The sequence below is a fragment of the Frigoribacterium sp. ME-P-080 genome (genome assembly GCF_030209595.1).
Classification (GTDB): Bacteria; Actinomycetota; Actinomycetes; order Actinomycetales; family Microbacteriaceae; genus Frigoribacterium.
Window position 1 is genome coordinate 457,698 of the sequence record NZ_JARVRR010000003.1, and the last position, 57,671, is coordinate 515,368.

At 71.9% G+C, this 57,671-nt stretch carries 48 protein-coding genes (2 of these 48 cut by a window edge); 17 read left to right on the forward strand and 31 right to left on the reverse strand.

Annotation, left to right across the window (positions count from 1 at the left end):
* The 4 genes from QRN23_RS07330 to QRN23_RS07345 form a co-directional block, all read left to right on the forward strand.
* Positions 1–577 carry the 3' portion of an HpcH/HpaI aldolase/citrate lyase family protein gene (locus tag QRN23_RS07330; RefSeq protein WP_285063054.1) on the forward strand. Its footprint begins 347 nt before the window's first position, so only the last 577 of its 924 coding nucleotides appear in the window; its start codon lies off the left edge, out of view; its stop codon occupies positions 575–577.
* Positions 578–823: 246 nt separating this feature from the next.
* Positions 824–1,417, forward strand: coding sequence for a PadR family transcriptional regulator (locus tag QRN23_RS07335; RefSeq protein WP_285063248.1), 594 nt, complete (start codon positions 824–826; stop codon positions 1,415–1,417).
* Between the two features lie 125 nt (positions 1,418–1,542).
* Positions 1,543–2,424 (forward strand): DNA/RNA non-specific endonuclease, encoded by an 882-nt coding sequence (locus QRN23_RS07340; RefSeq protein WP_285063055.1) that lies wholly within the window; start codon positions 1,543–1,545, stop codon positions 2,422–2,424.
* 67 nt (positions 2,425–2,491) lie between these two features.
* Complete coding sequence (locus QRN23_RS07345; protein WP_277960190.1) at positions 2,492–3,478, forward strand: hypothetical protein; 987 nt, start codon at positions 2,492–2,494, stop codon at positions 3,476–3,478.
* 36 nt (positions 3,479–3,514) lie between these two features.
* On the opposite strand, the gene QRN23_RS07350 is transcribed toward QRN23_RS07345, so the two are convergent.
* Positions 3,515–3,874, reverse strand: a complete 360-nt coding sequence (locus tag QRN23_RS07350) for a hypothetical protein (RefSeq protein WP_056046678.1) — start codon at positions 3,872–3,874, stop codon at positions 3,515–3,517.
* 221 nt (positions 3,875–4,095) lie between these two features.
* Between QRN23_RS07350 and QRN23_RS07355 the strand changes: the two genes are divergently transcribed.
* The gene (locus QRN23_RS07355; protein WP_159825996.1) at positions 4,096–4,833 is read left to right on the forward strand and encodes a S1 family peptidase; all 738 of its coding nucleotides are present in this window, start codon (positions 4,096–4,098) and stop codon (positions 4,831–4,833) included.
* Positions 4,834–5,003: 170 nt separating this feature from the next.
* Here the strand turns inward: QRN23_RS07355 and QRN23_RS07360 are convergent, their stop codons facing one another.
* From QRN23_RS07360 to QRN23_RS07370, 3 genes are all read right to left on the reverse strand, one after another.
* On the reverse strand, positions 5,004–5,528 hold the full coding sequence (locus QRN23_RS07360) for a GNAT family N-acetyltransferase (RefSeq protein ID WP_285063057.1): 525 nt from the start codon (positions 5,526–5,528) through the stop codon (positions 5,004–5,006).
* 28 nt (positions 5,529–5,556) lie between these two features.
* Entirely contained in the window at positions 5,557–6,921 is a 1,365-nt protein-coding gene (locus QRN23_RS07365; protein ID WP_148053639.1) for a peptidoglycan DD-metalloendopeptidase family protein, read from the reverse strand.
* Positions 6,922–7,280: 359 nt separating this feature from the next.
* Positions 7,281–7,721 carry a MarR family winged helix-turn-helix transcriptional regulator gene (locus tag QRN23_RS07370; protein WP_123570572.1) on the reverse strand — a complete coding sequence of 147 codons (441 nt, stop codon included), beginning with the start codon at positions 7,719–7,721 and terminating at the stop codon, positions 7,281–7,283.
* A 107-nt stretch (positions 7,722–7,828) separates the two neighbouring features.
* Here QRN23_RS07370 and QRN23_RS07375 point away from each other — a divergent pair, with 107 nt between their 5' ends.
* On the forward strand, positions 7,829–9,004 hold the full coding sequence (locus QRN23_RS07375) for an ABC transporter permease (protein ID WP_285063059.1): 1,176 nt from the start codon (positions 7,829–7,831) through the stop codon (positions 9,002–9,004).
* A gap of 98 nt (positions 9,005–9,102) precedes the next feature.
* Positions 9,103–10,380, forward strand: coding sequence for an FAD-binding protein (locus QRN23_RS07380; RefSeq protein WP_285063060.1), 1,278 nt, complete (start codon positions 9,103–9,105; stop codon positions 10,378–10,380).
* A gap of 107 nt (positions 10,381–10,487) precedes the next feature.
* On the opposite strand, the gene QRN23_RS07385 is transcribed toward QRN23_RS07380, so the two are convergent.
* The 3 genes from QRN23_RS07385 to QRN23_RS07395 are packed head-to-tail and all read right to left on the reverse strand — an operon-like array spanning position 10,488 to position 12,648.
* Positions 10,488–11,156, reverse strand: a complete 669-nt coding sequence (locus QRN23_RS07385) for a histidine phosphatase family protein (protein WP_285063061.1) — start codon at positions 11,154–11,156, stop codon at positions 10,488–10,490.
* Between the two features lie 41 nt (positions 11,157–11,197).
* The gene (locus QRN23_RS07390; protein WP_200922585.1) at positions 11,198–11,893 is read right to left on the reverse strand and encodes a nucleoside/nucleotide kinase family protein; all 696 of its coding nucleotides are present in this window, start codon (positions 11,891–11,893) and stop codon (positions 11,198–11,200) included.
* Positions 11,894–11,913: 20 nt separating this feature from the next.
* Complete coding sequence (locus QRN23_RS07395) at positions 11,914–12,648, reverse strand: DedA family protein (RefSeq protein WP_285063062.1); 735 nt, start codon at positions 12,646–12,648, stop codon at positions 11,914–11,916.
* 164 nt (positions 12,649–12,812) lie between these two features.
* Between QRN23_RS07395 and QRN23_RS07400 the strand changes: the two genes are divergently transcribed.
* The 4 genes from QRN23_RS07400 (at position 12,813) to QRN23_RS07415 (ending at position 18,611) form a co-directional block, all read left to right on the forward strand.
* Positions 12,813–13,775 carry an ABC transporter ATP-binding protein gene (locus tag QRN23_RS07400; RefSeq protein WP_285063063.1) on the forward strand — a complete coding sequence of 321 codons (963 nt, stop codon included), beginning with the start codon at positions 12,813–12,815 and terminating at the stop codon, positions 13,773–13,775.
* Positions 13,772–14,650 carry an ABC transporter permease subunit gene (locus QRN23_RS07405; RefSeq protein WP_285063065.1) on the forward strand — a complete coding sequence of 293 codons (879 nt, stop codon included), beginning with the start codon at positions 13,772–13,774 and terminating at the stop codon, positions 14,648–14,650. Before QRN23_RS07400 ends, QRN23_RS07405 begins: the two co-directional genes overlap by 4 nt.
* A gap of 120 nt (positions 14,651–14,770) precedes the next feature.
* Positions 14,771–16,294 (forward strand): DHA2 family efflux MFS transporter permease subunit, encoded by a 1,524-nt coding sequence (locus QRN23_RS07410; RefSeq protein ID WP_235452646.1) that lies wholly within the window; start codon positions 14,771–14,773, stop codon positions 16,292–16,294.
* An 832-nt stretch (positions 16,295–17,126) separates the two neighbouring features.
* On the forward strand, positions 17,127–18,611 hold the full coding sequence (locus QRN23_RS07415; RefSeq protein WP_082460329.1) for an MFS transporter: 1,485 nt from the start codon (positions 17,127–17,129) through the stop codon (positions 18,609–18,611).
* A 166-nt stretch (positions 18,612–18,777) separates the two neighbouring features.
* Here QRN23_RS07415 and QRN23_RS07420 read toward each other — a convergent pair whose 3' ends face one another.
* Together QRN23_RS07420 and QRN23_RS07425 are read right to left on the reverse strand one after the other, a co-directional pair.
* Positions 18,778–19,749, reverse strand: a complete 972-nt coding sequence (locus QRN23_RS07420) for a putative endonuclease domain-containing protein (RefSeq protein ID WP_285063066.1) — start codon at positions 19,747–19,749, stop codon at positions 18,778–18,780.
* 422 nt (positions 19,750–20,171) lie between these two features.
* Positions 20,172–21,011, reverse strand: a complete 840-nt coding sequence (locus tag QRN23_RS07425; protein ID WP_285063068.1) for an NAD(P)H-hydrate epimerase — start codon at positions 21,009–21,011, stop codon at positions 20,172–20,174.
* Positions 21,012–21,593: 582 nt separating this feature from the next.
* Here QRN23_RS07425 and QRN23_RS07430 point away from each other — a divergent pair.
* Positions 21,594–22,391 (forward strand): alpha/beta fold hydrolase, encoded by a 798-nt coding sequence (locus QRN23_RS07430; protein WP_056046697.1) that lies wholly within the window; start codon positions 21,594–21,596, stop codon positions 22,389–22,391.
* Between the two features lie 175 nt (positions 22,392–22,566).
* The gene (locus QRN23_RS07435; RefSeq protein ID WP_285063069.1) at positions 22,567–24,081 is read left to right on the forward strand and encodes a flavin monoamine oxidase family protein; all 1,515 of its coding nucleotides are present in this window, start codon (positions 22,567–22,569) and stop codon (positions 24,079–24,081) included.
* Here QRN23_RS07435 and QRN23_RS07440 read toward each other — a convergent pair.
* Positions 24,012–24,776: a Pr6Pr family membrane protein gene (locus QRN23_RS07440; protein WP_285063070.1), complete on the reverse strand. Its 765-nt coding sequence runs from the start codon at positions 24,774–24,776 to the stop codon at positions 24,012–24,014. The genes QRN23_RS07435 and QRN23_RS07440 overlap by 70 nt on opposite strands.
* A 174-nt stretch (positions 24,777–24,950) precedes the next feature.
* Positions 24,951–25,790 carry an aldo/keto reductase gene (locus QRN23_RS07445; protein ID WP_159825978.1) on the reverse strand — a complete coding sequence of 280 codons (840 nt, stop codon included), beginning with the start codon at positions 25,788–25,790 and terminating at the stop codon, positions 24,951–24,953.
* A gap of 332 nt (positions 25,791–26,122) precedes the next feature.
* Here QRN23_RS07445 and QRN23_RS07450 point away from each other — a divergent pair, with 332 nt between their 5' ends.
* Positions 26,123–26,401: a hypothetical protein gene (locus QRN23_RS07450; protein WP_056046704.1), complete on the forward strand. Its 279-nt coding sequence runs from the start codon at positions 26,123–26,125 to the stop codon at positions 26,399–26,401.
* A gap of 205 nt (positions 26,402–26,606) precedes the next feature.
* On the opposite strand, the gene QRN23_RS07455 is transcribed toward QRN23_RS07450, so the two are convergent.
* From QRN23_RS07455 to QRN23_RS07475, 5 genes are all read right to left on the reverse strand, one after another.
* Complete coding sequence (locus QRN23_RS07455) at positions 26,607–27,275, reverse strand: endonuclease/exonuclease/phosphatase family protein (protein ID WP_285063250.1); 669 nt, start codon at positions 27,273–27,275, stop codon at positions 26,607–26,609.
* Between the two features lie 136 nt (positions 27,276–27,411).
* Positions 27,412–29,118 (reverse strand): Ig-like domain-containing protein, encoded by a 1,707-nt coding sequence (locus tag QRN23_RS07460; protein WP_285063072.1) that lies wholly within the window; start codon positions 29,116–29,118, stop codon positions 27,412–27,414.
* Between the two features lie 749 nt (positions 29,119–29,867).
* A complete protein-coding gene (locus QRN23_RS07465) occupies positions 29,868–33,065 on the reverse strand; it encodes a S8 family serine peptidase (protein ID WP_285063073.1) in 3,198 nt (1,065 codons plus the stop codon).
* 229 nt (positions 33,066–33,294) lie between these two features.
* Positions 33,295–34,602: an alpha/beta hydrolase gene (locus QRN23_RS07470; RefSeq protein ID WP_285063074.1), complete on the reverse strand. Its 1,308-nt coding sequence runs from the start codon at positions 34,600–34,602 to the stop codon at positions 33,295–33,297.
* A 109-nt stretch (positions 34,603–34,711) separates the two neighbouring features.
* Positions 34,712–35,821 (reverse strand): helix-turn-helix transcriptional regulator, encoded by a 1,110-nt coding sequence (locus QRN23_RS07475; RefSeq protein ID WP_285063076.1) that lies wholly within the window; start codon positions 35,819–35,821, stop codon positions 34,712–34,714.
* Between the two features lie 70 nt (positions 35,822–35,891).
* On the opposite strand from QRN23_RS07475, the gene QRN23_RS07480 reads away from it, so the two are divergent.
* Positions 35,892–37,331, forward strand: coding sequence for a mannosyltransferase family protein (locus QRN23_RS07480; RefSeq protein ID WP_285063078.1), 1,440 nt, complete (start codon positions 35,892–35,894; stop codon positions 37,329–37,331).
* Between the two features lie 168 nt (positions 37,332–37,499).
* Here the strand turns inward: QRN23_RS07480 and QRN23_RS07485 are convergent, their stop codons facing one another.
* From QRN23_RS07485 to QRN23_RS07505, 5 genes are all read right to left on the reverse strand, one after another.
* Positions 37,500–38,513: an LLM class flavin-dependent oxidoreductase gene (locus QRN23_RS07485; RefSeq protein ID WP_056047824.1), complete on the reverse strand. Its 1,014-nt coding sequence runs from the start codon at positions 38,511–38,513 to the stop codon at positions 37,500–37,502.
* A gap of 50 nt (positions 38,514–38,563) precedes the next feature.
* Positions 38,564–39,685 (reverse strand): HesA/MoeB/ThiF family protein, encoded by a 1,122-nt coding sequence (locus QRN23_RS07490; protein ID WP_082460331.1) that lies wholly within the window; start codon positions 39,683–39,685, stop codon positions 38,564–38,566.
* On the reverse strand, positions 39,682–42,147 hold the full coding sequence (locus tag QRN23_RS07495; RefSeq protein WP_277959250.1) for an ABC transporter permease: 2,466 nt from the start codon (positions 42,145–42,147) through the stop codon (positions 39,682–39,684). Before QRN23_RS07495 ends, QRN23_RS07490 begins: the two co-directional genes overlap by 4 nt.
* On the reverse strand, positions 42,107–42,790 hold the full coding sequence (locus QRN23_RS07500) for an ABC transporter ATP-binding protein (RefSeq protein WP_199859676.1): 684 nt from the start codon (positions 42,788–42,790) through the stop codon (positions 42,107–42,109). The genes QRN23_RS07495 and QRN23_RS07500 overlap by 41 nt, the downstream gene beginning before the upstream one ends.
* Before the next feature lie 86 nt (positions 42,791–42,876).
* Complete coding sequence (locus QRN23_RS07505; RefSeq protein ID WP_285063079.1) at positions 42,877–43,635, reverse strand: lysophospholipid acyltransferase family protein; 759 nt, start codon at positions 43,633–43,635, stop codon at positions 42,877–42,879.
* Positions 43,636–44,111: 476 nt separating this feature from the next.
* Between QRN23_RS07505 and QRN23_RS07510 the strand changes: the two genes are divergently transcribed.
* On the forward strand, positions 44,112–44,720 hold the full coding sequence (locus QRN23_RS07510; RefSeq protein ID WP_277959249.1) for a response regulator transcription factor: 609 nt from the start codon (positions 44,112–44,114) through the stop codon (positions 44,718–44,720).
* Positions 44,721–44,869: 149 nt separating this feature from the next.
* On the opposite strand, the gene araA is transcribed toward QRN23_RS07510, so the two are convergent.
* The 7 genes from araA to chvE all read right to left on the reverse strand — a co-directional run bounded on the left by araA (position 44,870) and on the right by chvE (position 54,227).
* A complete protein-coding gene (gene araA, locus QRN23_RS07515; RefSeq protein WP_123570588.1) occupies positions 44,870–46,399 on the reverse strand; it encodes an L-arabinose isomerase in 1,530 nt (509 codons plus the stop codon).
* Complete coding sequence (locus QRN23_RS07520; RefSeq protein WP_043595113.1) at positions 46,396–47,109, reverse strand: L-ribulose-5-phosphate 4-epimerase; 714 nt, start codon at positions 47,107–47,109, stop codon at positions 46,396–46,398. The genes araA and QRN23_RS07520 overlap by 4 nt, the downstream gene beginning before the upstream one ends.
* Positions 47,106–48,923: a ribulokinase gene (gene araB, locus QRN23_RS07525; protein WP_285063081.1), complete on the reverse strand. Its 1,818-nt coding sequence runs from the start codon at positions 48,921–48,923 to the stop codon at positions 47,106–47,108. Before araB ends, QRN23_RS07520 begins: the two co-directional genes overlap by 4 nt.
* Before the next feature lie 92 nt (positions 48,924–49,015).
* On the reverse strand, positions 49,016–50,005 hold the full coding sequence (locus QRN23_RS07530) for a LacI family DNA-binding transcriptional regulator (RefSeq protein WP_056046729.1): 990 nt from the start codon (positions 50,003–50,005) through the stop codon (positions 49,016–49,018).
* Between the two features lie 158 nt (positions 50,006–50,163).
* Complete coding sequence (mmsB, locus tag QRN23_RS07535) at positions 50,164–51,432, reverse strand: multiple monosaccharide ABC transporter permease (RefSeq protein ID WP_082452220.1); 1,269 nt, start codon at positions 51,430–51,432, stop codon at positions 50,164–50,166.
* Positions 51,419–52,948 (reverse strand): multiple monosaccharide ABC transporter ATP-binding protein, encoded by a 1,530-nt coding sequence (gene mmsA / locus QRN23_RS07540; protein ID WP_370274456.1) that lies wholly within the window; start codon positions 52,946–52,948, stop codon positions 51,419–51,421. The genes mmsB and mmsA overlap by 14 nt, the downstream gene beginning before the upstream one ends.
* 124 nt (positions 52,949–53,072) lie before the next feature.
* Positions 53,073–54,227, reverse strand: a complete 1,155-nt coding sequence (gene chvE / locus QRN23_RS07545; protein WP_285063084.1) for a multiple monosaccharide ABC transporter substrate-binding protein — start codon at positions 54,225–54,227, stop codon at positions 53,073–53,075.
* Positions 54,228–54,696: 469 nt separating this feature from the next.
* Here chvE and QRN23_RS07550 point away from each other — a divergent pair, with 469 nt between their 5' ends.
* On the forward strand, positions 54,697–54,999 hold the full coding sequence (locus tag QRN23_RS07550; RefSeq protein ID WP_056046737.1) for a hypothetical protein: 303 nt from the start codon (positions 54,697–54,699) through the stop codon (positions 54,997–54,999).
* Positions 55,000–55,083: 84 nt separating this feature from the next.
* On the opposite strand, the gene QRN23_RS07555 is transcribed toward QRN23_RS07550, so the two are convergent.
* From QRN23_RS07555 to QRN23_RS07565, 3 genes are all read right to left on the reverse strand, one after another.
* Positions 55,084–56,136: an aldose 1-epimerase family protein gene (locus tag QRN23_RS07555; RefSeq protein ID WP_285063085.1), complete on the reverse strand. Its 1,053-nt coding sequence runs from the start codon at positions 56,134–56,136 to the stop codon at positions 55,084–55,086.
* The gene (locus QRN23_RS07560; protein ID WP_285063086.1) at positions 56,129–57,385 is read right to left on the reverse strand and encodes an FAD-binding protein; all 1,257 of its coding nucleotides are present in this window, start codon (positions 57,383–57,385) and stop codon (positions 56,129–56,131) included. The genes QRN23_RS07555 and QRN23_RS07560 overlap by 8 nt, the downstream gene beginning before the upstream one ends.
* Before the next feature lie 65 nt (positions 57,386–57,450).
* A protein-coding gene (locus QRN23_RS07565; protein WP_285063087.1) for an LLM class flavin-dependent oxidoreductase crosses the window boundary here: on the reverse strand, positions 57,451–57,671 show its 3' end. The gene runs 850 nt beyond the window's last position; only the last 221 of its 1,071 coding nucleotides appear in the window; its start codon lies beyond the right edge, outside the window; the stop codon is at positions 57,451–57,453.

The following is a 57,671-nucleotide window of genomic DNA, read 5'->3' on the forward strand; positions in this document are numbered from 1 at the left end:
GGGCCTGCCCGGACTGCACGGCGTCATGCTCGCCAAGACCGAGGCGCCCGAACACGTCACCGAGACCTTCGACCGACTCGGAGGCGCGGTGCCGGTGCTCGCGCTCGTCGAGTCGGCCCTCGGCATCGAGGAGAGCCCCGCCATCGCCAAGGCCCGCGGGGCGTTCCGCCTCGCGTTCGGAAGCGGCGACTACCGCCGCGACACCGGCACGAGCGCCGACGACCTGGCCATGGCCTACCCCCGCTCCCGCCTCGTCGTGGCGAGCCGCATCGGCGGGCTGCCCGGCCCGATCGACGGCCCGACGGTGGGCAGCAGCCACCCCGTCCTGCGGGAGCAGTCCGGGGTCGCGGTCGCCCTCGGCCTCACCGGCAAGCTCTGCCTCGACGTCGAGCAGCTGCCCGTGATCAACGAGGTCATCAGCCCCACGCCGTCCGACGTCGCCTGGGCCCAGGACTTCCTCGCCGACTTCGAGGGACGCGGCCGGGTCATCCGAGACGGCAGCGACCTGCCCCGCCTGGGCCGGGCCCAGAAGATCGAGAAGCTCGCCTCGGCGTTCGGGGTGCAAGCCGCGAACTGACGGCTCGACGGAAGGAGGCGCGTCCCACTCGGGACGCGCCTCCTTTCTTTCTGCCCGGATGTCCGCAGGACCGTTGACAGACGATAGTCAACGACATATCTTTGACACATCGCGACAGGACGTCGCGACCTCGATCTCTTCCCCCCGACCCGAGAGGAGTACCCCATGGGTACCGACTTCACCCCCGAGAACCACGGCGACCCCCGTCGCCGGCACCACGACTCCCCCGACGCCCGGCACGACCCGATGGGCCGCGGCGAGGGTCACGGCCGCTTCGGCCGTCCGTTCGGCCGCGGGTTCCGCCCCGGTCCGGGCTTCGGCGGCTTCGGCCCCGGCTTCGGCCCCGGCGGCCCGGGCTTCGGTCCCGGCGGCTTCGGACCGGGCCGCGGTGGACGCGGCCGGGCACGACGCGGCGACGTGCGCCTCGCGATCCTCTCGCTGCTGTCCGACGCCCCGTCGAACGGCTACGGCCTGATCAAGGCGATCGCCGAGCGCACCGACGGCACGTGGAAGCCCAGCCCCGGCTCGGTCTACCCCACGCTGCAGCAACTCGTCGACGAAGAGCTCATCTCGTCCGACGAGGCCGCGACCAAGAGCGTCTTCACGCTGACCGACGCGGGCCGGGCCTACGTGGCCGAACACGCCGACGAGATCGAGAAGGCCTGGGCCGCCACGGCGGACGACGCGAGCGACACCGACCGCGAGTTCCAGACCAGCCTCATGAAGCTCATGGGCGTCGTCAAGCAGTTCCACCACGACGGCAGCGACGCCCAGCGGGCCGCCGCCACCGCCAAGCTCGACGAGGCACGTCGCGCGCTCTACACGATCCTGGCCGACTGAGCCCCGGCCGACCGAGGCTCGGCCGACCGAGCCCCGGCGGGCCGTCCTCCGGAGGCGGCCGGACCGATGTCGGGGGCCGTCGGCATGATGGGGCCACGAGCACGACGACCCCGCCGGAGGCGCACATGAGCACCGCAGACGACCGCACCACCGCGAGCACCGCCGACCTCGGGCGCGCCGGGTACGACCCGTCGTTCCTCACGGTCGACGTGCCCCTGCCGGCCGTCCACGCCACCGTCCGCGAGCTGCCCTACGTCCACTTCACGGTGCTGCTCGACCCCGTCCGGCGGTTGGCCGCCCTGACGGCCGTCAACATCGACGGGTCGTCGCTGGTCGACCTCGGCCGGGGCGACGACTGGCACCTCGACGAGCGCGTGCCCGACGACGAACAGACGGGTCCCGAGGTGTACGCCTCGAACGACCTCGACCGGGGGCACCTCGTGCGTCGGCGCGACCCGGTCTGGGGCGAGCGGGCCGTCGCGGCCGCGGCGAACGTCGACACCTTCAGCTTCACCAACGCCGCACCCCAGGCCGCCGAGTTCAACCAGTCGAAAGAACTGTGGCTCGGCCTCGAGGACCAGGTGCTGCAGTACGCCTCCACGCATCGGCAGCGGCTGACGGTCTTCACGGCGCCCGTGCTGCTCGACGACGACGCGCCCTACCGCGGCATCCGCCTGCCCCGTCGGTTCTTCAAGGTCGCGGCCTGGACGACCTCCGACGGTGGTTCGCTGCGCAGCGCGGCGTACCTGCTCGACCAGTCCCCCGAACTCGACGGCGTCGACCTCGAGGCGGCCTTCGCCCGCGCGCACGAGCAGGGCGACCCGCCGCCCCTCGGGCCGTACCGCACCTACCAGGTGCCCGTCCGCGACATCGCCGAGATGACCGGTTTCGACCTCGCCCAACTCGCCGAGGCCGACACGCTCCGGCCCGTGCCCACGATCGAGCCGCCGGACGGCATCCGCGCGGGGTGGCTGCCGCTGACGTCGGTCGACCAGCTGTCGTTCTGACCGCCAGGCGACGCGACCCCGGCTCGTCCAGGCGGCTCGCATCGGGCCGTGCCAGCATTCTCGGGCCATGGCACCGAACGACCGAGATCCCGTCGACCCCACAGACGCCCCGTCCCCCCTGCCGCCCGAGATGCCGCGCAGCCTGACGGTGCTGCGTGACGAGGACGCCCCGCCGGTCCGGGCCACACCCTGGCGAGAGGTCCGGGTGGACTTCCTGGTGCCGACCACCTCGACCGGTGCGGCCCGCGGCGTCCGGCACCTGCTCGACGAACCCGAACTGCACTTCTCACCCGGGCTGCGCCAGGGGACGCTCGCCCTGATGCCCCGACGGTCGGCACTCCTCCGCGTCGTGCTCGCGTGGGAGTGGTCGGTCGAGGCGGCGTCCTTCGCCGTGCACTCCTTCGAGCCCGAGCCCTTCTCGTCCGACGAACGAGACGCCCTCGAGGCCTGGTTGCGGGCGACGGCGCGACGGTTGCAGCTGTTCGACGGCGCCCTCGCGCGTGCCGTCGCCCGGGTCGACCACGACGTGGTCCGAGGCGTCGACACGAGCTCTCCCGAGGCGTCGCTGGCCGGCGCCTCCGCTGCGGTCCGGGCGGCAGCCCCTGCGGCCGCGGATTCACCTGACCCGGGCCCGGTCAGGGGCCGTCCGGTGCCCGACGACTCCGACCCGGTCGACCTCTCGGCGGCCGGGCCCGCCGCCACGACGATGCGGACGGCCACCCTCGGGACGAGACTCGCCTCCCCCGCCGTCGGCGCCGCCCACCCCGTCGTCGACGTCACCCTGCCGGACGCGAGCGACCCCGGCTGGGAGGTCTTCGTCGACGCCCTGAGCCGTCAGACCCTCGGTTACCGTCGCACCCTCGACGACGGCGGCAGCGCCTACGCGTTCACCTACCTCGTCGCCGACGACGTCGACGACGTCACGCCCGACGACCTGGTCGACTGGCACGACCAACACATCCAGCGGCAACTGCTCGTCGAGGACGCCCGCCAGGCGTACGTGCACCTGCTCGCCGGGCTCGAGCCGCCCGTCTCGGTGCAGTACACGGTCTGACCGACGCGGCGCGCGCCTCCCGGGCAGGCAGTCGGGTCAGGGGGCGACGTCGACGATGGCGACGAAGCGGGTGCCGACGCCGTCGACCTCGGCGCGCACGACGCCCGGCTCGGGCTCGGGCAACTCGTCCGCACCGTGGTCGTCGCAGCTGAGGTAGGTGTACTCGGGCCACCACTTCTTGGGGCGAGCCGCCTCGTGGTAGCCGCAGACGACGCACTCCAGTTCGACCCAGACCGGCTTGCCCGTGCGGTTCGCCCGGGACTGCACCAGCCAGGCCGGCGGCGTCCGCTCGATCGCGACGAGTTCGTCGACCGTCATCTTCGGCGGCAGGCCGTGGCGCTTGGCCATCTCGAGCGGGATGTCCAGTCGCAGGGCGGCGTCTCGTCGCGTGATCACCCGCACACGCTACCCGTCCGCCCCCACCCCTCGCGAGCACCGGCGCTGTTGCCACGCGCAACACACGCCGTCAAGTCGGCCAGAGTGCCGACTTGCCCCCGAACGAGGGCCAGGCGGAAGCTCGACCCAGGCGGCACGTGTCCGATCCACCCGGTCGGTCGATCACCGGACCGCCCGGCAGGCACCACCCGACACGCACCACACGAACCAAGGGGAACCACATGAAGACCTCCGTCGCCGCCGCCCTCACCGCCGCAGCCCTCGTCGTCGGATCGCTCGGGGTCTCGACCTCGGCCGTCGCCGCCGGGCCCGTCGACACCATCCGGTCGACGGACGTCGTCGGCGGCGAGAAGGCTCCCACGACGCCGTGGGCCGTGCAGCTGGTCTTCCGGACCGGCGGCACCGCGAGCTACGCCTGCACCGGCGAGCAGATCAACGCCAGCTGGGTGCTGACCGCCCGCCACTGCATCGACGGCGTCACCTCGATGCAGGTGTACCACTCGAACAGCACGACGAACCCGGGCACCGCGATCGCCGTCGACCGCGTCGCCGCCGCCCCCGCGGGCGACATCGCGCTCGTGCACCTCGGCCAGTCGAAGGCGCTCGGCAGCTACCCGACGCTGAACCTCGGGTTCCAGGCGACGTCGTCGGGCAGCGGCACGATCATGGGCTACGGCCTGCGCGCGAACTCGGTGCAGTCCGACGGCCTGTACCAGGCGACGGTGGGCCTGACCGGCCGCAGCACCGACGCCTACGGCGGGGCCGCACAGCACCTGACCGGCACCACCGGCGCGGCGAACCACGGCGACTCGGGTGGCCCCCTGATCGTGGGCGGCCAGATCGTGGCCGTCTGCTCCACCGGCGACCAGGCCGACCCGGGCGCGAACACCCGTGCCGGCTCGAACTACGCCGTGCTGTCGCAGAGCGCGACCTGGATCCGCTCGACCGCCGGCCTCTAGTCCGCGACCTCGGGCGGGTCCGCCGGCGACGGGCGGCCTCGGACGCAAGGACCGTACGGACACGCCCGCCCACGGAACGCAGGAGGCGCGCCCCGGTCACGCGACCGGGGCGCGCCTCCGTCGTCGTGTCGACCCGCGCCTCCTCGGGGGGGGGCGTCGGCCGCCGGACGTCAGACGATCGGCTTCTCGAAGCAGATCGACTGCGGGATGGTCGTGACGTAGGGCTCGTAGGTCGGGATGCGGGTGAAGCCGATCTTCTCGTAGAGGGCGACGGCGTCGGGCTGACGGTCCCCGGTCTGCAGGATGAGTCGGCGGGCACCGCCGTCTCGGGCGACCGCCTCGAGCTCGGCCATCAGCAGCCGGCCGATGCCGCGGCCGCGCTGACCGTCCGCGACGATCACCCGCTTGACCTCCCATTCGCCGTCCCGGCTCTGCACGAGGGCGTGGCCGACGGGCGTGCCGTCTTCGGCACCGTCGTCGACGACCACCAGCACGGTGGCCAGCACGTTCGACGGGTGCACCGTGAGGGCGGCGTTCCGGGCCTCGACGACGTCGACGGGTTCGACGACGTCTCGGTGGTAGCGGACGGTCATCTCGGCGTCCATGGCGTCGCGCAGGGCGACGGCACGGGGATCGTCGAAGGCGACGCGTTCGAGATGCAGCGGGGGCAGGGCGGAGGGAGCGGTGTTCGTCACCAGACGATTCTGCCCCCTCGTGGGGTGCCTAGAGTCGCACGCCCCGCGCGGCCATGAACGGCACGGGGTTGGTCGAGGCGCCGCCGACGCGGGTCTCGAAGTGGAGGTGGCAGCCGGTCGAGTTGCCGGTCGAACCGACGAGCGCGATCAACTGGCCCGCGACGACGCTCTGCCCGCGGGACACCTTGATGCCCCCGTTGACGATGTGGCCGTACGCGGTCGAGACGCCGCCGCCGTGACTGACCTGGATGTAGTTGCCGTAGCCGCCGGTCAGGCCCGCGAAGGTGACCGTCCCGGAGGTCGCCGCGTAGATCGGGCTGTTGCAGCCGGGGGCCAGGTCGATGCCGTCGTGCATGCGGTACACGCCGGTCACGGGGTTTACGCGCATGCCGTAGCCGCTCGACATGTACCCGGCGCTGGGGCGCACCCAGCCCGAGCCGCTCGAGGCGCCGCCACCGCCGGACGAACCGCCGCCGGCGGACGGGGCGGGCGCGGGTGCGGAGGGCGTCGAGGGTCGGGCAGCGGCGGCCGCGGCAGCCGCGGCGCGCTGCTGACGGAGCGCCTCGGCCTGGCGGGCGGCCTCGGCGGCGGCGGCGGCCTTGCGGGCCTCTTCGGCCTGACGCGCGACCTCGACGCCGGTGGCGTAGTCGGCCTCGGTCTGCAGGCTCTGGTCTTGCAGCACGGCGAGCTGGCCCTGGAGGCGCGACTCGTTCTCCTGCTGGGCGGCGACGGCGGCCGCGGCGGCGTCGGACGCGGCCTGGGCCTCGTCCATCGAGACCTGGGCGGCTCCCTGCAACTTCACGAGCGCGTCCGAGGCGACCTTGGCCTGGTCGGACAGCGACTGGGCCACGTTGCGGTCGTTCACGGCCTGCTGACGGATGCCGTCGGTCTGCTCGGTGAGCTTGCTCATCGCGCCGAGTCGGTACAGCAGGTCGTCGGCCTGCTCGGTGTCGCCCACGAGCTGCGACGAGACGTCACCGCCACCCGTGCGGGCGAGCTGGGCCGAGACCTGACCGGCGCGCTGTTCGCTGGCGTCGGCCACCGCAGCCTTCTCGTCGGCCTGCGACTGCAGTTCGGCGAGCTTGGCGGCACCGGCGTCGGCGTCGGCCTGGGCCTGCTCGAACTCGGCACCGAGACGCTCGGCCTCGGCCTGGGCGGTGGTGGCGTCGCTCGCGAGCTGGTCGAGCAGCCCCTGGATGCGGCTGACCTCGGATGCCTTCGCCGACTCGCTCGACCGTGCCGCCTGGACGTCGTCCCACGTCGGGTACGAGGCGGCCTGTGCGGGCGAGCCCCCGAGCACCGCGCCCGACGCGACGAGCGTGAGGCTGAGCAGCACCGTCGCCACGGCGGCGGCGACGCCCTGACGGCGGGGCAGGGACACGGGCGAAGTCACGGAGGAGCACCTATCTGTGGTCGGTCCTGAGCCCGCTGGACGCGCCGGATCGACGGTCGTCGGGGGTGGGGAACCCGCTCAGCCTACGGGCGGAACCGGGAAGGGTAAACCCGCACCTCAGGGTTTCTCGTCATCGGCATGTCCCCAGTCAGGGGTTCACAGGGGGATGCACGACATGACTCCAGTCACATCCGTCCCACGATCTGTACCCCGATCGACGAGGAGGCGCGGGTCGGCGACACCCGTCGCCCACGGCGACGGGCATCGCCGTTCCGGGCCGGGCCGGGGCCGGGCCGGGCCGGGCCGGGCCGGCCATCGGACACCCGGCACCGGGCACGGGCGCCGAGCCGCCAGGCGGGTCAGTCGACGAAGGCCGAGTTCAGACGGTGGAGCGCCGCGGCGAGCGCGTCGACCTCGGCGGCCGTCCATCCCTCGAGCCGGTCGGCCAGTGCGGACCGGTTGGCGTCGACCGATCGGGCGAGCAGGTCACGACCACGGGCGGTCAGCGTGAGCGCCTGGCCGCGGCGACCCTCGACCGCGGCCCCCGCGCCGGGCTCGACCAGGCCCAGCTCGACGAGTCCGCCGAGCTGGCGCGAGACGGTCGAGCGGTTCAGCCCGAAGTCGGCGGCGATGTCGGTGGCGCGGCAGCCGGGGTGGGTGGCGATGAAGGTGACGAGCGAGTGCTCGACGAACGACAGCGGGGCACTCTTGTGCCGGGCACGGGCGACGGCCCGTCGGGACACGGTCTCGAGCTCCGAGTAGACCGTGTCGATTCCTCGCTGCCCCCGCTGGTCCGTCACGTGTTCAGCCTAACGGCGGGTGGTCGGGAACACCGAGGGGGTCGTTTGTGTTGCATAATGCAACTGTAGACCGACGGGCAACGGCGCCCCCGACCCCGAGGAGCCCCGTGACGACCACCGACCTGACCCTGCACCGCCCGGACGACGGCGCGCGCCCCGACCACGACCCGTTCCGCGCCGACGCGCTCCGGGGGCGGGACGACCGACCCGACCCGCGCCTCCACCGGGCTCACCAGCACGCCGGGCCCACGACCGCGCGCCGCCCGCGTCCCGACGCCGCGGCCTGGCGGTCCCTCGGCCTGCACGTGCTCATCCCGCTCTTCCTGGCCACCGGCATGGCCCTCGCCTACCTCGGCGCCTTCGGCCACCCGACCCCGCACCACGTGCCCGTCGCCGTCGTGGGCAGCTCGGCCCAGAGCGAGGTCTTCGCCCAACAGCTCAACGACGCCGACCCGGACGCCCTCGACGTGCGCACCGTCGCCGACGCCGACGCGGCACGCAGGCTCATCACCGACCGCGAGATCTCGGGTGCGTTCGAGGTGGGCGCCACCGACGCGACGCTGTACGTCTCGTCCGCGGCGTCGGACACGACCGCGAGCGTCCTGCAGAAGGTGTTCGGTCCGGTCGCCTACCGACTCGGGCTGCCCCTGAAGGTCGACGACGTCGTCCCGAGCGGCGAGGGCGACCCGACCGGACAGGGCCTGTTCTTCCTGCTCGTCGCCCTGAGCGTCGGCGCGTACGCGAGTGCCGCAGCCATCTCGGCGGCGAGCGCCCGGCTGGGACTCGGCTCGCGCCTCCTCGCCGGGGTCGTCACGGCAGCCGTGATCGCGGCGATCGGCACCGTCGTGGTCGGCCCCGTCTACGGCATCGTCACGACCGGCCTCTGGGGCGTCGCCCTCGTCAGCTGGTTGTACGTGACCGCCGTCGTCGTGATCGGCATCGGCCTGCACCCCCTGCTCCGCCACTGGACGACGCCGGCCCTGACCATGCTCTTCGTCATGCTGAACTTCACCAGCTCGGGCGGAGTCTTCTCGTCGCAGCTCGTGCCGCCCTTCTTCGGCGCGTTGGGTGCCTTCTGGAACGGCTCGGCCTGGCTGCACGCCACGCAGTCGATCGTGTACTTCCCCGGCCAGGGCTGGGGCCGGGCCGGCCTGACGCTCGCACTCTGGCTGGCCGCGGGGCTCGCCCTCGCCGGACTCACCCACCTCTGGAGCGTGCGCCGCACCCGGCTCGCGAACGAGCGCGTGGCCGTCCGCGAGGACGAGGAGGGCATCGCCGCCTGAGCCGCAGGGCGTCGGGGACGCCGGGGACGCCGGGCGCGGCGGTGACGCGTGCGACACCGGGCGCCGGGCCCGCCGGGGACGCGTGCGAGACTCGACCGGTGACGACGACGCACGAGACCCTCCGGCCACCCCGACGCGACGAGCGCAACTGGGCCGACAGCTTCAGCTACGGGGCGACCCGGGTCGTCCAGCCGACCACGATCGACGAGCTGAGCGAGCTGGTCGCCGGGGCCCCGCGCATCCGGGCCCTGGGCACGCGCCACTCCTTCAGCGACGTGGCCGACGGACCGGGGCTGTTGGTCTCGACCACGGCGTTGCCCGCCGACCCGGTGATCTCGGACGACGGCCACGGCGTCACCGTCGGGGCCGGCACGAACTACGCCGTCGTCGCGCAGCACCTCGACCGACACGGACTCGCCCTGCTGAACATGGGCTCGCTGCCGCACATCTCGGTGGGTGGCGCGATCGCGACCGGCACCCACGGCTCGGGACTCGGCCTCGGGAGCCTGTCCAGCGCGGTGTCGGCCCTCGAGATCGTCGGGCCCGACGGGTCGCTCCGGACCGTGCGTCGTGGGCAGCCGGGCTTCGACGGCAGCGTCGTGGCCCTGGGCGCCCTCGGCGTGGTGGTCAGGGTGACCCTCGACGTCCAGCCCGGGTTCCGCATGCGACAGGACACCTACGTCGACCTGCCCTGGTCGAGCGTCGACGACCACCTGATGGACGTCATGGGAGCCGGGTACAGCGTCAGCTTCTTCCACGAGTTCGACCACCGCATCCGCGAGGTGCTGGTCAAGTCGCGCGTGCCCGACGGCCTCGCCGACGTGTCGATGCCCCGTGACCTGTGGGGCGCCCGCCCCGCCCCCGTCGACGAGCACGCCGAGGTCACCGGCACGAAGTCGACGCCCATGGACGGCAGCGTGGGGTCGTGGGCCGACCGGTTGCCGCATTTCCGCATCGACGCCACCCCGTCCGTGGGTTCCGAACTGCAGAGCGAACACTTCGTCGCCCTCGAAGACGGTGCGGCCGCCCTCCGCGCCGTACGACGCCTCGGCGACGAGCTACGCCCGCACCTGCACACCTGCGAGACCCGCACCGTCGCGGGCGACCCGCTCTGGTTGAGCCCGACACCACAGGACAGCCTGGGCATCGCCTTCACCTGGAAGAAGCACCCCGCCGAGGTCGCGGCCTTGATCCCCCGGGTCGAGGAGGCGCTGGCCCCGTTCACCCCGCGCCCCCACTGGGGCAAGCTGTCGGCCCTGCCGCACGCGGCGATCGTCGCGGCCTACCCGAGACTGGCGGATTTCGCCGACCTCGTGCGCGAGATCGACCCCGAGGGCAAGTTCGGCGGCCCGGCCGTGGAGCGCCTGCTCGCCTAGCCGGGACGGCGTGGAGCGCCTGCGCGCCTAGGCGCGACAGGTGGTCGACGGGTCGGGCCTGGAATCCGGCCTCGGGTCGGGCACCGGATCGGGCCTGGGGTCGGGCTTCAGTAGGACTCGCCGGTGGGGTCCGCCGCCTCGAAGTCGAGCAGCTCGGCCCCGCCGACGGGCAGGCCCTGCCAGGTCTGCAGGCGCCAGCCGGCATCGATGCTGCCCTCGAGGGTGACGACCCCCGTGTTCTCGAGCAGGTGCTGACGGATGAACTCGTCGTCGGCGTTGACCGCCCGCGAGCCGACCCAGGCCCGGATGGCCGCACCGTGACTGACGGCCGCGACCGTCTCGTGCCCGTCGCCCTCGGCCCCGGCGATCAGGTCGGCCAACGCGGCGTCGTACCGCGCGTAGAACTCGTGCCCGTCCTCGGAACCGGGCACCCGGACGTCGAGGTCGCCCGACGCCCAGGAGAAGACGCAGCCGACGTAGGCCGTGACCGCCTCGGTGTCGTGTCGGCCTTCGAGGTCGCCCGCCTTCACCTCGCGCAACCCGTCGAGCACCGTCGGCGCGAGGCCCCGGGCGGCGGCCAGGGGAGCCGCGGTGAGCTGCGTCCGCACGAGCGTGCTGACGGCGAGGGCACCGATCGTCTCGTCGGCGAGAGCGGCGGGCAGAGCCTCGGCCTGCCGTCGACCGAGGTCGGTGAGCCCGACGCCGGGCGCGACGGTGCCGAGGACGCCCTCGACGTTGTCGGGGGTCTGACCGTGGCGGATCAACAACAGGCGCATGATCGTCAACCCTACGGTGGACCCCCGACACCGGCGGTCGGTCAGGCGTCGGGCCAGAGGCGACCGGCGTCCACGACGACGTCGGCCCGGGCGCGGGTGGCCCGCACGAGCCGGGCGTTCGCCTCGTCGGGACCCGCGGCCCAGGCCTCGGCGGCTCCGGGCGTCATGCCGAAGCGGACGTGACGGGCGACGAGCCAGCGCCGTCGCCGCTCGGCCGGGGTGTCGACGAACCACACCTCGTCGAACGTCGCGCGCACCGCGGGCCAGGGCGTGAGCTCGGCCAGCAGGTAGTTCCCCTCGCTGACCACGACCTCGACGGACGGATCGACCTCGACCGCGCCGCCGATCGACTCCTCGACGCCCCGGACGTACTCGGGTGCCCACACCGTCCCCGACCGGGACCGCAGCCGCTCGAGCAGGGCGAGGTAGCCGTCGGCGTCGAAGGTGTCGATCGCGCCCTTGCGGTCGAGGCGGCCGAGCCGGGCCAGGGTGGCGCCCGCGAGGTGGAACCCGTCCATCGGCACGACCACGGCCCTCACCCCGACCCGCGTGAGCCCCTCGACGACGGCCGCGGCGACCGTGCTCTTGCCGCCCCCGGGCTCGCCGGCGACGCCGATCAGGGTGCGGACGGACGTCGGGACGGGACCGCCGGGGGACGCGAGGCCCGCGGAGGAGCCGCGCCGCGCCTCCTGCGTCCGGGCGTGGACCGCCAGGGCTCGGGCGACGAGGTCCTCCACCGAACCGAGCGGCGTACCGGTCACTCGGGGCGGCCGGCCGAGCCCGGACCGGTGCCCGCGTCGTCGCCGACGTCCGCGGTCCGCAGCTCGGTGAGGGCCGCCTCACGCCGCGACCGGCGCCAGGCGAGCAGGGCGTGCAGGGCGATGGGCACGACCGACAGCGCGACGAGCACGACCGCCAGCACGTCGATGTGGTCGCGGATGAACGGGATGCCGCCGAGCAGTGAGCCGAGCACCGTCATGCCTACGGCCCAGAGGAAGGCGCCGGTCACGTTGAAGAGCAGGAACCTGCGGTACCGGTAGCCCGCGGTCCCCGCGGCCAGCGGGACGTAGGTGCGGACGATCGGGACGAACCGACCGAGGATCAGGCTCGTGCCGCCGTACTTCGCGAAGAAGGCCTCCGCACGCTCGAGGTAGGCCGTCTTCAGGATGCGGGCGTCGTCCTTGAACAGGCGGCGGCCGAAGCGGTTGCCGAGGAAGTAGCCCACCTGGTCGCCGAGGACCGCGGCGACGAAGGCGCAGAGGGCGATCACCCAGACCTGCAGCCCCAGCGCCTCGTGCAGCACGCCGGCGGTGAAGAGCAGCGAGTCGCCGGGCAGGAACGGGAACAGCACGCCCGACTCGATGAAGACCATCAGCGAGATGCCGGCGAGGGCCCAGGGCCCCAGGGCGGGCAGCAGCTCGTCCGGGTTGAACAGGACGAACCCCCCGCCGGTGGACGCGGGCAGGGCGGCGAGCAGGGTGTCGGCGATCACGAGGGACGACTGTAACGGGTCCACCCCGGGACGCGGCGTCCACCGAGCGGACCACTCGCGCATCCACCGGTCTCGGCCGGGCGGGGGATGCCCCCGGGCGCACCGCGCCCCTAGCCTGAGGCGATGCGGACACCCCTCAGCATGCCGACGACAGGACGCACGCGATGATCGAAGCCCGGAACCTCACCAAGATCCACGGAGACAAGCGCGCGCTCGACGACGCCACCTTCACGGTCCGACCCGGTCTCGTCACCGGGTTCCTCGGCCCGAACGGCGCCGGCAAGTCCACCACCATGCGCATGATCGTCGGGCTCGACCGCCCCACCAGCGGCAGCGTCACGGTCAACGGCAAGCGGTTCGCCGACCACGCGGCCCCCCTGCACGAGGTCGGCGTCCTGCTCGACGCCAAGGCCGTGCACACCGGTCGCAGCGCCCACGACCACCTGCTCGCCATGGGCGCCACGCACGGCATCGGCAAGAAGCGCGTCGACGAGGTGATCGCCCTGACCGGCCTCGAGTCGGTCGCGAAGAAGCGCGTCGGCGGGTTCTCGCTCGGCATGGGCCAGCGCCTCGGCATCGCCGCCGCGCTGCTCGGCGACCCGGCCACCGTCATCCTCGACGAGCCCGTCAACGGCCTCGACCCCGAGGGCGTCGTCTGGGTGCGCACCCTGGCCCGCTTCCTCGCGAGCGAGGGTCGCACCGTGTTCCTCTCGTCGCACCTGATGAGCGAGATGGCCCAGACCGCCGACCACCTCATCGTGCTCGGGCGCGGCAAGGTGCTCGCCGACTCCCCCATCTCGGACGTCATCTCGCAGGCGTCGGGCGACGCCGTGCGCGTCCGCAGCCCGCACGCGGACCACCTCGTCTCGCTGCTGCAGGGGCCGGACGTCGCCGTCACGGCCGTCGAACCCGGCGTGGTCGAGTTGCGCGGCATCACCGCCGAGCGGGTCGGCGACCTCGCCGCCTCGTCCGGCGTCGTGCTGCACGAGCTCACCCCGCTGGTCCGCTCGCTCGAGGACGCGTACATGACCCTCACGCAGGACTCCGTCGAATACCACGCAGGAGGCGCGGCGCGAGGCAGCCACGTCGCCCCCGACACGCAGACCCCCCAGGGAGCGACCCGATGACCGCCACGACCCCCACCCGTCACCGCGACCGACCCGTGCGCCCGACCTCGAAGCTCACCTTCGGCGGCGTGCTGCGCAGCGAGATCATCAAACTGCGCACGCTGCGCTCGACCTGGTGGTGCCTGGCGATCATGGTCGTCATCATCGTCGGCTTCGGTGCCCTCTTCGCCCTGAGCGCGGGCCTGTTCCAGGCCGGCGAGGCCAGCACCGAGCAGCAACAGCAGATCGTCGCGCAGTCCGTCTCGGTCGGCGTGGTGTTCGGCCAACTCGTCGCGTCGATCCTGGGCGCTCTCGTCATCACCGGTGAATTCGGCACGGGCATGATCCGGTCGACCTTCGCCACGGTGCCCAAGCGCCTGCCCGCGGTCGTCGCCAAGCTCGTCGTCGTCGCGCTGACGCTCTTCGTGGTGTCGCTGGTCGCCCTCGTCCTGACCCTGCTGATCAACAGCGCGATCCTGCCGTCGAACGACATCACGGTCGACTTCGGCGACGGTGCCCTCTGGCGCAGCGTGGTCGGAGCCGCGGCCTCGATCGCCTTCATCGGCATGATCGCCTTCTCGCTCGGGGCGATCATCCGCAACGGCGCCGGCGCCATCGCGGCCTCGGTCGGCCTGGTCTTCGTGCTGCCGATCATCGTGCAGATCTTCACGGCGTTCGTGGACGCCGCCTGGGTCTACACACTGGCCGAGATCATCCCGCCGAACGCCGCCGCCCGGCTCTACGACTACGTCGTCTCCGGCCAGTCGGCCATGGCCCTGCCGAGCCCCGACGGGGCCCTCGTCCTCGAGCCGTGGAGCGCCCTGCTGGTGCTCGTCGGCTGGGTCGTCGTGCTCTTCGGTCTGGCGCTCGCGCTCGTGAAGCGACGCGACGTCTGACCGACGGGCACCGCGCCTCCTCGGGGTGACGGCGACGCGATCGGACGGATCGGGAAGAACCGGACCGTCTCGTACGTTCGGTCGCACAGGCACACCGCCGTCACCTCCGAGGAGCCCCATTTGAGCATCGACCCCTCTCCCCCGACGACCGTCGGCGACAGCCGAGCCCCCGAGAGCCGAGCCGCCGACACCGCGACGGCGGGCGCCGACGGCGACCAGGCCGGCACCGAGGCGCGCAACAAGCTCGTCATCGGGCTGCTGCTCGTGTCGGCCTTCGTCGTGATCCTCAACGAGACGATCATGGGCGTCGCCCTGCCGAGCCTCACCCGCGACCTCGACATCACCGTCACGGCGGGCCAGTGGCTGACCACGGGCTTCATGCTCACCATGGCCGTCGTCATCCCGATCACGGGCTTCCTGCTGCAGCGCTTCAACACCCGCCCGGTGTTCATCACCGCGATGAGCCTCTTCAGCCTCGGGACGGCCATCTCGGCGATCGCTCCCGGCTTCGGCGTGCTGCTGCTCGGCCGCGTCGTGCAGGCCTCGGGCACGGCGATCATGATGCCGCTGCTGATGACCACCGTGCTCACCCTCGTGCCGCCGGCCACGCGCGGCCGCACGATGGGCAACATCTCGATCGTCATCTCGGTCGCACCGGCCATCGGCCCGACGATCTCGGGCGTCATCCTGAGCGTGCTCGAGTGGCGCTTCATGTTCATCCTCGTGCTGCCGATCGCCCTCGTGGCGCTCGCGCTCGGTGCCGCCCGCGTCAAGAACGTCACCACGCCGAAGAAGGTGCCCCTCGACGTCACCTCGGTGATCCTGTCGGCCTTCGCCTTCGGTGGCATCGTCTTCGGGCTCAGCTCGATCGGCGAAGGGGCCGAGGCCGCCGTCCCCGCCTGGGTGCCGCTGGCCGTCGGCGTCGTCGCGCTCGTCGCGTTCGTGCTGCGTCAGCGCTCGCTGCAGCGTCGCGACCGCGCCCTGCTCGACCTGCGCACGTTCTCGTCGCGCACCTTCACGATCTCGGCGTCGGTGCTCGGCGTCGGCATGATCGCCCTCTTCGGCACCCTGATCGTCCTGCCGATCTACCTGCAGAACGTGCACGGCCTCGACCCGCTCGCCACCGGGCTGCTGCTGCTGCCCGGCGGCCTCGTCCAGGGCCTGCTGTCGCCCGTCGTGGGACGCCTGTTCGACAAGTACGGTCCGACCGTGCTGCTCGTGCCCGGCACCACCCTGGTCAGCGCGGTGCTGTGGTTCATGTCCACGGTGTCCGAGTCCACCCCGATCCCGATGGTCCTCGCCGCCCACGTCGCCCTCAGCATCGGCCTGGCCTTCATGTTCACGCCGCTGTTCACCTCGGGCCTCGGGTCGCTGCCGTCGAACCTGTACTCGCACGGCAGCGCGATCGTCGGCACGGTGCAGCAGCTGGCGGGCGCCGCCGGCACCGCCGTGTTCGTCACCGTGATGACCCTGGCCGCCACCGCGGCGGCCAGCCAGTCCGGTGCCGGAGCCGCCGCCACGGGAGCCGGCGTGCGCGCCGCGTTCCTGGTCGGCGCGATCATCTCGGTGTTCGCCGTCGTGGGGTCGTTCTTCGTCCGGCGCCCGCCGGTCGTCGAGGGCGCCGAGCCGGTCGTCGCGCACTAACCTGCGCGCGTCGCGCGTCGCGCGTCGCGTGGCGCGCGTTGGGCGTGAGCTCGTCGCGTGGCGCGTGGCGAGACGTGCGTCGGCGCTCCGCACATCCTCGCTGGCGAGCTGCCGATGGTCACGGCCTCCCCCTCGGGGAAGCGCCAGCCGTCGGCAGCTCGTCGTCGTGTCAGCCGTCCGTGAGGTCGTGGACCATCGCGCAACCGACGGCCCGCGCCGCGTGATGCCGTTCCCGCGACGGCCCCATGGCGCCGGCGGTGCGGCCTGCACCACCCGCGCCTCCTCAGCCCCTGCGGATTCGGTGTGGGTGCGGGTGCGGGCAACTCCTGTCCCGCGGTGCGCCCCGCCTTCAGGTCCCCGTATTCTCCGCCTGCGCCCCCTCGCGAGTCCTGCGTTGCCGACACGCTCCTCCTCAACCCCTCCGGGTGCGGGTGCGGGTGCAGGCAATTCCTGTCCCGGGGTGCGCCCTCCCTGCGGGTCCCTGTCTTCTCGGCCCGCGCCCCCTCGCGAGTCCTGCGTTGCCGACACGCGCCTCCTCGGCGGTCATGCGTTGCCGTCACGCGCCTCTTCTTTCCCTGCAGGTGCGGGTGGGGCTGCGGGTGCGGGCAACTCCTGTCTCGGGGTGCGCCCCACTTCCGGGCCCCTGTCTTCTCGGCCCGCGCCTCCTCAGGAGTCCTGCGTTGGCGACACGCGCCTCCTCGGGTATCTGCTTCCTCGGCGTGCGGGCCGACGCGGACACGGGCTTCGAGCGCGAGTAGCGTCCGGGCACGTGCAGATGATGCAGACTTGCAGGCTGCGCACCCGTCGTCACGCATCCCCGGGAGGCCGACCCATGACAAGCTCACCCACCACCTCGTCGAACGGCGGCCCGGGCGGAGGCACGCGCAGCCTCGTCCCGGCCCGGATGGACCGTCTGCCGTGGACGAGGTTCCACTGGTCGATCGTCGTGGGCCTGGGGTTCTCTTGGGTGCTCGACGGGCTCGAGATCCAGATCGTCGCTTCTGCCGGGTTCCAGGCGGACCTCGGGCTCACCGCCGCCGAGGTCGGGCTGCTGGGCACGATCTACCTCGTCGGCCAGGTCTTCGGGGCCCTCATCTTCGGGCGGATGGCCGACAGCCTCGGCCGCAAGAAGCTGTTCATCCTGACCCTGGCGATCTACCTCGTGGCGAGCGCCATCGCGGGACTGTCGCCGAACTTCGTCTTCCTGGCCGTGTTCCGGTTCTTCGCCGGTGCAGGGATCGGCGGGGAGTACGCCGCCATCAACTCGGCGATCGACGAACTCATCCCGTCGAAGTACCGCGGACGAGTCGACATCGCGATCAACGGGACGTACTGGGGCGGCGCGGCCCTGGGCGCGACGGCCAACATCTTCTTGCTCGACCCCGACCTGTTCGCCGAGAACGTGGGCTGGCGCATCGGGTTCTTCATCGGGCCGGTACTCGGCCTCGCGATCATCTACCTGCGCCGCCACATCCCGGAGAGCCCGCGGTGGCTGATGACCCACGGACGCGAGAAGGAGGCCGAGGCGACGGTCGACGACATCGAGGCCCGCGTCGAGAAGGACAAGGGCACCGACCACCTCACCCCCGTGTCGGACGACCAGGCCATCGAGGTGGTCGCGGCGGGGCGGATCGGGTTCGGCACCATCATCCGCACCCTGGTACACGACTACCCGAAGCGAACCTTCGTCGGCGCCGCGATGATGATCACGCAGTCTTTTCTCTACAACGCGATCTTCTTCACCTACGCACTCGTGCTGCAGAACTTCTACGGCACGAGCCCCAGCAGCACGCAGTACTTCTTCCTGATCTTCGCCGTGGGAAACCTGCTCGGGCCGCTGGTGCTGGGGCCGCTGTTCGACAGCTGGGGTCGACGTCAGATGATCTTCCTGACGTACGCCGTGTCGGCGGCGGTGCTCGCCGTGTCGGCGATCCTGTTCCAGGCGGACGTGCTGAACGCCGCGACTCAGACCGCCTTCTGGAGCGTCTCGTTCTTCTTCGCCTCGGCAGGCGCGTCGTCGGCCTACCTGACGGTGAGCGAGATCTTCCCGCTCGAGCTACGGAGTCAGGTCATCGGCTACTTCTTCGCCCTCGGACAGATCGTCGGCGCCGTCGCTCCGAGCCTCTACGGCGCCCTCATCGGCGACGGGAGCGACCGGGGGCCCCTCACGGGCGGGTACTTCCTGGGCGCCGGCGTCATGCTGGTCGGCGGCGTCATCGCGCTCATCTTCGGTGTCGACGCGGCTCGCAAGTCGCTCGAGACGATCACCACTCCGCTGTCGGTCGTCCCCTCGTCGAAGCAGTCGCCGCGGAGCTGAGGTCGGCTGGGCTGGGCAGGGCCCGCGGGCGGGGTGGCTTCACCAAGCCGGCGGGCGGCTTGGCCAGGCCGGACGGCGGGCCGTGCCGCGGGCCATGCCTCGCGACCGGCTTGGCCCGGCCGTGCGGCTCGATGAAGGCCAGCGGGACGGGCCCCGAGCTCCACCGTTAGGTCCCCCCGATCGGGAACTCCTGACCGGCGCTCCGTCGCGGAATCGCCAGCCGCCACGATCTGCGACCCTGGGGTCCGAGCACTCGCGGCAACGAGGAGTTGACGACATCCTCGACGCGACGGGGGCCACCCGCCGTGAAGATCAGCGCATCGATCGCCTCGGCCGTCGACCGCCACCTGTTCTTCACCATCATGGCGCTCGCCCGGAACGGCACCCGCCCCTCACGGGCGATGTCGGCGTCCTTGACCCGGTCCTCGTCGAAACGCCGTTCATGGTGTGCTCGTCCATCGGTCTCGAAGCCGATGATGCCGTCGACGACCATGTCGATGATCTTGTTCGTCCCCGAGACAGGGATCTGACGCACGACGTGGCGTCCCGCGCGTCGGAGTCTCGTTCCGGCGGCGCTCTCGAGGATGCTCTCCGCGCCCCCTTCACTCCATGCGACGAGGCCGGCAGCGTCCATGCTCTTGCGGGACAACACCTCGGCGGCGTCGTCATCGTCCTGGACGATGCCTGCCTCCCTCGCCCAGTCGACGAGGATCACCGCGTCCTCGAAGGATGGCGCCTCGACGACCGCCCGTGCCAGGGCGTCGCGAGGATCGACCGCCCAGGTCGATCCTCGGCAGCTCAGGTCGACGGGGTCCCAGACGACACGGACCCCTCGACGCCTCCGGAGGCGCGAGGCCGTCAACGGAACCGACACGGTGACGGGCGGTCGGCGCGACGACCACGACCACGCCCCGAGCAGGTGGAGGGCGGAGGCTCCCGTGAGCCGGCCACCGACCGCCACCGCGACGAACCGGGGGTCATGGGGCGGCCACGTGGAGTACCACCCCCGCCGGGGCCGGACGACGTTGCGGGATCGCACGGCGACGGTGAGGTGTCGGTCGGTCGCGCCGTGGGCGACGAGGTCGCGTCTGTGGAGCAGGCCTCCGGCGGACGAGACCAATTCGGCGATCGTGGTCATGTCCACGAGCGTGTCGGAATGGCTGTAGCCGGCACCTCCGCGCGACTCGGATCGGGGACGCACGGCGGCGGCGGGCCCCTGGGGACGAGACGACGCCGGACCGGTGAGACCTTCTCCGCGGTCGGGAACGGCCTGCCATCGCCAACTCCTGTCTCCTGCCCAGACTCAAGGTGGTGTGAGGGTTCCGGCCGGGTGGCGATGCCCTGGGGCAGGAGTTGCCGACCGTGCTGGTGCGGTGTCGGGAACTCCTGCATCGGGCGTCGGCGTCGTGACGGAGGCGCGAGGGTTCCGGCTCGGGAAGCCGACAGCCCGGAGTTGCCGACCGGGACAGACCCTTGGCGGTGACAGCAAGCGGAACGGGACAGGACGGGGGCGGCACAGGGACGGGACGAGGCGAGGCGGGGGCTCGGGCCGGGCGGCGATCAGGGAGTCGTGACCGCCGGGGGCATGCGCGCGAGGTCCGGACCGATGCCGATGTCGATGAGCACGACGCGCCCGGCCCGCGCCGCCCCCGGGCCCAGGACGAGCCCGACCTTGTGGCCGCCGAACGTGACGGTGACGTCCGCGGGCAGCACGTATGGCGGATCGGGGAGGGCCCCGTCGTCCACCCCGATGCCGCTCGGAACGTCGACCGCGATCACTCGTGGTGCGGGTTCCGTGGCGCCACCGTCCGCGGCCGCACCTCCGGCCGGGGAAGTCCCTGCGTTCCTCCTCGTCCCCGATGCCGCAGCCGCTTCCGCACCCACACCCGCACCCGCACCTGCACCCCATGTCGCACCAGTGACCACCGGCAGCACCGCCCGCACCACCCGCAGCGAATCCCCCCGAAGCCCCGCACCGTTCGAGCCCGTCCCGACCAGTCCGTCGAGCAGCGCGTCGTACGCGGGCAGAACCCCCGCCACGACCGCAGCATCGCACCAGGCTTCGACGTCGTCGAGCACGGCCCCTGCCGCGAGCGCCGCGGCCAGGGCGGCCTCGTGTACCCGTGACCCCACGGACACGACCGTCACCGCGCCGCCCTGTGGCACGAGCTCGCGGGCGAGCGACTCCCCGGCGTAGAGCGCGTCACCGCCGTTGTTGCCGCTTCCGACGAGCAGCAGGATGCGGCCCGCACGACCGTCCCGGGAGGACGAGGAGGCGCGCAACACGTCGCGCACGACGTCCGCGAGACCGTCGGCCGCCCGCCTCATCAAGGGTTCGCCCGCCTCCAGGTGTGGGCGCTCCGCCTCACGGATCTGTGCCGCCGTCCAAGCCTCGACCATGCGTCCACCCTCCTCCCCTCGACCGCCGGAAGACCGGGCCGCCCACCCCGGTCCGCCACGGCGCCGGGCCCCGCCGTGCCGAGGGAGGACCTGCTCGTGCGGCACCGGCCGGGTCGGTAACTCCAGGCCTGTGACGTGCAGGCGGCCGAGCGCGCCGCCCACGGGAGGCACGGGCGGCACGAGGGAGGAGTTGCCGACATCGCGCGCCACTCGGCACCTCGGACGACCCGACCGCGAGCAGACCCGAGTCGACCGTCACGCGACGAGAACGGCACGACGAGCGGGACGTGCAGCGGGCACGACGCGCGAGACGCGCGCAGCGAGCGGGACGCGCAACGGGCACGACGAGCGGGACGCGCGCAGCGAGCGGAACGTGCAGCGGGCACGACGCGCGAGACGCGCGAGACGCGCACAGCGAGCGGAACGCGCGCAGCGAGTGGAACCCGCGCAGCGAGCGGGACGCGCGCAGCGCGCGGGACGTGCAGCGGGCACGACGCGCGAGACGCGCAGCGAGCAGAACGAGCACAGCGAGCACTACGACCACAACCGTCACGAGCTGTGCGGCGCTGCCAGACTGTCGGGATGCGTGCGACCACCCCGAACCCCGTCGACGGCACCGAGATCGCCTACGAGGTCGACGGGGACGGGCCGCCGCTCCTGCTCGTGCACGGGTCGGGCCTCTCGCGCGGCACCTGGCGGGGGCTCGGCTACCTCCGGGACCTGCAGCGCGACTTCACGGTGGTCGCGCTCGACATGCGCGGCCACGGCAAGAGCGGCAAGCCCCACGACCCCGAGTCGTACGCGATGGACCTGCACCGTGGTGACGTCGGCGCCGTGCTCGACGCCACGGGCCTCGAGCCCGCGCACTACGTCGGTTACTCGTTCGGCGCCCGCATCGGGCTGTCCGTCGCGGCGCACGAGCCCCGGCGCCTCCGGACGCTGACCACGATCGGTGGCAGCTGGGCCCCGATGAACGGCAACATCGGAGCGACCTTCACGCCCGACTGGCACGACGCCCTGACGACGGGTGGCATGGCCCGCTTCGTCGACCGCTGGGGCGAGACGATCGGCCGTCCGATCGATCCCGAGACCCGTCTGGCCTTCATGCAGGACGATCCGATCGCCCTGGCCGCCTTCTTCACCGCGGCCGAGACGGGTGGCGGCCTGACGGTCCCCCAGCTCGACTCGGTCGAGGTCCCCACCCTCCTGCTGGCCGGCACGCGGGACGTCGACCGCCATCGCGAGTCCCAGGAGGCCGCCCGCCGGATGCCAGCAGCCGTCTTCTACTCGCTCGTCGGCCAGGACCACGCCTCGTCGCTGCTCCCCGTCGACCAGGTGACCGACCTGCTGCGCACCTTCCTCGAGACCGTCGACGCCTGAGGCCCGCCCCGACGGGTCGTCGACCCGGAGGCGCGGCCACCTAACGCAGGACGCGACCGGGAGGCGCGGCGCCCGAACGCAGGACGCGACCCGGAGGCGCGGTGCCGGTGCGCAGGACGCCACGGGACGATCCCGGCGCGCGCCGGTGCGCGCCGACTGCGAGAATGGACGCACCATGGGCATCAGTCGGCGAGCGTTCTTGACGGGATCGGTCTCGGGGGCCGCGATCCTCGTGCTGTCGGCCTGCACGACGGACTCCCCCGCGCCGACGGCCAGCCCCACCCCGTCCGCGACCACGCCGACCCCCACGCCGACGCCGACCCCGTCGGGCACGGTCGCCCCCGCCGCCTTCCGCCGCAGCTCGTGGGCCGACGATCCGTACTCCCTCGGGGCGACGAGCCACCTCACCCCCGGCACCTCCGACGCCGACCGCCGGTTGCTCGGCACCCCGCTCGACGACCGCCTCTTCTTCGCCGGAGAAGCCGTCGCCTCGACGATGGGCGGCACGGTCTACGGTGCACGCCAGTCGGGCTTCGACGTCGCGGCGCAGGTCGCCGAGGTCGCCGCGGCCGACGAGCGCATCGCCGTGATCGGCGCCGGCATCGCGGGCGCGACCGCGGCACGGTCCCTCGTCGACCGGGGCTACGACGTCGTGGTCGTCGAGGCCCGCGGCCGGGTCGGCGGCCGGGTGCACAGCGTGCACGACGACGACTGGCCCTACCCGGTCGAACTCGGCGTCGGCCTGCTCGAGGGCCCCGGGTCGGTGGCCCTCCAGGCTGCCCTCGCCCTCGCCCGCGTCCGCACCCGGCCGCTCGACGACACCGTCGAGGTCCGGACGTCCGACGGTGCGGCCGACTCCCTCGGCGACGCCGCCGACCGTCTCGACCGGGCCGCGTCCTGGGCCGCGGGGCGCTCCACCACGACCGACGCCGACTCCGGCACGAGCGTCGCCGACGCCCTCTCCGGCTCGGGGGCCGACGAGGTCTCGGCCCTGCCCGGTCCGGACGGGGTCTCGGACGCCGACCGTCTCGCCCTCGTGCTCGACGACCTCCTCCAGGCCCGCTGGGGGGCCGGGGCCGACGACCTCGCCGCCTCGGCCCTCGGCGACGACCCCGCGGGCGACCTGCTGCCCACCGGCGCCTCCGTGGTGACGGGTGGCCTGTCGGGCTTCGTCGCGGGCCTGCTCGACGGCCTCGACGTGCTCCGCGACAGCAACGTCGTCCGCGTGCAGTACGGCGACCAGGGCGTGGGGCTGAGGCTCGCGACCGGTGAGTCGCTCTCGGTCGACCGCGCCGTGTCGACCATCCCCCTGGGCGTGCTGAAGACCGGCGTGCCCGAGTTCTCACCCGACCTGCCGTCCACCCACACGGACGCGATCGAGGCCCTCGGCGTCGGCACGCGCGAAGTGCTCTGGCTGCGCTTCGACGAGGCCTTCTGGTCCACCCAGGCCACGGTCTGGGCCGTGCTCGACGACGACGCCCCCTACCGGCTCTTCGTCAACCTCATGCCGGCGACCGGCGCGCCCGTGCTCGTCGCGCTGACGGGTGGCGACGCGGCGGCCGAGGTCGCCGGCCTCGACGACGACGCGGCGGTGGCCTCGGCGATGCAGAGCCTGGCACCCTACCTCGACCTCGTGGCCGCCGGGTCCCCCGCGCCCACCGACGAGCCGACGGCCGACCCGACGTCCTGACCCGCGCCTCCTCGTCCGTCGACCGCAGGAGGCGCGGTGCCCGTCACCGACGCCGGCCCGCCACCCTGGCGTGCCCGCGCGTGCGGCCGCACGTGGCTCAGCGCGACGAGCCCCACGAGCACCCCGACGATCGTGCCCAGGGCGATGCCGTTGTACAACAGGAACTCGCCCGGCCAGGTGACCTGCGCCGGGTCGAGGAAGAAGTACGGGTACCAGCCGACGTCGGCGCCCCGGACGATCGTGAACACGCCCCACACGAGCGGGAAGACCAGTACCACCGAGAGCACCCGCCACCGAACCCGCGGCCGGTCGGGGCCGAACACCCAGTCCACGAGCACGAACGTCGGGATCACGAAGTGCAGCAGCTGGCTCGACCAGGGCACCTCGATGCGGTAGTCGTGACTCGCCGACTCGGCGACGATGATGCCGAACACGATGCCCGACACGATCACGTAGGTGCTGACCAGGGCATGGACTCCTGCGAACCAGCCGGGCTCCTGCCGCCCACGCAACGACACGACGCCCGCGAAGGCGAGCACCACGACGTTCGCCATGTTGCTCTGCTGCGTGAAGTAGCTGAAGTAGTTGATCGAGCTGAAGGTGCTGAAACCGAGCACGTAGACGAAGTCGGCGACGAGGGCGACGACGCCGACGGCGGCCGCGAGCAGGCGTAGGACGCCGACGATCCGTCGCACCGTGTCACGCCCTCCGGATCTGGTCGGCTGTGGTCGGGGGAAACGTCGATCGTACTAGGCGCCCGCGCGACGCCTCGACGTGCGAAGGCCGGGCCCGCTCGTCGTGACGACGTGCGGACCCGGCCTCGGTGCCTCGGCGTCGCGACCCGGCGCGACGTCGTGCCGATCAGGCGATCAGCTGGGGATGTAGTTGAACTCATCCGGGTTCGGACCCGTGCGCTCGTCCTTGTTCAGGGCGGTGATGGCGGCCACGTCGGCGTCGGTCAGCTCGAAGTCGAAGAGATCGAAGTTCTCTTCCACGCGCGAGCGCGTGACGGACTTCGGGAAGACGATGTCACCACGCTGGATGTGCCAGCGCAGCGTCACCTGTGCGGTCGTCTTGCCGACGCGCTCGGCGATCTCGGTGATGGTCTCGTCCTTGAGGACGCCGCCCTGGGCGATGGGCGACCAGGCCTCGGTGTGGATGCCCTTCGAGACGCCGAACTCGCGCAGCGCGTCCTGGGTCAGGTAGGGGTGCACCTCGATCTGGTTGACGACCGGGACGACCGAGCCCTCGTCGAGGACGCGCTCGAGGTGGGGCTGCTGGAAGTTCGAGACGCCGATGGACTTCGCGCGGCCACTGGCGTGGATCTCTTCGAGGGCCTTCCAGGTCTCGACGTAGTCGACGTCGATGCCGGGCAGCGGCCAGTGGATGAGGAACAGGTCGACGTAGTCCTGCTTCAGCGCGTCGAGCGTGCCGTCGAACGCCTTCAGCGCGTCGTCACGCTTGTGGAAGCCGTTGTTGAGCTTCGAGGTGACGAAGATCTCGCTGCGGTCGATGCCGCTCTCGGCGATCGCCTCGCCGACGCCCGCCTCGTTGCCGTACATCTCGGCGGTGTCGATGTGGCGGTAACCGACCTCGAACGCGGTGAGGGTGGCGTCCTTGGTCTCGGCCGGGTCGACCTGGTAGACGCCGAACCCGAGCTGAGGGATCTGGATTCCGTTGTTCAGGGTGATGGTGGGGATCGTGGTCATGTGTAGAGCCAACCACTCACCCCCGTCGAACCTTCCGAGGAAACACTGGTGGACGTACCCCGGGCGTGTTACTGTGGTGAGTCGCTTGGGCCCCTCTTCTCAGAAGTGCCCCGTGCGGTGACGACCGAGTCCACACCGGTGCACCGCCCGAACAGCCTCGCGAGACGACCTCGCCGGATGCGCACGATGACCACCGATCATCGTTGCCCTACTTCTCCGGCCGCCGTCACCGCAGGCCCGACCACCGCCGTCAGGCGGACCACGAGCGCCCATCCGGCATCTCGTGCCACGGATTCTGTTGCAACACAGAGCACACATCGAAATCGAGCATCATGAACGACATCATCAGCATCACCGGCACGGTCACGACCGCGCCCACCCTCACCACCGCCCGCCTCGTCGAGTTCGTCGTCGTCGACGACCGCGGCACCCAGTTCGCCGTCCGCGCCTGGCGCGACGACGTCACCGCCGCCGTTCGCGTCGGTGCGTCGGTCGTCGTCGACGGAGCGGCCGGCTGGGTCATCCCCGGTCGCAGCTGGCGCCACGAGCCCAGCCGCACCATCGTGCAGGCCTCGTCGGTCGAGACCCGCGAGCTCGCCCTGGCCGCCTAGGCCCCGGCGGCGCCTGCGGGCGCGACGACCCGAGGAGGCGCGGTGAGGCTGACGGCCGCACCGCGCCTCCTGCGGTTCCCGGCCCCGAGGAGGCGCGGTGAGGCTGTCGGCCGCACCGCGCCTCCTGCGGTTCCCGGCACCGCGACGACGGGCCCGGCCACCGAGGAGGTGACCGGGCCCGTCGTCGTGTGCGGAACCCGCGAGGTCAGAGCCCCCGGGCGCGGACCAGGATCGGACGGTGGTCGCTGATGCCGGCCGGCAGGGTGACGACGTCCTCGATCTTGAGGTCGTAGCTCGTCGCGAAGTCGAAGTGGCCCTTGACGTACTTGTAGCCGAGGTAGGTCGGGGTCGAACTGCGGGTCAGCTCGAAGCCGTCGCGCTCGATGTGCTTGCGGAGACCGCCGTGGAACCACGGGTAGTTGAAGTCGCCCACCATGAGTATCGGCACGCCGGGCGCCAGCGCACGCATGAGGCGGTGCGCCGACTCGACCTGCTTCTTCCGCAGGGCGTTCGTGGCGGTGAGCGGGGCGGCGTGGAACGAGCCGATCAGCACGTCGCGTCCGCTCTGCCGGTCGGCCAGGTGCATGGCCAGGAGACGCTCGTGCGCCGGCGACATCACCCGGTCGTGCATCGACTTCTTCAGCGCGTAGACGTTCGTCCCCAGCAACTCGAAGCGCGAACGGCGGTAATAGGCCGCCAGCCCGAGACGGTTGTTGTGCGTCGACGCCGCGAGGGCGAACTCGCCGAACTCGTCGGGGATGTCCTTCGTGTCGGCCTCTTGCAGGCAGAGCACGTCGGCGTCGTTGTCCTCGGCGAGCGACCGGATCTCGCCCTTGGCCGTGTGCTCGCGAAGGTTGTAGCTGACGACGCGCATCGTGTGTCCGTTGTCTTCTGTCACGAGTAGCGAACCTAGTCCACGTCTGTTTCGGGGAGGTGCAGGTTGGACGAAAGGGGGGTGCCGGGTGAGGCGGACGTCGTGTCCGCCGCACCCGGCACCCCCTGACGGTCGGCTACTCGCCGCGGTGGCTGCGGTCGGCGTCACCGGTCAGCGCCGCGCGGGCCGCACGACGACGGGTCGAGACGACGAGCGCTGCACCGAGCAGGGTCAGCAGTGCGGCCAGCGTGACCGGACCGGCCAGCTCGGCCCCGGTGAAGGCGAGACCGGTGGTCGCTGCCGCGGCGGCCGGTCGAGGCGTCGACGAGGCGGGGGCGGTCGGGCCCGCCGCGGGGGCGGCGAGCGCGGCCGGGGTCGTCGTCGGGGCGGACGTCGGCGTGGTGGTCGTGCCGGTCGCGCCGGAGACGCGGGCGAACCAGGCGTTCGAGGACGTCACGGCCTGGCCCGACTCGATGCCCCGCGCCGTCACGGTGCCGACGTCGTGGTGGTCGGCGGTGCCGGCCGTGACACCCGCGAGGGCGGCGGTGCAGTCGAACGAGGCACCGACCGCGAGGGGGCCGGCCCAGGTGACACCGGTGGACGGTCCGCCCAGGGCACTGAAGTCGCAGCTCAGGCCCGTGACGGTGCCGTTGGCGACGACCGCGTCCGAGACCGAGACGTCGGCGAGCGCGTCGGCACCCGTGTTGGTGACCCGGTAGGCCAGCGAGGCGGTCCCGTCGGAGAGCACGACGGCGGCGTCGGCGGTGTCGGCCGCGTGGCCCGCGGCGTCGCCCTTCGTGATGGTCACGGCGGAGACGGGGACGTCACCGCTGCCCACTCCCCCGGCGGAGGCCTGGACCTTCGAGGCCGTCACCCGGCTGCCGGCGGCGACACCGGCCCGGACGGTCGATGCCGTCGCGGCGTTGGTGAAGGTCTGCGGGGCGGTGGCGGTGCCGGTGGGAGCGGCGAGGCTCACGGCGACGGCGGCACGGTACTGCGCGGTCCGCGTCTGCGCGCCCCACGAGACCGTGTACCCGGAGGCGGTGCAGTCGAACGAGGCCGGGGTCACGGCGACCGGGGCGGCCAGCGAACCGTCGGCCTTGGTGCGGATCTCGGTGAAGACGGCGGTGTCGCAGTCGAACGACCACGCCTCGCCGGCGGGGACCGAGTCACCGACGGTGGCCGAGTCGAACGGCCCCATCGGCGTGTTCACGCTCCAGACGAGGAAGTCGTCGCCCACGAGGCGACCCTGGTCCGCACGGGTGTAGGTGCCGAACTTCGTCACGACGTCCGAGCCGCGCAGCACACCGGTCGGAGTGACGACGGTCGTGAAGTCGCGACCGTCGTTCGTGGTCGACGTGAAGGGGGTGGGCACGCCCGACGGGGTGGTGCGTCCCTCGAAGTCGGACGTGACGAAGGCCTGACCGCTGACGTTGAGGTGGTCCTCGGCGTAGGCGGTCATCGTGAAGGTGACCACGGACGGGCGCGTCCCGACGACGGCGGCGTCGGCCACGACCGCACCGGTGGCGGGGTCGCGGAGCGCGAAGTCGGTGGGCAGGTTCTTCAGGTGCTCGCTGAGCGTCAGCGTGAAGGTGTCACCGGCGAGGGTGTCGTCGGGCACCTGCCACGCGATCGTCGTCGTGAGCTGGGAACCCTGCTTCGGCGTGGTCGGGGTGACCGTCACGTTCGTGATGGCGCCGTCGATCTCGGCGGCCCGGGCCGGAGCCGCGGTGCCGGTGAGGGCGGCGGTGCCGGCCAGGGCGAGGGTGGCGAGCAGCGCGGCGGACAGGCGCAGGGCCCTCCGCCCGCGACGGGGAGACCCCGCGAGGGTGAGCGAATGCATGGTGGTGCCTTTTTCGGGTAGGGCAGACGCGCGCCTCGACCTGTTCCCCCGGTGCCGTGTTCGGGTACGGCGCCGGGGTCGGGTGAACGGGGATCGTCACGTCTCGGGTGACACCCAAACTAGGGCCGGCGTGCCGACCGTGTCCACCATCGGGGGGACAGATCACCCGGACGAGGAACGGGCGACGAGGGTGGCGCCCGGGCGACGGACGTTCCGCGGTGCGCCGTGCGCCAAGCGCCCTGCTCGGTGGGCGGTTCTCGGTTTGCCGGCAACTCCTGCACCCTGTCCGACACCCGCCCCGACTCCCCCGCAGGCGACCCCCACCGCAGCACACGCCAGGAGTTGCCGACACGGACCACCCCCGGTCGGCAACTCCTGCACGCTGACCGACGCCGGCCCCGACTCCCCCGCAGGCGAGCGCCACCGCAGCACGAGCCAGGAGTTGCCAACGCGGACGACCCCCGGTCGGCAACTCCTGCGCCCTGACCCACACCGGCCCCGACTCCCGGGCATGCGAACCCCACCGCAGCAGGGACCAGGAGTTGCCGACACCGCGGGGGGCGGGACAGGGGCCAGGAGTTGCCGACACCACCCGGGCGGGGCGGGCGGGGCGGGCGGGGCAGGCGGGGCGGGGGCGGGGGCGGGGACGCGAGGAGGCGGTGGTCGCCCTCCCGAGGGAAGGTGACCACCGCCTCCGGGTGGCTCAGGCCGTCAGGCCGTCAGGCCGTCAGGCCGTCAGGCCGCGGGTGCTACCCGCGCCAGGGGAACCAGCCGTGGAAGAGGTCGCCGAGGGCGTTCCAGATCCACTGCAGGATGTCACCGAGGCTCCAGCCGCCGGGGTGTCCGGGCTGACCGGGGTGGCCGGGCTGGCCCGGGCCGGGCCCAGGGTCGGTGGGCGTCTCGGGCTCTTCTCCCGAGGCGACCGTGAGATAGGTGACCTGTCCGGTGTCGCCGTACACGACGCGGCCGAGGAAGGTCTGCTCGTAGGGCAGGCCCGTCCAGGACGCGGTCAGCGTCGCCGTCTCGCCCAGCCCTGCGGAGAGGGTGGCCGGGTCGACCGCGAAGCCCCCGACGGCCGTCGCCGGGTCGAGCAGGTACGACGTCAGCGTGTAGTCGAGCTGTCCGGCACCGCTGTAGAAGTCGACCAGCAGGACGTACTCGCCCGCCGCGGGGGCGTCGAGGTCGATCTGCTCGTCCGCCGAACCGGTGGCCGAGGACGCCGCGAGCCGGTCGGGCGCACCGTCCGCACCGGCCGTGTAGAGGAGCAGGTCGAGGTCCGCGGTGTCGTCGGCGCTGTCGAGCACGAAGCGCGCGTGGCTGGTGCCCTCGGCGATCGTGACCGGCGTCTCGGCCGCCGCGGTGCCTGCCGCGCCCGAGCCGGTCGTGACCTGCCCGGCGGCGAGGCCCTCGGTGGTGAGCGGCAGCTCGAGGGCGTCGCCCGCCGTGACGTCGAACGCCTTCTCGCCCGTGGCGCCCTCGCCGGCCACCTCGGCCGGTGCCTGCAGCTGGACGGGGCGCACCGCGAGCGGGCTGCGCACGTCGTGGGTCCCGTCGGACCAGGTGAGGTAGCCGGTGGCGAACTGGTCGAGCTCCGCCGTCGTCCGGGTGAAGGTGACCGTGTAGTCCTGCTCCTCGCCCGCGGCGCCGAAGGTCAACGTCGAGGGTTCGACCGTCGCCGTCACGCCGTCCATCTCGATCGGGGCGACCGTGTAGGTCCCCGCCCCGGTCGAGGTGACGGTGCGCGTGACCTGGGCGGTGCCGGCCAGCGAGCCGACGCTGATCGACGGCAGGTTGAGCGACGAGTCCGTGCCCTCGACGGTGTCGATCGAGTCGACGTAGGCCTGCCAGTCGGCCGGACCGTTCTCGTAGAGCAGCCCGGGTTCGAGGAACGCGGTCGGGTCGACGTGGCCGGCGCCCTGGGCGAAGACGTCCCGGCTCGGAGCACCGTCCTCACCGACGAGGTCGTAGGCGGTCGTCATCATTGCCGACTTGACCTCGTCCGGGGTCCAGTCGGGGTGGACGTCCTTCGAGAGGTAGAGCGCGGCCAGACCGGCGATGTGGGGGGACGACATCGACGTGCCCGAGAGGAACTCGTACGTGCCGGGCTCGCCCTGCGCGTTGGCACCGTCGGCGAGGATCGCCACGCCGGGGGCCGAGATGTCGGGCTTCAGCAGGTTGCCGCCGTCGGCCGTCACCGGGCCGCGCGACGAGAAGCCGGCGATCTGGGGCGTGGCGGGCTCGGGCAGCGCGCCCGGGTTGCCGTCGAGCAGGGTGACGGTGGCACCTTCGGTGTCGGCGTACGCGTGGATCGCGTCGTAGTCGTCGGCGTTGAGATGGACCGTGGGGACGGCGTGTTCGTCGAGGTCGACCGAGCTGCTCGTCGGGTTGACCAGCACCATGCCGATGCCGCCGGCGCGCTCGACCTCGGCCGACTTGGCCGTGCGGTCGTAGACACCGCGGTCGCAGAGCACGATCGTGCCGGCGGCCTTCGCCGGGTCGAGCGTGTCCGGTGCGCAGAGGGTCACCGCGGTGGCGTCGGCGCCGTCGGCCGCGACGGCGGTCGACGAGACGAAGTCGCCCGTCAGGCCGTCGGTGCCGGTCGGCACGGTGATCGAGCCGCCCAGGTAGTCGGTGCCGTCGGCGGTCTGCACCGTCGCGCTGTAGCTGGGGATGGTCGACGCCGCGACCGTGGTGATCCACGGTGCCGCGTTGTCGGCGGTGGTCGCGGTCGGGCCGTCGTTGCCCGCCGAGGCCGCCACGAAGACGCCGGCCGAGGCCGCGCCGAGGAACGCCTGGTCGGTGGCCGAGAAGGTGCTCGTGGCCCCGCCTCCGCCGATCGAGTAGTTGATGACGTCGACGCCGTCGGTGACCGCGGCCTCGATGGCGGCGATCAGGTCGAGCGTGGCGCAGCCGTCGTCGTCGGTGGCGACGCGGTCGGGGCCGTCCCAGCAGACCTTGTAGGCCGCGATCTTGGCGGCCGGGGCAACGCCCGACACGGTGCCGAACGAACGGTCGCCGATGGTGGCCTCGACGTCGGCGTTGCCCGCGGCGGTCGACGCCGTGTGCGAGCCGTGGCCGTTGCCGTCGCGGGGAGAGAGGTACTCGCCCTGCTCCTCGGTGCCGATGTTGCCGACGCCGAAGCCGTCGACGAAGTACCGCGCACCGATCAGCTTCGTGTTGCAGTCGCCCGCGTCGAACTGCACGCCGGTCTGGCACACGCCGGTGAAGGTGCCGCCGTCGCCCTTGGCGAAGACGGTCCGGTCGCCGTCGAGGTGGGGTTCGGTATCGCTGGCAGACCCCAGGGGGTCACCGGCGAACGAGGCGTTGCCCGCCGCGATGCCCGAGTCGATGATGCCGACGACGACTCCTTCGCCGGCCTTCTCGCGTCCGCCGACGGCGTCCCAGACGCCACCGTTCCCCTCGGCGTCACCCAGGCCGAGGAACTCGGTCGACGGCGTCGCCTGCAGCTTGAGCAGCTCGTTCTTCGAGACGGCGGCGACCGAGGGGTCGCTCGCGAGCTCGGCGGCCTGGGCGGCCGTGAGGTCGGCCGCGAAGGCGTTGGTCGTGATGGCGTAGCTCGCCTGGACGGTGGCGCCGGCCGCCGCCGCGACGTCCTGCTGGACGCCCTTCAGGTGCTCGGCGTAGTCCTGCACGGGAGCGCTCTGCGCGTCGAGGTCGCTGCCCTCGGGCACGGCGGTGCGGGCGAGGCCCGGCTGCCCGCCCTCGTAGGTCGCGGCCGCCGGCTCGCGCAGCGTGACGATGTACTTGCCGTCGGAGAACTGGCTGTCGCCCACGACGGCCGGGCCGTCCGCGGCGAAGGAGGCGGTGGCCGGCACCGTGACGAGGCCCGCGGCGACGACGCCGGTGGCGAGGAGGGTGGCGAAGCCGCCACGGAGTCGGGTGCGGGGCGGAGCGGTCGGCCTGCGTCGGCCGGATGGTGTGATCACGGATCGCCTTTCGATGCACGTCGTTCGGGACGTGCTGTCGGTGGTGCGCCGCAGCCCCGGGCCGCGGTCGATCCATAAGAACTACCTGTGAATGTCGGTGACCCTCTAGTAGGGGCCATGGCCGAAACCGGCCACTGACCGGCTTCGGCCACAGAGTTCACACGAGGAGGCGCGGGCGGGGCACCGCCGTCGTCCCCCCTTCGGCGGACGGTCGCCTCGCCGCACCTCCCTACCGCGTCGTCAGCCCGAGCCGCGCCGCCGCCCAGGCCGTCCCCGCGCCCAGCCCGCGCGACGCCGTCGACCAGTCGTGGCCGCTGCCGGGCACGACGTGGCGGGTGACGTCCATGCCCGCGGCCCGGGCGGCCGCCGCGACGACGGGCATCACGGGCCCGTAGCGCGAGTCGGTCCCGCCGACGGCGAAGAACCCGGCACTGTCGGCGTAGGGGGCCCGGGCGGCCAGCACGGCGAGCGGCTGGGCGGCGTCGTAGGCCGCCCGGTCGCCGGCGAAGCCGCGCTCGACCGTCGCCCGGGCTCCCCCGTCCAGCAGTGGTCCCCGCTGCCCCGAGACGTCGACGAACGAGGCGAAGAGCTCGGGGTGGCCCGCCGCCAGCTGCAGCGAACAGGTGCCGCCCTCCGAGAAGCCCGACACGGCCCACGCCCGACCGGGCGCCTCGACCGAGAGGCGGCTCGTGATCCACCGGGGCACGTCGACCGTCAGGTAGGTCTCGCTGTGACCGAGGGGTCCGTCGACGCACATCGGGTTGTTGGTCGGCCGCTCGAGCTGGTCGGGCATCACGACGATCGGCGCGAGGCCGTGATGCGTGCGGGCGAGGGCGTCGAGGGTCTCGACCATCCGTCCGGCGTCGACGAGGTTCTCCGGGGCGGCGCCGGGACCCTGTCCGGACAGGACGACGTCGACGGGCAGGGGCGGCGGATCGGCCACGAGGGCGGCGGGCGGCAGGTACACCAGGGCGTCCCGCGCGTCGAAGTGGGACGCCGTGCCCGGGATGGCGACGCTGCCGAGCCGTCCGCGGGACGGCAGGTCGGCGGGTGCCCGCCAGGTGCGTCCCAGGTCCGGGGCCGCCGGGGTCGACGTCCGTCCGGCCCGCACGGCCGCCCCCTGCGCGACCGGGACGACGAGCGGCGAGACGTCCGACACGCCGAGCAGGGCCCCCACGGTCGGGAAGAGCCCGCTGTCGCGGTCGATCGCGAGGCCCGTGGCGAGGGCCGTCACGACGATCGTCGAGGCCGCGAGGACCCGCCGCCCCGCGCCTCCGCGCACCACGCCGACCACGGCCGCGCCGACCACCGCCAGCAGGGCCCCGACCCAGAGACGGTCGACCCAGGTGGGCGGGACGTCGAGGACGTCCTCGACGTCTCCGAGCCACCAGGTGACCAGCGCGCCGAGGCAGGCCCCCAGCGCGGCGGCTGCGGCGACCCATCGCCACCAGGTGCGGGCCCCGCGCGGACGGCGCACCGTCGAGACCACGAGCGCCCCGGCCACGGCGTACACGGCGGCGAGGGTTCCCGCGGACATCAGGGAGAGCCTCAGCACGAGGGCTCCGCACGGGGAGGATCGATCACGTCCGGGACGCTATCGAGGCGACTCGATGGGTGAGCCGTGAAAGGCCTGGGCGTCGGCTGACTCAGACCCAGCCGCGGCGTGCGGCCTCGACTCCGGCGTGGAACCGGTTGCTCGCGCCGAGCTCGTCGAAGAGGGCGTGCAGGCGCCGCCGGAGCGTGCGGGACGAGATGCCGAGCTGACCCGCGATCACCTCGTCGGTCGCCCCCGCCGCCACGAGGGCGAGGAGGTCGCGCTCGGCGGGGGTGGGGGGTCGCATCGCGAGTCGCGCCTCCTGGTCCCGCGACGGCAAGGTGGCTCCCGACGTCGCCGCCACGGCCGTCGTCGACGACGACGCGAGTCGCGCGGCCACCGCGGCCCAGTCGACCGCGGCGCCACCGGCCCCCGGGGTGCCCGGCACGGGCAACGCGCTGCGCCACCGGGCCTCGAACAGGTCGTGGAGGGCGGCGACGAGCGGCTCGGACTCGGTCACGAGGGCCTCCGGCCGGTCGGGGTCGTGCCCGATCGAGACGAGGGCCACCCGGCGGTCGGCGACGGCGAGCTTGACCGGCAGGTCGTGCGTGATGCGGGCCTCCTCCCCGTCGGCGCCGAGGCGGTGGACGCCCTGCCAGCTGCCGTCGGCCGAGATGCTGGCGACCGTGTAGACCGCCCGCCACCGCACGCCGCGCCCGAGGGCGACACGCTGGGTGGACTCGTTCGACGCGACCACGTAGGGCGGACGGTCGAAGGCGACGAAGTCGGTGGTCGCCCGGTGCTCCAGCCTCGAGTACCAGTCCCCCACGGCCGCGTGCCCGACGACCACCCGCGTGAGTTCGTCGGCGTCATGCGGGCGGCGGCCCTCGTCGAACAGCGCTCCCAGCTCGGGCACGGCCGCGCGCACCTCGACGAGCGCGTCGGCACGCGCGGCGACGACGGCCGGCACGGCCACGCGCGGGTCCACCGCGCCGTAGCCCTCGCCCCCCGCCGAGCGCTGGACGAGCCCGAGCGAACGGAGGCGCTCCAGGGCGGCCAGGGCCGTCGCCTCGTCGAGGTGCACGGCCCGTGCCACGGCCCCGGGCGTCGGCCCGGCCGCCGCTCCCGCGGCGTCCGCCAGCCCGGCCCCGGCGACGACGTGACGGTAGACCGCGACGGCCACGTCGTCGATCCCGAGGGCGGCGAAGGACGGAAGGGGCACGGGACGATCTTGCCCCGTCACAGCCGACTCTTGGTAGCGTCGTCCAGATGACCGGACACGGGGCGGGGCGGTGAGCCGCGAGACGATCGCGTCGCCCTCGGCGGCGAGGCTGCGCCGACCCGGTTTCTCGATCGGTCTCGCCGACCGGTTCTCGGGCAGCTGGCGCAGCGTGCTGGTCGTCTACCTCGCGTCGCGGCTGTTCTCGACGAGCGTCCTCTTCGCCGTCTACGAGGTCGCGAAACTCGCCGGTGCGACCTTCATCACCCCCGGCAGCGACCGCAGCTTCCTCGACTTCACCTCGTCGTGGGACGCCGACCGTTACCGCACCATCGCGCTGCACGGCTATCCCTCGACCCTGCCCACCGACGCGACCGGCGAGGTGCTGCCGAACGAGTGGGCGTTCCTGCCGGTCTTCCCGTACCTCTGCCACCTGCTGATGGTCGCCACGGGCATGGACTTCGTCGTCGCCGCCCCTCTGCTCGCCACCGTCTTCGGTGCGGCTGCGGCCGTCGTCCTCCACCGCCTGCTCGTGACGAAGGTCGGACACACCGGCGCCCTCTGGGCCGTGCTGCTGTTCTGCTTCGGGCCGATGGCGTTCGTCATGTCGGTCGGCTACGCCGAGAGCCTTTTCCTCCTGCTGATGTTCGGCGGCCTGCTCGCCATGCAGCGGCGGAACTACCCGCTCGTGGCGGCGGCGGGCATCGTCGCCTCGTTCGTCCGACCCGGGGCGCTCGCCCTCGCGTTGGCGCTCGGCATCCACCTGATCGTGCGCTGGCACACCGAACGGGAGCGTCCCGAGGCCCGGCCGTCGGCTGTGTCCGGGGGGCATGCCTCTGCCGCGACCGCCGCCGCCGCGACGACCGGGGCGGCGAGGCGGCCTGCCGCAGACGCCCGGACGCGACGGATCGCCGGGATCGGCACCGCGCCTCCTGCGCTCGCCCTCGCCGCCCGCTCGTCGGTCCGCCGCGCCTGGGCCGGTCTGCGGGAGTTCGTCGTCGGCGGCCGGATGCCGCCCCGTGAACTGACGACGATCGTCGTGGCGGGGCTCGCGATGGCCGCGGCCGGACTCGCGTGGCCGGTCGTCGCGCACGTGGTCACGGGCCAGTCCGACGCCTACCTCGAGACCGAGATGGCCTGGTGGGTGGACTACGTCGGCCGCCCGGTGTTCGTGCCGTTGACCCCGTGGTTCCTCCTCGCCGGGCGGTGGCTGGGCATCGGGGGCATCGTGCTCGTGCTGGCCATCATCGCGTCGTTCACGTTCTGGGTGACCCGACGCTCGACGCTGCGGCTCGGTCACGAGGTCGTCGCGTTCACCGCGGGGTTCTTCGCCTACCTCGTCGCGGTGTTCCTGCCCCAGCAGAGCCTGTTCCGCCTGCTCATGCCCCTCAGCCCCCTGCTCGGCACGCCCGCGATCTCGTCGCGACCGTGGGTGCGGCGCTCGATGCTGCTCGGCGGGGCCGCGCTGCAGCCCGTCGCCGTCGTGTTCGTCTTCCTCTTCACCGCGCCGTAGCCGCCGCGGCCTGGCCGCCGCGGCGTCACCACCGCCGCGTCGCCACCGGCTGCCCCGACGGAGACACCGCCGAGCGGACAACACACCGTCGCACTTCTCGGTGTCTCGTCCACTCGGCGGTGTCCGGCGGGAGGGGCGCTGCGCGTCTCGCCCGGAGGCGCCGGCGGGCTACGCGGCGGCGGGGGCCAGCTGCATCGCGTCGGCGAGGAGCGCGACCGACCGGAGGCGCGCCTCCGTCGACGAGGCCGAGTGCGCGACGATCAGCTCGTCGGCCTGGGCGGTGCGGGCGAACTGCTCCATGTACTCGCGTGCGTCGCCGGGCGTGCCGACGGCGGTGTAGGTCGTCATGGTCTGGACGTGCTGCCCCACCGGGGTGCGCAGCAGGTGGTCGAGCTCGTCGTCGCCGAACTCGCGGGTGGGGTCGATCTGCCCGCTCTGGCGCAGCAGCATCATGAGGCGCTGACGCTTGACGGCGGCGAACTGCGTGTCGGCGTCGTCCGCGTCGTCGGAGACGATCGCGTTGACGGCGGCGAGCACGTACGGCTCGCTCAGCTGGGTCGACGGCTGGAACTCGCGACGGTAGGCCGAGACGGCGTCCACCAGGTCACCGGGGGCGAAGTGCGAGGCGAAGGCGTAGGGCAGACCGAGGGCAGCGGCGAGCTTGGCGCCGAACAGCGACGAACCGAGGATGTACAGCGGCACGTTCGTGCCCGCACCGGGGACGGCCTGGACGCCGGCGACGCGCGACTCCCCCGCGAGGAACGCCTGCAGTTCGACGACGTCCTGCGGGAAGCGCTCGGACGACGAGGGGTCGCGGCGCATGGCCCGGAACGTGGCCTGGTCGCTGCCGGGGGCTCGGCCGAGGCCGAGGTCGATGCGCCCCGGGTGCAGGGTCTCGAGGGTGCCGAACTGCTCGGCGATGGCGAGCGGCGAATGGTTCGGGAGCATGACGCCGCCCGAGCCGAGGCGGATGGTCGAGGTCTGGCTCGCGATGTGGGCGATCAACACCGACGTCGCGCTCGAGGCGATGGAGGCCATGTTGTGGTGCTCGGCGTACCAGACCCGCCGGTACCCGCTCGCCTCGGCCTGCTGCGCCAGGGCCACGGAGGCCGCGAAGCTCTCGCGCACGGTCTGACCGGGTGCGACGGGGGCGAGGTCGAGGATCGAGAGGGGAATGCTCATGCGGGGGTGAACAACGACGGTCGTCGCCGTATGCCCGGTCTTGGCGATCGTCAGGTCGAACCGGTCGTCTCGGACGATGGAACGCATCCGCATTCGAGACGTGGTGGGATCGGACGCCAGACGCTGTCGAAACTGGCGAGATCGACCTCGCGGACACCTCCGGCGAGTGCCGGTGGTGCCCCGAGCAGTATCCGGAGCGCCTCCCATGCCGTCATGTTCCCCACCACGCCGGCCAACGGGGCGGCTGAGCCGCCGGGCGAAGAACCCTTCAGAGTTCGCGCGGCACGTCCGTGATCGTCGGCTGTCGCGGCACGGATGCACGACCAGCACGTCGTTCGGCCGGGCAGGACGGTGACACCCGGCACCCCGAGCAGGGCGCCGTACGCGCCTCCGACGATGTGCGGGACACCGACCGCGGTGCTCGCCGTCGCCACGACGTCGGCCACGACGGGCACCGAGGGCTGGTCTGCGCAACTCACGACGAGATCGGCACCCGAGAGCAGGGTCGCGAGCTGTTCCGCGGTGTCCACCCGAGTGCGCCAGACGTCGACGGTGATGTCCGCGTCGATCTCGGCGACTCGCTCTGCGGCTGCGTCGACCTTGACTCGTCCGATGTCTCCGGAATCGAAGAGCACCTGCCGGTTCAGATTGGAGAGTTCGACGACGTCGGGATCGATGAGCACGAGCCTTCCCACCCCAGCCGCGGCCAGCGATTGGACGACCCACGAACCAGCACCACCGACGCCGACCACGACCACGCACGCACCGGTGAGCCGGCTCTGGATCGTCGAGGCGTCGTGTCCTCGAGCGACTGCGGACAGTTCATCGGCCGAGATCATCTCGTCGAACAGCTGCAGCTGACGCGAATGCCTCGTGGCACGGTCGGTGGAAGATGCCTCCGACGCCAGGAAGCGTTCGGATTCGAGGACCTCCAGCACGTCCTCGAGCGCTCCGCGATCAAGCAAGGAAAGCGTCTGGGCGAGCTGCACTGGCGTGCGAGTCCCATCGAGCAGCGGGACGAGGTCCGCCACCCAGGGCTCGACGGAGAAGGTCGACACGACCCGCTCGTACGTTGCCCTGAACTGCAGGCGACCGTCTGCGAGCTGGACGACGATGATGCTGTCTCGCAGACGGGGGCGGGCGGCTGAGCCCGTTCTCGCGTCAGCGCTCATGACGTGCCCCTCAGAATCGTCAGGGGCTCCGTGCGGGAGGCCCGCAGGACCGGCCCCACGGCGGCGATGGCGAGAGCGATCGCCGTCACGCCGACGATTCCCGCGATCGTCACGGGATCGACCACCGGGTCGACCCCCACGTCGAGGAGCCTCGAGACGATCCGCGTCCCGAGTGCTCCCCCGAACGAGCCGAGGAGCAGTCCTGCACTCAGCGACGCCACGGCGATCACGGTGGCGTCCCAGGCGACGAGGGCACCGACGCCGCGACGTCGGCACCCCACGGTGCGGAGCACGGCGAGTTCATCACGCCGCGATTCGACGTCGAGGCTCAGCGTGCTGCTGGCCCCCAGGGCCCCGAGGGCCAGAGTCACCGTCACCGCTGCGAAGAGTCCTGCCGTGAGGGCTGCCGTCTCGGAGGCTGCACGATCCCTCGTCGCCTCGGCGGTGATGACGTCGACACCGGGGACTCCGACCACCTGCGCGGCGACGCGGTCTGACAAGTCGGCGACATCGACCCCTCCGTCTGCCAACACGTCCCACCGAGAGACCCCCGTGACACCGAGTTCGCCCGCCGTCCTGCGGTCGATGACGACCTGTTGCCCCGTGGCCACCGAGGTGAAGAGCCCGACGACTTCGAGGGGCACCTGGGTCCCCCCGGCCGACACGACGACCTCATCACCCGGGGCCACCGTCAGGGACTCGGCGACCCCCCTCGGCAGAGCGATGCCCCCACCGGCCCTCAGCAACTCGACACCTCTCGATCCGCCACCGGCGGACCACGCGAGCCCCGACACGTCGAACCAGGTCTCGGGGTCGATCGCCTGGAACGGCACGTCGAGTTCGGCGGACGCCGACAGGACGGTGGCTTCACCGGACACCGACCGCGCGACGTCCCGAACGCCGTCGACGACGACGATCGGCTCGGCGTCGTCCGACAAGGGCACGACCGACGTGACTTGCACGTCGGCCCCGAACTGCCGATCGATCTGTTCCCCTGTCGCGGAGGCGACGGCACCGACGCAGGTGGCGAGCGACACCGCACCGAAGACCACCAGGGTGAGAGCCCCGGTCACCGTCGACCTGCCGCGGGTCGGTCGGCGACGCGCCAGGTCGGCTGCCCACTGGAGCCTGGCCGCGAACGCCGCCAGGGGCGCGATCGCGAGGCGGGAGAGGGCCACCGCACAGACCGCCAGGGCGACCAGGCCCAGAGCGTCGAGGACGGCGCCTGCGTCGAGGGCCCAGATCACCAGCCCCGAGACCGATGCGACCACGGCGACCGCGACGGCTCGTCGCCGTGAGCACGATCCGGGCGAACCGTCTGCGGGTTCGACGCCCCTCACGACGAACGCCGGCGGAATTCGACGGACGTCGGCGACGGCTCGTCGGGCCCCGAGCGTGGCGGAGGTCGCTCCCGCGACGACGCCGAGACCGACCGAGAGGGTGAGGGTCGGAAGAGACGGAGCCTCCCCGTCCATCCGACTCATCACCACCGCAGCGCCGGCGACGCCGACCGCGACGCCCACGACCGTTCCGGCCGCTGCGACGATGGCGATCTCGGCGCCGACCGACGAGACCAACCACCGTGTGGACGCGCCCGTGGCCCGCAGCACACCGTAGGTACGGCGCCGTGCTCGGACGGCAGCCGTGCTCGCCAGTGAACCGAGCAGTGCCGACACGGCGAGGGCGACCAGAGCGAGCCCTGCCATCACCGCCGTCACGGCCGTTTCGATGGGCCCGAGGCCGTCGGCCACGGCCGACGTGTCCTGGAAGACGGCTCCGGACGGGAGCGCCGCTCGGTGTTCTGCTGCCCAGGTGGACGCGACTGCAGGATCGAGTTCGAGGTCGAGACGGGTGAGGTCACCCTCGAGCCCGAACGCCCTCTGGACGACCTCGAGGTCGGTGAAGAGGTTGTCCCGGGCGAAGACACCCAACAAGCGGGGGTCGACGAGCCCCACCACGTCGAACGAGCGGACGCCCGAGGGAGTCGTCATCGACATTCGACTCCCCAGGGAGGCGCCCATGCGGTCTGCGACATCTGTCGGCACCAGGACCTCGTCCGAGCCCGGTCGAGGAGCTCGACCGTCGGTGACCACCTGGGAGGCGAGTGAGTCCGGCCCGGCCGGGGCCCCGGTCAGGAGGAGGGTCTCCGCCTCACCCGTCGCGCCGACCGCGACCGTCTCTCGACTCAGGGTGGGGAGCGACGACACGACTCCGGGATCGGCGGCGAGTGCGTCCACGAGACCCTCGTCGACGAACTCACGATCCACCTCGGGGACGATGCCCACGTCCCCGAACGTGAGCAACGAATCGATTCCGTCGACGACCGTCTGGCGCGCCGTCAGCCCGGTGACGAGTGAGGCCGTGAGAAGGGCGACCCCCAAGGCTGCCGTGAGGGCGGTGAGTCCTGCCCGCCGCCGTCCGTCAGCGATGTTCCGCCAACCAAGCGCGAACGCGTTCTTCATGGGCCCTCCCCTCGACGCTGTCGATCGTGGCCGCCGGTGTGAAGCGTTCGTCGGCGATGACTCGGCCGTCTCGCAGGACGATGATCCTGTCGGCGATGCAGGCGGTCTCGAGGTCATGGGTGACCACCACGACCGCTGACGCCTGGTCGTCGACGACCATGCCCCGGAGCAGCCTCAGGACATCCCGTGAGGTCGCACTGTCGAGCGCGCCGGTCGGCTCGTCGGCGAGGACGAGAGACGGACGGGAGAAGAGCGCTCGAGCCAGGGCCACACGCTGGGCCTCTCCGCCCGACAAGGTGGCCGGACGGGCCGATCCGAGACCGTCGAGGCCGAGTTCGTCGAGCAGCGCGTGCGCTCGATCCGCCCATTCCGAGCGGCGTCTTCCCGCGACGAGTGACGTGAGCGCGACATTCTCGAGCACCGACAGGGTCGGGACGAGGTGGGAGTCCTGGAAGACGAATCCGATGCGATCTCTTCGCAGGACGGTGCGCTCCGCCTCGGAGAGGGAAGAAAGTGTCATTCCGTCGAAGACGATCTGACCGTGATTGGGGGTGTCGAGAGCACCGACCATCTGCACCAGAGTCGACTTGCCCGAGCCGGAGCGACCGACGATCGCGATGATCTCGCCCTCGTGAAGGTCCAACGAGACACGGTCGACGGCGGGCGGTCTCCCACCTCGGCTCTCGAAGAGCCGTGACACTTCTCGGATCTCGACGAGCGGAACCGTGCTCATGCCGCCGACTCCGTCCGCATCAGATCGAAGTCGGTCCACATCTCCCAGTCGCCGGCGCGGCCGTCGAGGATGAGCCTCTCGATGAGTCGCCACAACGCGACCGTCGACCCCTGGACCTCGACGTCATCTGTCGGGGCGGGAATCGCCGGGTGGATCGTCAGGACGAAGTGAGCTTCTCCCGTCCGGTCGAGGTGCATCGGCAGCATGGCTGCGCCCGCGGCACGACTCATGAGGGCCGGCCCCTGCGGTGCGACGACGGAAGCCCCCAGGAACGGGACGACGGTGTGGTGACGGCCTCGGCCTCTGGGATCGTATTCGGGGAACATTGCGAAGACGAGCCCGTCCTTGAGCGCTCGGAGCCCCTTTCGGAAGGTCGCGTCGTCGTCGATGGCGAAGGCGTCGACATCGAGAGAGGGAAACGCCCGATCCCGGAGCTCGTCGAAGTTCATCCTGTTGAAGACGAAGCGCGTGGGGTGTCGGTGCGCGATGATCGGCGGGACGACGTAGGACGCCCCGAAGTGCAGGCGCAAGGCCAGGGCGCCACGGCCGTGCTCCCTCGCCTCCTCGAGGTGCTCGCCGCCACGAACCTCGACGACCTCGTCCAGCCGAGCTCGGTCGTCGAGCCACAGCGTGACGAACGTCGACTCGAATTGCATCCGAGGCCCGTAGTCGCCATATCGCCCCGCTGCAGCGTCGATGTCGACGGAGGCGAGACCTGGCAAGCCCCCCATGGCGGCACGGGCCTTGGCCGCCATGCCGGCGCTCGTGTCGGACGGGTCGGCGATCGAGTCGTAGGCGGGCAGGTCGAACCGGGCGATGTCGTTCATGAGTCGCCACGCGGCAGCGGGCCCGGCGGCGCGGACCGCCGACCAAAGACGTTCGTATCGGACGACCTCGAAGAGGGTGAAGATGGGAAGGGACATGTCGACTTTCGGGAGATGCGGTCACCGGACTGACGGGGAAGGCGGACCGCCCGATGGGCGGCCCGCCCCGGATGTCAGGTGCAGAGGCATCCGCCGTTGCAGCGTGCTGCGCTACCCGGCTTGAGCGTCGTGCTCTCGATTTTCTTCATGCGTTCCCTCCTCCCACGTCGAGTCGACGAGACACCTCCGAGTCTCGGCATCGGCAGCTCGACTCGAAAGTCACGGCCGTCACGAAGTCACCACGCATCCGTCATGTCGACGTCATGAGACATACTGGTCACGAAGTCGATGACGAGTAGGGGGATGCCATGTCGACCGACGGGCCGATCGACGTGTGCGTGGTCGCCGAGGAGGTGCTGACGCGGTCGGCGATCGAGGCGTGCATCCGTGTGACGCCGGGGCTGAAAGCTGTCGCGATCCACGATTCCGCGAAGCCCTGCTCCGAACCAGGGCCACCCCCGCGGAGCGTGCTGGTCATCGACGCCGACGACCACCCCGACGTCGTGGACGCCGCCCGGCGACTGCGCGAGGGGCACGACGCCGTCGTCGTCCTGGGTCGCCGCTTGCCCGCCGTGCTCGTCCGTCAGATCGTCCAGTCGGGCATCGACGCGGTCGTCTCGAAGCGGGCGAGCATCGACGAACTCCTCGCCGTCGTCCGGCGAACGGCTGCCGGAGAAGACCACGTCGACCCGAGGTTGGCGGCCACGGTCCTCCGCGCCGAGGCGTGCCCGCTCACGGCACGCGAGCGTGACGTCCTGCGCCTCGTCGACCGGTCGCTCTCGACCAGACGGTGCGCCGCCGAGCTGCACCTCGCCGAGGGCACGGTGCGCAACCTGATCTCGTCCGCCGTCCGCAAGGTCGGGGCGCCCGACCGCGGACGGGCCGCCTCGGACGCGCGAGATCTCGGTTGGATCTAGACCCGCGCCTCCTCGGGGCAGACGCGGTCGAGCAGGCCCGGCCATCGCGACGACGAATGGTCCCGCACCGTCGTTCGCCGTGGGGCGAAGGACGATCCGGGACCACTCGATGCGCGAGCCGCGCGAACCGCGCGAGCCGGCCGCGAGGCCTACAGGCCGCGGGCGAGGCGGTGGTACGCGGCGTTCCAGGCGACCTCGTGACGGAAGTCGCGGATGCGGGTGTCCTCGTCGATCACGAGCAGCTCGGTCTCGACGATGCGGGCGAGGTCCTCGAAGGCCTCGAGCCCGACCGCGGTCGACATGACCGTGTGGTGGGCGGCGCCGGCCGTCAGCCACGCCTCGGCCGACACGGCGAACGACGGACGGGGCTTCCACACCGCGCGCCCCACCGGGAGGTTCGGCAGGTCCTCGTCGGGGTCGACCACGTCGACCACGTTGACCGTCAGGCGGAAGCGGTCGCGCACGTCGCTCATCGCGACGACGACGGCCGGGCCGGGGTCGGCGGAGAAGACCAGGCGCACCGGGTCGTCCTTGCCGCCGATGCCGAGCGCGTGCACCTCGAGGGAGGCGCGCCCCGACGTGAGCGCCGGGCTGACCTCGAGCATGTGCGCCCCGAGGATCTTCTCCTCGCCGGGCACCAGGTGGTACGTGTAGTCCTCCATCAAGGAGGCGCCACCCGGCAGCCCGGCGCCCATCACGTTGGCCGCACGCACCAGCACCGAGGTCTTCCAGTCACCCTCGGCACCGAAGCCGTAGCCCTCGGCCATCAGGCGCTGGACCGCGAGGCCGGGCAGCTGCTTGAGCGCGCCCAGGTCTTCGAAGTTCGTCGTGAAGGCACTGAACCCGCCCTCTTCGAGGAACGAGCGCAGACCGATCTCGATCGCCGCACCGTCTCGCAGCGACTGGTGACGCTCGCCGCCCGCCCGCAGCGCGGGGACCACGTCGTACTCGGCCTCGTACACCGCGACGAGCTCGTCGATCGCCGTCTCGGACGCCGCGGCGACGGCCTCGGCCAGTTCGTTGACGCCCCAGGTGTTGACCTGGACGCCGAAGGCCAGCTCGGCCTCGGTCTTGTCGCCCTCGGTCACGCCGACGAAGCGCATGTTGTCGCCGAAGCGTGCCAGCTTGAGCGAGCGCATGGCCGAGGCGCCCGCGGCGGCGCGCATCCAGGTGCCGACCTGCTGCTGCACGCGCGGGTCGCTGACGTGGCCGACGACGGTCTTGCGGGGCACCCCGAGACGGGTCTGCATGTAGCCGAACTCGCGGTCGCCGTGGGCGGCCTGGTTGAGGTTCATGAAGTCGAAGTCGATGTCGGCCCAGGGCAGCGCGACGTTGGCCTGCGTGTGCAGGTGCAGCAGCGGCTTGCGCAGGGCGTCGAGGCCGCCGATCCACATCTTGGCCGGGCTGAAGGTGTGCATCCAGGCCGTGACGCCGATGACCGAGTCGTCGAGGTTCGCCTCGAGCATCGTGCGACGGATCGCGTCGGCGTCGGTCAGGACGGGCTTCCAGACGAGGCGCACGGGCACGTCGGAGGCGGCGGCGAGTTCGTCGGCGATGGCACGCGACTGGTCGGCGACCTGCTGGAGCGTCTCTTCGCCGTAGAGGCCCTGGCTGCCGGTGAGGAACCAGACCTCGCGCGAGGCGAGGAAGGCGGTGGGGTCGAGGGTGTCGTTCGTCACTTCAGTTCTCCTGCGGGTGCTTGTCCGTAGACGTTCTGGTACCGGTCGAAGAGGGCGTCGATGCTCTCTGCCGGGATGGGGATGGGTTCGCCGAGCTGGCGGGTGATGTGGACGGTGCGGGCCACGTCCTCGGTCATGACGGCGGCCTTGACCGCGTCGCGGGCGTCCTTGCCGATCGTGAAGACGCCGTGGTTCTGCATCAGCACGGCCCGGCTGCGGTGCCCCTCGAGCGTCGCGACGATGCCGCGGCCGATCGAGTCGTCGCCGATGATCGCGAACGGCCCCACGGGGATCTCGCCGCCGAACTCGTCGGCCATCGCCGTGATCACGCACGGGATCGCCTCGCCGCGCGCGGCCCAGGCCGTGGCGTAGGTCGAGTGCGTGTGCACGACTCCGCCGACGTGCGGCATGGTGCGGTAGACGTATGCGTGGGCGGCGGTGTCGCTGGACGGACTGCGGTCGCTGCCCGGCGTCCCCTCGACCACGGTGCCGTCGAGGCGGCAGAGGATCTGGTTCTCGGCCGTGAGGTCGTCGTAGAGCACCCCGCTGGGCTTGATCACGAAGAGGTCGGTGCCGGGCACGCGACCCGACACGTTGCCGCCCGTCCAGACGACGAGACCGTAGCGCACGAGCTCGGCGTGCAGGGTGGCGACGTCTTCTCGGGTGGCGTCGATGGCCGCCTGCGTCGAGCGGTCGATCCAGCCGGTCATGCGGTCACCTGCGCGTCGCTCGTGGCGGAGGCGGTGGCGTCCTGCTCGACGGCATCCGTGCCTCCACCGCCCTCGGTCGTCGCCGAGGGAGCCGAGGAGGCGCGGGTCGCCTCGCGACGCATCGCCCGCAGGCGGTGCATCACGTCGTTGCCGCCCCGACCGAACCAGTCGTGCAGCAGCAGGTACTCGGCGTACAACGCGTCGTAGGCGTCCGCGGCGGCCTCGTCGGGGACGTAGGTCGCCCGGTCGACGCTGCCCATGGCCTCGGCCGCCGAGCGGATGTCGGGGTAGGCACCTGCGGCGACGGCGGCGTGGATGGCCGACCCGAGGGCCGGGCCCTGCTCGCTCGTGATCGTCGAGATCGGCATGCGGAGCACATCGCTGTAGGTCTGCATCAGGTGCTTGTTCTTCAGCAGACCGCCGGCGGCGATGAACTCCGTGACGGGCACGCCCGACTCGTCGAAGGCCTGCACGATGCGACGCGTGCCGAAGGCCGTGGCCTCGAGCAGCGCGCGGTAGCCGTCGGCGGGCGACGTGGCGAGCGTTTGACCGACGATGACGCCGCTCAGCTCGTGGTCGACGAGCACCGAGCGGTTGCCGCTGTGCCAGTCGAGGGCCACGAGGCCGTGGGCCCCGACGGGCTGCTCGTAGGCGAGGTCGGTGAGGTGCTGGTGCACGCTCTTGCCGGCGGCCGCTGCGTCGTCGACGGCCGACTGCGGCACCTGGTTCTTGACGTACCAGGCGAAGATGTCGCCGACGCCGGACTGACCGGCCTCGTAGCCGTAGAGGCCGTCGACGATGCCACCGTCGACGACGCCGCACATGCCGGGCACCTCGGCGAGCTTGTCGCCGTTCATGACGTGGCAGGTGCTCGTGCCCATGATGGCGACCATCTGGCCGGGCTGCGTGGCCTTGGCGGCCGGGGCCGTGACGTGCGCGTCGACGTTGCCGACGGCCACGGCGATGCCCTCGGGCAGTCCGGTCCAGCCGGCGGCCTCCGCCGTCAGCGTGCCCGCGACGTCGCCCAGGGCGCCGATCTCGTGCACGACCTTGGTCTCGGCGAAGTCGGCGAAGTCGGGGTTGAGGGCGGCGAGGAACTCGCGGCTGGGGTACTCGCCGTCCTGGTAGATGCCCTTGTACCCGGCGGTGCAGGCGTTGCGCACGTAGCGGCCGCTGAGCTGCCAGACGATCCAGTCGGCGGCCTCGACCCAGTGCTCGGTCGCGGCGTAGACCTCGGGGTCCTCTTCGAGCAGCTGCAGCCCCTTGGCGAACTCCCACTCGCTCGAGATGAGCCCGCCGTACCGGGGCAGCCACGACTCGCCCCGCGACGCGGCCAGCTCGTTGATGCGGTCGGCCTGGCCCTGCGCGGCGTGGTGACGCCACAGCTTGACGAACGCGTGCGGGCGGTCGGCGAAGCGGTCGAGCTCGTTGAGCGGGGTGCCGTCGGCGGTGGTCGGCACCATGGTGCAGGCCGTGAAGTCGGTGCCGATGCCGACGACCGCGGCGGGGTCGACGCCCGACGCGCGGAGGGCCTCGGGAACGGCGTTCTTCAGCACGTCGACGTAGTCGGACGGCACCTGCAGGGCCCAGTCGGCGGGGAGGCGCTCGCCCGTTCCGGGCAGCGTGCGGTCGACCACCGCGTGCGGGTACTCGAACGTGGCGCTGGCCAGTTCGGCGCCGTCACGCACGCGCACGACGACCGCGCGGCCGCTGAGCGTGCCGTAGTCGACGCCGACGACGTACGTCTCGGCCGAGGCGCCGGCGGGGTCGGGGGCCGCGGGCGACGGGTCGGAGGGGATGGCGGTCTCAGCCATGGAACGTCCTTGTCCTGATGCGAAAGTGAGCGCTCACATTCTCACATGAGCGAGTGGGACCGTGCAATCTCGCACGGGCGGGTCGGGGTCGGTCAGCGGGCCGGGGCCGCCGTCGAGCGGCGGACGACGAGCTCGGGGTCGAGTGCCGCCACGGGCGCCTCGTCGCCGGCGAGCACGGCCTCGACGGTCGTCATGAGTCGGCGCCCGAGCGCCTCGAAGTCCTGCCGGACGGTGGTCAGCGGCGGGACGAAGTGCTCGGCCTCGGGGATGTCGTCGAAGCCGACGATGCTCACGTCGCGCGGCACGACCCGACCGGCGTCGACGTACGCGTGCACGACGCCGAGCGCCATCTGGTCGTTGCCGCAGAACACGGCCGTGACGTCGTCGCGCCCGGCCAGCTCTCGGCCGATGCGATGACCGGAGCCCGGGGTCCAGTCGCCGCGCAGCAGCACCGTCGAGTCGACGCCGAGCCGTTCACAGGCCTCGCGCCAGCCCCGCTCGCGGTCGCGGCCGTCCATCCACCCGTCGGGCCCCGCGACGTGGGCGATGCGGCGGTGACCGAGCGAGACGAGGTGCTCGACGGCCGCCTCGGCCCCGGCGGCCTGGTCGAACGAGACCGTGTGGTGGCCGTCCTCGGCCTCGCTGTCGGCGGTGACCAGCGGCACCGACACCCCGGAACGCCGCAGCACCTCGAGTGCCTCGGCGTCGGGCGCGATGAGCACGATGGCCGCCACGTTCTGGCCCACCAAGGAGTCGAGGGCCTGCCGCATGCCCTGCCGGTCGTCGACGTCGAGGGTGGCCATCGACACCTGGTACCCGGCTCGTCGGGCGGCACCGTTGAAGCCGTGCATCGTGCTCGAGGGGCCGTAGAACGGGAACCCCGTGCTGATCACGCCGAGCGACCTCGTCTTGCGGCTGGCCAGCGCCCGGGCGGTGAGGCTCGGCCGGTAGTGGAGCTCGTCGATGGCGACGTCGACCTTGGCCTTGGTGGCGGGACGGACCGTCGGGTCGCCGTTGACGACCCGCGAGACGGTCTGGTGCGAGACGCCGGCTGCGGCCGCGACGTCGAAGAGGGTTGCCACGAGGTGATCCTAGTTCGGTTCGGTTTTCGGGACGGTGGCGTCGTGTGCGGCCGGCCCGCACCTCCTGCGGTCTGGTCGGTGCCCGCCGGGGGCGGGGAGACGAGGAGGCGCGGCTCCCGTGACCGGGAACCGCGCCTCTCGCGGATGGTGGCGCCTAGTTACTTGCCGGACGAGGCGGCGCGACGCTTGTTGAAGACGTCGAACGCGACCGCGGCGAGCAGCACGAGGCCCTTGATCAGGGACTGGTACTCGGTGCCGACACCGAGGATCGACAGGCCGTTGTTCAGGATGCCGATGATCAGACCACCGATGATCGCGCCGGTGACCGTACCGATGCCGCCCGTGACGGCGGCGCCACCGATGAACACGGCCGCGATGGCGTCGAGTTCGAACCCGCTGCCGGCGCTGGACGCCGCGAGGTTCAGCTGGGCCGTGAAGACGACGCCGGCGAGAGCGGCGATGACGCCCATGTTGACGAAGAGCAGGAACGTGACGCGCTTGGTCTTGACGCCCGACAGCTCGGCGGCGTGCACGTTGCCACCGATCGCGTAGACGTGACGACCGAAGACCGAGTTCTTCATCACGGTCGAGTAGACGACGACGAGCACGGCGAGGATGACCAGCACGATCGGGGTGCCCGAGTAGCTGGCGAGCAGGAACCCGACGTACATGACGAGGGCGACGGTGAAGACGAGCTTGGTGACGAACCACAGGAAGGGCTCGTCCTCGAGCTGGTACTTGCGACGCGTCGCCCGGCCACGGAGACCGGTGCCGATCAGGGCGATCGAGGCCACAGCGCCGAGGATCAGCGTCAGCGGCTCGTACCCGGTCGTGCCGAAGGCGGGCAGGAAGCCCGAACCGATGTCACGGAACCCCTGGGGGAACGACGAGATCTGCGTGCTCTGCAGCGCGATCTGGGCGGCACCACGGAACGCGAGCATGCCGGCCAGGGTGACGATGAACGCCGGGATCCCGAAGTAGGCGATCCAGAAGCCCTGCCAGGCCCCGACCAGGGCACCGAGCACGAGGCAGAGCACCACGGCGAGCGGCCAGGGCAGGCCCCACTGCGTGATCATCACGCCGGCCATCGCACCCGTGAAGGCGACGATGGACCCGACCGAGAGGTCGATGTGGCCGGCGATGATGACCATCACCATGCCGATGGCCAGGATCAGGATGTAGCTGTTCTGGACGACCAGGTTCGACACGTTGATCGGTGCCAGGGTGATGCCGTTCGTGGTGATCTGGAAGAACAGCACGATGACGATCAGCGCGATGAACAGGCCGATCTGGCGCAGCTGACCGCCGAGGTACGAGACGGCACTCGTGATCGGGTTGCCGCCCGAACCGGACTGCGGCTGACGGGAGGTGGGCGACCCGCCCGTGGGCTTCGGGTCGGTGGCCTGGGTGGGGCTAGGCGCGCTCATTGACGGGGCTCTCTCGTTCGAGGGTCATGTACTTCAGGAGGAATTCGGGGGTCGCCTCGGCGATCGGCACGTCGGCCGTGATGCGCCCCTCCGAGAGGGTGTAGATGCGGTCGCAGATGCCGAGCAGTTCGGGCAACTCGGACGAGATGACGATGACGCCCTTGCCCGCGTCCGCGAGCTGGTTGATGATCGTGTAGATCTCGTACTTGGCGCCGACGTCGATGCCGCGGGTGGGCTCGTCGAGGATGAGCACGTCGGGGTCGGCGTACATCCACTTGGACAGCACGACCTTCTGCTGGTTGCCGCCCGAGAGCTTTCCGGTGACGGCGGCCACGGTGGGCGCCTTGATGTTCATGCTCTTGCGGAAGCGCTCGGCGACCGTGCTTTCTTCGGACCGGTTGACGAAGCCCCAGTTCGCGAGCTTGCCGAGCGCCGAACCAGAGACGTTGCGGGTGATGTCGTCGATCAGGTTGAGACCGTACTTCTTGCGGTCCTCCGTCGCGTAGGCGATGCCGGCCGCGATGGCCTTGCTGACCGTCGACGTGTCGACCTTCTCACCGCGCTTGTAGACGGTGCCCGAGATGCCGGTGCCGTAGCTCTTGCCGAAGACGCTCATCGCGAGCTCGGTGCGTCCGGCACCCATCAGCCCGGCGATGCCGACGATCTCGCCGGCCTTGACGGTGAGGTTGGCCTGGTGGATGATCTCGCGCGTCGCGTCCAGGGGGTGGTGGACGGTCCAGTCCTCGATGCGGAGCAGCTCGGCGCCGACCTTCGACTCGTGGGCCGGGTACCGGCTCTCGAGGTCACGGCCGACCATGCCCTTGATGATGCGGTCCTCCGACACCTCGCCGGCGTGCATGTCGAGGGTCTCGATGGTCTTGCCGTCGCGGATGATCGTCACCTTGTCGGCGATCGCCTTGATCTCGTTGAGCTTGTGGCTGATGATGATCGACGTGATGCCCTGCCCCTGCAGGCTCTTGATGAGGTCGAGCAGGTGGGCCGAGTCGTCGTCGTTCAGGGCGGCGGTGGGCTCGTCGAGGATGAGGATCTTCACGCGCTTCGAGAGCGCCTTGGCGATCTCGACCAGCTGCTGCTTGCCGACTCCGATGTCGACCACCTTGGTGATCGGGTTGTCGCGCAGGCCGACGCGGGCCAGGAGGCCGGCGGCGTCGAGGTTGGTCTTGTTCCAGTCGATGAAGCCGCCCTTGGACTGCTCGTTGCCGAGGAAGATGTTCTCGGCGATCGAGAGGAACGGGCTGAGTGCGAGCTCTTGGTGGATGATGACGACGCCCGCGGCCTCGGAGTCGTTGATGTTCTTGAAGTCGACGGGCTGACCGTCGAGCAGGATCTGGCCGTCGAACGAGCCGTGCGGGTAGACGCCCGAGAGCACCTTCATGAGCGTCGACTTGCCGGCGCCGTTCTCGCCGCAGATCGCGTGGACCTGGCCGCGCTCGACCTCGAGCGTGACGTCCTGCAGGGCCTTGACGCCGGGGAACGTCTTGGTGATCTCCCGCATCTCGAGGATCGTGTTCGCCACGTGTTCCTTCTTCCGTGTGTCGGGTGGGTGCCGCTGGGGAGCAGGGAAGCGAGGAGGCGCTGGTCGGCGACCGGCGCCTCCTCGGTTCTCGCAGGGGAGGGACCTACTTGAGGTCGGCCTCGGTGTAGTAGCCGCTGTCGACCAGGACCTCTTTGTAGTTGTCCTTGGTGACGATGGTCGGCTGGAACAGGAAGGTCGGGACGACCTTCTCGCCGTTGTCGTACGTCTTGTCGTCGTTCGTCTCGGGCGTCTTGCCGGTGAGCAGGTCGTCGGCCATGATCACGGACTGGTCGGCGAGCTGACGGGTGTCCTTGTAGATGGTCGAGTACTGCTGACCCTCGATGATCGACTTGACCGAAGCGGCCTCGGCGTCCTGACCGGTGATGATCGGCAGGGCGTCACTGGCGTAGCCGGCACCCTCGAGCGCCGAGATGATGCCGATCGAGATGCCGTCGTAGGGCGAGAGCACGCCGTCGAGCTTGGTGCCGCCCGAGTAGGTCGAGGCGATCAGGTTCTGCATGCGCGCCTTGGCGGTGGCGGGGTCCCACTGCTGCGTGGCGGCCTGGGTGAACTGGTCCTGACCGGAGCCGATCGTCAGCGAACCGTCTTCGATGTAGGGCTTGAGGGTGTCCATCGCGCCGTTGAAGAAGAAGGTCGCGTTGTTGTCGTCGGGGCTGCCGGCGAAGACCTCGATGGTCTTGGGCGAGGCGCCGTCGACCTTCTTGCCGTCGGCGTCGGCGAGGCCGAGACCGGTCAGGAGGCTGGTGCCCTGGTCGACGCCGACCTTGTAGTTGTCGAACGAGACGTAGTAGTCGACGTTCTCGTTGCCCGTCAGCAGGCGGTCGTACGAGATGACCTTGATGCCGGACTTGGCGGCCGAGTCGAGCTGGTCGCTGAGCGAGCCACCGTCGATCGAGGCGACGATGAGGACCTTCGCGCCCTTGGTGATCATGTTGCTGATCTGCTGGACCTGCTGGGGGATCTTGTTGTCGGCGTACTCGAGGTCGACCTTGTAGCCCTTGTCCTCGAGGGCGCTCTTGACGGCGTCGCCGTCCTTGATCCAGCGCTCGGACACCTTGGTGGGCATCGCGACGCCGACCAGCGCACCGGCGTTGTCGCCGCTGCTGCTGCCGCCGGCGTCACCGCCGCGTCCGCCGCCGCCGCCGGAGCAGGCGGCCAGGGAGAATGCCATGCCGACGGCGACGATGCCGACGAGGAGCTTTTTCTTCACGGTTGTTCCATTCGTGTCAGGTGTCATCTCGACGGCGTCGTCGATGACGGGTGATGGTGCTGTGAGGGGATCTCTGTGGTGCGGGCGCTCGACGGCTCGGGTGGCCGGGGACGCGCCGGGCCGACGGGTGCGCGAGGCCTGCCCGTCGGGGCTGAGGGGGACGTCAGGCCGGGGCGACCGCGAGGAGGCGCGGGGCGGGCGACGTGCGGACGGCCCGGTGGGCGGCCGGGCGGCGGAGGGAGGAGCTGTTCACGGTTGACCTCTTCGTCAGGAAACGTGTGGCTGGGGTGTCGCGGAGTGGAGCGGGATGGCCCGTCGCGGGGACGGTCGAGCGCTGACCTGAGAATGTGAGCGCTCACATCGGTGGTGCTGGGCAATACTGAACGAGGTCCAGGTGCTTGTCAAGTCGGTCGGTGCCCGGCGTGTCGCGACAGGATTTACACGTTCGCCACACGCCGTTCACGCGCGTGAGCGGTCGTCACGTCACAGTGTGCCCATGATCACCGCGACCGCGACCGTCCACACGGCGCACGACGCCGCCGGCCTGTTCTGGTTGTCGCGCCGCCTGCTCGCCGAGCACCGGGCCGCCAAGGTCGAGGTGGGCCAGTACCTCGTGCAGCTCGCCGACGCCGGGACCGTGCTGCTCACCGAGCTGCCCGAGGCCCTGCGGTTCGACGTCGTCGTCCGGGACGAGCTGACGGCACGCCGCACGCGCCGGGCGCTCGAGGCCGCCCTCGAACGCTGCCTGCCCGGCACGGTGTCGGCCATGACCTGGCAGACCGAACCCGTCGCCGTCTGAGGGCGGCCCGGCGCGACACCCCCGAACCAGCGCGACGCCCCGGGTTCGCGGGGTGTCGTGCTGGTTCGGGGGTGTCGGGCCGCGCTAGAACGCGGTGATGGTCCAGCTCGCCGAGTGGGCCTCGCCCGGGGCGAGCAGCACGAGGTCGTCACCCGAGTTGAAGGCGTCCGGCGGGCAAGTCATGGGCTCGACGGCCAACCCGACGCGGTCGTTCTCAGGCTCGGGGCGGTCGGCGGTGTGCACCTGCACCCAGGGCAGCTCGGTCCCCCACGACATGGTGACGCCGTGGCCGTCGCGCGCGGTCACGGTGGCGGTGACCCGCGCCTCCTGACCGGGGCGCCCACCGGCGTCGCCGTCAGGGGTGCCGAACGCGAGGTCGGTGAAGGCGTGGTCGACGAAGAGGTCGCCGACCGGGTGCCCGTCGCGGAAGTCGAAGCCGTCACGGTCACCGACGGGCCGCGTGCCGACGGGGACCAGGCGGTCGTCGGTCACCTCGAGGTAGCTCGCGGCGGGCAGCGTGAACGACCAGTCGTCGACGCGACCCTCGCCGGCGACGAGGTAGGGGTGCGGCGCGGTGCCGTAGGGGGCGACGCCCGTGCCCGCGTTGCGGGCCGTGACCGTCGTGGTGAGCCCGTCGTCGGTCAGCTCGTAGACGACCGACAGCGCCAGCCGCCACGGGTAGCCGTCACTCGGCACGAGCACGAACGAGGCCGAGGCCCGCGCGGCCTGGGCCTGGTCGATGGTCCAGTCGGCCCAGTGGGCCAGGCCGTGCAGGGCGTGGCCGCGCTCGACCTCGTTCAGGGGCAGCTGGTGTTCGACCCCGTCGCGCTCGTAGCGTCCGTCGGTCACGCGGTTGGGCCACGGGGCGAGCAGGGCCCCGCGGAAGCCCGGCCGCACCTCGTCGGCGGCGAACGGCACGACCAGGTCGCGGCCCTCGAACGTGAGCGTGCGCAGCGTGGCCCCGACCCCGGCGATCTCGGCCCGGTAGCCGTCCCGCTCGAGCACGACCTGCGCGCCGGAGACCGGCACCGGCGACGTGACGAGGCGAGCGGTCGGCGGCGCCCCCGGTGCGGGCTCGACGACGGGGGGCACGGTGCCGTGCGGCGGAACGGGGGCGACGGGGGTGGGCTCAGACATGCGCGGGCTCTCCGAGGACGGACGCGGACAGGAACGGGTTGCGGAAGCGGCCCTCGGGGTCGACCGACGCGACGTGGGCGGCGAAGTCGCCGAGACGCGGGAACACCCGGCGCAGCTCGGCGTGGGTGGCGGTCGAGACCTTGCCCCAGTGCGGGCGGGCGTCGAAGGCACCGAGCACCCGCTCGATCTCGGGCAGGACGGCGAGCACCTCGTCCGGGCGGCGGTGCCAGGTGAAGTGGAAGGCGACGCTCTGACGTCCGCCGCTCGGGCTGATCCAGGCGTCGTCCGGGGCGATCGTGCGGATCTCGCTGACCATGAGCACGTCGGCGAAGGTGTGCGCGATGCCACGGAGCCCCTCGATCGCGGCCGCGGCGTGCTCGGCGGGGATCAGGAACTCGCTCTGGATCTCTTCGCCGGCGCTCGGCGTGAAGTCGAAGCGGAAGTGCGGCAGGCGTTCGAGCCACGGGCCGGCCACGCCGCCCTGCTGCGTGACGGCCGCGGTCTCGGCCCCGGGGATCATGTGCGTGGTCGCGTCGGCCCGCACGGCGCCGAGGTCGCGGAGGTCGAGACCGACCGCGTCGCCGACCCGGTGCTTGGACCAGACCTGGTCGACCCCCGCGCCGTCGTACCGCGTGAAGAAGCTCAGGCTGTACGCGCCGGCGAGCACGGCGTCGAGGTGCTCGAGGGCGGCCGCCCACGGGAGGTCCTCGTGGATGGTCTGCTCGACGTCGAAGGTCGGCACGGTGTCGAGTTCGAGGCTCGTGACGACGCCGACGGCGCCCAGCGAGACGACGGAGGCGCCGAACGCGTCGTCACCGCGGCGGACGGTCTCGAGGCTGCCGTCCGCGCGGACGAGCTCGACGGCGCGGACGCCGGCCGAGAGGGCGGGATTGCGCACGCCGGAACCGTGCGTGCCGGTCTGGACCGCTCCGGCGACCGAGATGTGGGGCAGCGAGGCGAGGTTGTGCAGGGCGAGGCCGCGACGCTGCAGCTCGCCCGCGAGGGCGGCGTGCGTCGTGCCCGCGCCGACGCGGACCGTGCCGGCGGCCGAGTCGATCTCGACCGGGGTGTCGAGCGCGTCGAGCGAGACGAGGACGCCGTCGGTGTCGGCGACCCGGTTGAACGAGTGGCGCGAGCCCAGGGCCTTGACCCGACGGCTGCCGGTGACGACGTCACGCAGCTCGTCGATGCTCGTGGGGCGACGCAGGTCGGTCGTCGAGTACTCGACGTTGGCGGCCCAGTTCTGCATGGAGACTCCTTCGGCTCGGGGTGCTGCGTCGAGTCTAGGCGAGCCCCACCGCCGGGAGTGAGCGCTCACTCGCCTCGGGCGGCGGCCTGCCAGCCGAGCAGCGGGCCGAGGCGCTCGGCGGCGTCGGTCAGCACCTGCGTGTACTCGGCGAGTCCGAAGTCGAACGGCAGCTCGACGATCAGGTCGTCGACCTCGCGCATCGCGGCGTGCTCGTGCAGCTGCTCGGCGATCCACTCGGACGGGCCGACGAGGTCGCGGTCGAACATCATGCCGCGGGGTCCGTGGG

What these genes read in the sequence shown, in the direction of transcription:
- mmsA (WP_370274456.1), bottom strand. Translation starts at nt 52,948, where the DNA reads ATGCGGGAGATCACCAAGACGTTCCCCGGCGTCAAGGCCCTGCAGGAC.
- chvE (WP_285063084.1), bottom strand. Translation starts at nt 54,227, where the DNA reads ATGACACCTGACACGAATGGAACAACCGTGAAGAAAAAGCTCCTCGTC.
- araB (WP_285063081.1), bottom strand. Translation starts at nt 48,923, where the DNA reads ATGGCTGAGACCGCCATCCCCTCCGACCCGTCGCCCGCGGCCCCCGAC.
- QRN23_RS07550 (WP_056046737.1), top strand. Translation starts at nt 54,697, where the DNA reads ATGATCACCGCGACCGCGACCGTCCACACGGCGCACGACGCCGCCGGC.
- mmsB (WP_082452220.1), bottom strand. Translation starts at nt 51,432, where the DNA reads ATGAGCGCGCCTAGCCCCACCCAGGCCACCGACCCGAAGCCCACGGGC.
- QRN23_RS07435 (WP_285063069.1), top strand. Translation starts at nt 22,567, where the DNA reads ATGGGCATCAGTCGGCGAGCGTTCTTGACGGGATCGGTCTCGGGGGCC.
- QRN23_RS07555 (WP_285063085.1), bottom strand. Translation starts at nt 56,136, where the DNA reads ATGTCTGAGCCCACCCCCGTCGCCCCCGTTCCGCCGCACGGCACCGTG.
- QRN23_RS07495 (WP_277959250.1), bottom strand. Translation starts at nt 42,147, where the DNA reads ATGAAGAACGCGTTCGCGCTTGGTTGGCGGAACATCGCTGACGGACGG.
- QRN23_RS07560 (WP_285063086.1), bottom strand. Translation starts at nt 57,385, where the DNA reads ATGCAGAACTGGGCCGCCAACGTCGAGTACTCGACGACCGACCTGCGT.
- QRN23_RS07355 (WP_159825996.1), top strand. Translation starts at nt 4,096, where the DNA reads ATGAAGACCTCCGTCGCCGCCGCCCTCACCGCCGCAGCCCTCGTCGTC.
- QRN23_RS07335 (WP_285063248.1), top strand. Translation starts at nt 824, where the DNA reads ATGGGCCGCGGCGAGGGTCACGGCCGCTTCGGCCGTCCGTTCGGCCGC.
- QRN23_RS07345 (WP_277960190.1), top strand. Translation starts at nt 2,492, where the DNA reads ATGGCACCGAACGACCGAGATCCCGTCGACCCCACAGACGCCCCGTCC.
- QRN23_RS07385 (WP_285063061.1), bottom strand. Translation starts at nt 11,156, where the DNA reads ATGCGCCTGTTGTTGATCCGCCACGGTCAGACCCCCGACAACGTCGAG.
- QRN23_RS07455 (WP_285063250.1), bottom strand. Translation starts at nt 27,275, where the DNA reads ATGCGCGTCGTCAGCTACAACCTTCGCGAGCACACGGCCAAGGGCGAG.
- QRN23_RS07510 (WP_277959249.1), top strand. Translation starts at nt 44,112, where the DNA reads ATGTCGACCGACGGGCCGATCGACGTGTGCGTGGTCGCCGAGGAGGTG.
- QRN23_RS07485 (WP_056047824.1), bottom strand. Translation starts at nt 38,513, where the DNA reads ATGAGCATTCCCCTCTCGATCCTCGACCTCGCCCCCGTCGCACCCGGT.
- QRN23_RS07430 (WP_056046697.1), top strand. Translation starts at nt 21,594, where the DNA reads ATGCGTGCGACCACCCCGAACCCCGTCGACGGCACCGAGATCGCCTAC.
- QRN23_RS07405 (WP_285063065.1), top strand. Translation starts at nt 13,772, where the DNA reads ATGACCGCCACGACCCCCACCCGTCACCGCGACCGACCCGTGCGCCCG.
- QRN23_RS07450 (WP_056046704.1), top strand. Translation starts at nt 26,123, where the DNA reads ATGAACGACATCATCAGCATCACCGGCACGGTCACGACCGCGCCCACC.
- QRN23_RS07460 (WP_285063072.1), bottom strand. Translation starts at nt 29,118, where the DNA reads ATGCATTCGCTCACCCTCGCGGGGTCTCCCCGTCGCGGGCGGAGGGCC.
- QRN23_RS07340 (WP_285063055.1), top strand. Translation starts at nt 1,543, where the DNA reads ATGAGCACCGCAGACGACCGCACCACCGCGAGCACCGCCGACCTCGGG.
- QRN23_RS07425 (WP_285063068.1), bottom strand. Translation starts at nt 21,011, where the DNA reads ATGGTCGAGGCTTGGACGGCGGCACAGATCCGTGAGGCGGAGCGCCCA.
- QRN23_RS07420 (WP_285063066.1), bottom strand. Translation starts at nt 19,749, where the DNA reads ATGACCACGATCGCCGAATTGGTCTCGTCCGCCGGAGGCCTGCTCCAC.
- QRN23_RS07520 (WP_043595113.1), bottom strand. Translation starts at nt 47,109, where the DNA reads ATGACCGGCTGGATCGACCGCTCGACGCAGGCGGCCATCGACGCCACC.
- QRN23_RS07415 (WP_082460329.1), top strand. Translation starts at nt 17,127, where the DNA reads ATGACAAGCTCACCCACCACCTCGTCGAACGGCGGCCCGGGCGGAGGC.
- QRN23_RS07505 (WP_285063079.1), bottom strand. Translation starts at nt 43,635, where the DNA reads ATGGCGGCCAAGGCCCGTGCCGCCATGGGGGGCTTGCCAGGTCTCGCC.
- QRN23_RS07470 (WP_285063074.1), bottom strand. Translation starts at nt 34,602, where the DNA reads ATGTCCGCGGGAACCCTCGCCGCCGTGTACGCCGTGGCCGGGGCGCTC.
- QRN23_RS07400 (WP_285063063.1), top strand. Translation starts at nt 12,813, where the DNA reads ATGATCGAAGCCCGGAACCTCACCAAGATCCACGGAGACAAGCGCGCG.
- QRN23_RS07490 (WP_082460331.1), bottom strand. Translation starts at nt 39,685, where the DNA reads ATGAGCGCTGACGCGAGAACGGGCTCAGCCGCCCGCCCCCGTCTGCGA.
- QRN23_RS07445 (WP_159825978.1), bottom strand. Translation starts at nt 25,790, where the DNA reads ATGACCACGATCCCCACCATCACCCTGAACAACGGAATCCAGATCCCT.